The organism is Streptomyces sp. NPDC057428, assembly GCF_042803195.1.
In the GTDB taxonomy this organism is placed as follows: domain Bacteria; phylum Actinomycetota; class Actinomycetes; order Streptomycetales; family Streptomycetaceae; genus Streptomyces.
Genome location: NZ_JBHVCT010000007.1, coordinates 24,235 through 79,207, shown reverse-complemented (window position 1 = coordinate 79,207; position 54,973 = coordinate 24,235). Strand labels below are relative to the sequence as shown.

Below are 54,973 nucleotides of genomic sequence, written 5' to 3'. Positions count from 1 at the left end.
CCCCATCGCGGGGCTCTGCGGCGAGCGTCGCTGCGACCCCGCCACCGCCGCCCGGCTGGCCTCCGAGTTCGGCCTCGACAAGCCCGCCTGGCAGCAGTACCTGACCTACCTGGGCAACATCTTCACCGGTGACTTCGGGACCGCCTTCAACGGGGACAAGGTCATCGATCTGATGGGTGAGGCCTTCCCCGTCACCATCAGGCTCACCATCGTCGCCATCGTCTTCGAGATCGTCATCGGCATCAGCCTCGGCGTCGTGACCGGGCTGCACCGCGGCCGGCCCATCGACACCGGGGTGCTGATCCTGACGCTGGTCGTCATCGCCGTACCGACGTTCGTCACCGGCCTGCTGCTCCAGCTCCTCCTCGGTGTGGAGTGGGGCATCATCAAGCCGTCCGTCTCGTCGGAAGCGCCGCTCGACGAACTCATCGTGCCCGGTCTCGTCCTGGCCTCCGTCTCCCTGGCCTACGTCACCCGGCTCACCCGGACGTCGATCGCCGAGAACGCCCGCGCCGACTACGTCCGTACCGCGGTGGCCAAGGGCCTGCCGCGCCGGCGGGTGGTCGTGCGGCACCTGCTGCGCAACTCGCTCATCCCTGTCGTCACCTTCATCGGCACCGACGTGGGCGCCCTGATGGGCGGGGCGATCGTCACCGAGCGCATCTTCAACATCCACGGGGTCGGCTACCAGCTCTACCAGGGCATCCTGCGCCAGAGCTCTCAGACCGTCGTCGGATTCGTCACCGTCCTGGTCCTGGTCTTCCTGGCGGCGAACCTGATCGTCGACCTCTTGTACGCCGTACTCGACCCGAGGATCCGCTATGCCTGAGCAGAAGCCGTGGGAAGACACGTCGGGTGAGGGGCCGATCTCCGGGGACAGGGCGATCGCGGGGGCCGGTGCGGGCGGAGCGATGGACCTCGCCATGGACGAGGGCTCCACGCTGGAGAAGCGTCCCGGCGGCCCCGACGACACCGGGCCCGCCGAAAAGCCGCGCAGTCTCTGGTCCGACGCCTGGCGCGACCTGCGCCGCAACCCGGTCTTCATCATCTCGGCACTGATCATCCTCTTCCTGGTGATCATCTCGATCTGGCCGTGGGCGATCACCGACATGGACCCGCTGGACTGCGATCTGAGCAAGGCCCAGGAGGGGTCGCAGCCCGGCCACCCCTTCGGCTTCGACGGACAGGGGTGCGACGTCTACACGCGCACGGTCTACGGCGCCCGCACCTCGGTCACGGTCGGCGTCTGCTCCACGGTCGGCGTCTCGCTGCTGGGCGGCATCATGGGCGGCCTGGCCGGCTTCTACGGAGGTAAGTGGGACGCGCTCCTCTCCCGCCTCACCGACATCTTCTTCGGCATCCCGGTGATCCTCGGAGGCCTGGTCTTCCTCTCCGTGGTGACCAGCTCCACGGTCTGGCCGGTGGTCGGCTTCATCATCCTGCTGGGGTGGCCCCAGATCGCGCGCATCGCGCGCGGTTCGGTCATCACCGCTAAACAGAACGACTACGTCCAGGCAGCACGGGCACTGGGCGCCTCCAACTCGCGGATGCTCCTGCGGCACATCACGCCCAACGCCGTCGCCCCCGTCATCGTCGTCGCGACCATCGCCCTCGGGACGTACATCTCGCTGGAGGCGACGCTCTCGTACCTCGGTGTCGGCCTGAAACCGCCCGCCGTCTCCTGGGGCATCGACATCTCCGCCGCGTCCCCGTACATCCGCAACGCGCCGCACATGCTGCTCTGGCCCGCCGGGGCGCTGGCGATCACGGTGCTCGCGTTCATCATGCTCGGCGACGCGGTGCGCGACGCCCTGGACCCCAAGCTGCGCTGAGGAGCCCGCTGCCATGTTGCTCGAAGTGCGCGATCTGCACGTGGAGTTCCACACCCGGGAAGGGGTGGCCAAGGCCGTCAACGGGGTCAACTACTCCGTGGCCGAGGGCGAGACGCTCGCGGTGCTCGGCGAGTCCGGCTCCGGCAAGTCGGTCACCGCCCAGGCGGTCATGGGCATCCTCGACATGCCGCCCGGGAAGATCAGCGGGGGAGAGATCCTCTTCAAGGACCGCGACCTGCTGAAGCTCAAGAAGGAGGAGAGGCGCCGGATCCGCGGCCAGGAGATGGCCATGATCTTCCAGGACGCCCTCTCCTCGCTGAACCCCGTGCTCAGCGTCGGACAGCAGCTCGGTGAGATGTTCGTCGTGCACCGCGGGATGTCCCGGGGGGACGCCAAGGCCAAGGCCGTCGAGCTGATGGACCGGGTGCGCATCCCTGCCGCCCGGCAGCGGGTCGGCGACTTCCCGCACCAGTTCTCCGGCGGTATGCGCCAGCGCATCATGATCGCCATGGCGATGGCGCTGGAGCCCTCGCTGATCATCGCCGACGAACCGACCACCGCGCTCGACGTGACCGTCCAGGCGCAGGTCATGGACCTCCTCGCGGAGCTCCAGCGCGAGCTCAACATGGGGCTCATCCTCATCACCCACGACCTGGGCGTGGTCGCCGACGTCGCGGACAAGATCGCGGTGATGTACGCGGGCCGGATCGTCGAGACGTCCCCCGTCCACGAGATCTACAGGGCCCCCGCGCACCCGTACACCAAGGGCCTCCTCCGCTCCATCCCGCGGCTGGACCAGAAGGGCCAGGAGCTGTACGCGATCAAGGGCCTGCCGCCGAACCTCCTGCGCATCCCGTCCGGCTGCGCCTTCCACCCCCGCTGCCCGATGGCCCAGGCCGTGTGCCGTACGGACGTCCCGCCGCTCTACACCGTGGACGAGGAACGCCGGAGCGCCTGCCACTTCTGGAAGGAGACGCTCGATGCACGCTGAGGACACGGGGCGAGGGGGATCCGCGGGAGGCTCCACGCTGCTCTCCGAGGCCGGGGACGCCGGCCGCGGGCGGCCGTTTGCCGAGGGCGACCCGATCCTGGAGGTGCGTGGCCTGGTCAAGCACTACCCGCTGACCAGGGGCATCCTCTTCAAGAAGCAGATCGGCGCGGTCAAGGCCGTCGACGGAGTGGACTTCGACCTGGCGGCCGGCGAGACGCTCGGCATCGTGGGGGAGTCCGGCTGCGGCAAGTCGACCGTCGCCAAGATGCTGGTCCACCTCGAGCCGCCGACCGGGGGCGTCATCCGCTACAAGGGCGACGACGTCACCAAACTGTCCGGCCGTGCCCTGAAGGCCGTGCGCCGCAACATCCAGATGGTGTTCCAGGACCCGTACACCTCGCTGAATCCGCGCATGACGGTCGGTGACATCATCGGCGAACCGTACGAGATCCATCCCGAGGTGGCACCCAAGGGGAGCCGTCGGCAGAAGGTGCAGGACCTGCTGGACGTCGTCGGGCTGAACCCGGAGTACATCAACCGCTATCCGCACCAGTTCTCCGGCGGTCAGCGCCAGCGCATCGGCATCGCCCGCGGGCTGGCGCTCAATCCCGAGATCATCGTGGCGGACGAGCCGGTCTCGGCGCTGGACGTCTCCGTGCAGGCCCAGGTCGTCAACCTGCTGGACCGGCTGCAGGCCGAATTCAGCCTGAGCTTCATCTTTATCGCACACGACCTCTCGATCGTCCGGCACATCTCGGACCGGGTCGGCGTCATGTACCTCGGGCGGATCGTCGAGGTCGGCACGGACGCGGAGATCTACGAGCACCCCACGCACCCCTACACCCAGGCGCTGCTCTCCGCCGTGCCCGTACCCGATCCCACGGCACGCGCGCACCGTGAGCGGATCATCCTCCACGGCGACGTGCCGTCCCCGGCGAACATCCCGTCGGGCTGCCGCTTCCGCACCCGGTGCTGGAAGGCGCAGGAACGGTGCGAGCTGGAGGTGCCGCTGCTGGCGGTGCCGGCGGTGTTCCGGGACACGGACACACCGGCGCGGCACGACTCGGCCTGTCACTTCGCCGAGGAGAAGCAGGTGGTGCCGACGGAAGGGCTCCTGGAGACGCCTGAGCCCGCGGACGCGCCGCCGTCCCTGGACAAGGACGACCAGGGCGGCCGGGGAGCGGGTGGGTCCGGGGAGCCCGGTCCCAGGGATGACAAAGAGGAATAAACAGCCCTCAAGTTCCTTAACACGCAGGCAACTTGACCGTCGCCCCTCCGATATCCGAACGCTCCACCATGGACAGCGTACGGCCGTGCGGGTGCCGTGAGCCGGCCGGGGCGATCATCATGTCGCCCCGGCCGGTCACCCGTGTCCGCCCCGCCCCACAGGCCCCCTTGTCCGTCCGCGGGCCGCGGAGGAGTATCGCGGGGTGATACTCACGCGGGGAGCCAGAATCACCGGAGCCGTGCTGCTTGCCGTGCTCGCGGCCACGGTCGGCGGCTGGATCGTGCGGGACCTCCGGGCCGTCGGGGAGCCGCTGGACCTGCTGCGCCACTGGGCGGGTTACACCGACGCGCGGCCCGAGGGGCCGCCCGCCACCCTGCAGGCCGATCCCGTCCTGTTCCTCGTCTACGTCCTCGCGCTGATCGCCTCGCTGCGCTCCTCGGTGGCGGCCTCCACACTGGTCACCACCGGCATCGTCACGTTCGCGCTCCGCCTCCCCGGTGTGTGGATCATCGGCGCTTCCTGGATGGACGAGCGGTACGGCGACGAACTGCGCACCCGCGCCCTCATCGGGACCTTCGTCGCACTCGCCGCCGGGCTCGCACTGGTCGTCACCGGTGCGGCCGGCCGCAGGCAGCCCGCCGACCCCTACGAGCCGCTGCCCACCAGGCCGGGCCAGGGGGCCGGCTTCACCGCGTTCCTGGCGCTCGGCGCATCGGGGGCCGTCCTGATCGCCTGGGAGGTGCGCCAGTTCGTCACCCTGCCCTCCGCGCTCTACCCCGACTGGTTCATCGGCGGACGGGTCATCCGGACCGGGCTGACCGCCGCCCCGCCGGGCTGGAGCAGTGCGGTACTAGCGGTGCTCTGCCTGGTGGTGGCGTGGACCGCGCTCTTCCGTGCCGTCCACGCCCGGCCCCTCGGCATGATCCTCGCCGGGTTCCTGCTGGTCTCGGGCGCGACCGGGATCGCCCGCGCCTTCCATCACCGGATGACGGACCGCTTCGGCGACCTGGGGGCGGAGCAGCAGCTCATCGTGCTCACCTCGGTCCTGCTCGCCCTCGCCGGGGCGGCGGCCCTGCTGGTCCTCGCGCGCCGGGGTACGGAGGACGCCGACGGCCGCGGTCAGGGATACGGCGGCCACGGCTACCCGCGGAGCGGCGCGCAGGGTTACGGCTACCCGCCGGGCGGAACACCCGGCTACGGCTACCCGCGGAGCGGGCCGCAGGGTTACGGCTATCCACCGGCCGGCACTCCCGGCTACGGCTCTCCGCAGAGCGGCGGCGGGTCCGGCAACCCGCCACCGCCCGCCTCGCCGCCGCCGGGCTGGTGAAGTACCCCTGGCCGCGCCCTACGCCCGGGGCAGCCCCAGGGAACGCCTGAGGAAGTCCACCTGGAGCAGGAGCAGGTTCTCGGCGACCTGCTCCTGCGGGGTCATGTGCGTCACCCCGCTCAGCGGCAGCACCTCGTGCGGCCGGCCCGCGGAGAGCAGGGCCGAGGAGAGTCGCAGCGCGTGGGCCACCACCACGTTGTCGTCCGCGAGGCCGTGCACGATCATCATCGGCCGCGCCTGACCGGCCGGCTCGGAGAGCCCCTCATCGGTCACCAGCGAGCTGTGGGCGTACACCTCCGGCTGCGCCGAGGGGTCGCCGAGGCAGCGCTCGGTGTAGTGGGTGTCGTACAGCCGCCAGTCCGCCACCGGGGCCCCGACGACGGCCGCGTGGAACACGTCGGGGCGGCGCAGCACCGCGAGCGCGGAGAGGTAGCCGCCGAACGACCAGCCGCGCACGGCCACCTTCGAGAGGTCGAGCGGGAAGCGCTCCGCCAGTGCGTGCAGCGCCTCGACCTGGTCGTCGAGGGTGAGGGTGAAGTCGTCCCTGACGGCCTTCTCCCACCCGGGCGAACGGCCGGGAGCGCCCCGGCCGTCCGCGACGACCACGGCGAATCCCTGGTCGGCGAACCACTGGGACGTGAGGTGCGGGTTGTGCGCGGCGACGACCCGCCGCCCGTGGGGGCCGCCGTACGGATCCATCAGCACCGGAAGCGGACCGTCGGACTCTGTGTATCCGGAAGGAAGCAGCACGGCGCACGGGATGCGCCGTGCGCCCCCTTCCGCCAGGTGCACCCGGGCCGTGAGGACCGGTTCCTGGGCGAGATTCGCGACGGTGGCGATCCGCCTGCCGTCACCCAGTACCCGTACCGCCGTCCCGGGGTGCTCCAGGGAGGCGGACACCAGCACCGTCACCCTGCCCGAGCGCACCGCGGAGTGCACCCCGGCGCCCTCGCTCACGCGCTCGACGCCCAGCTCGTTGACCCGGTACACGTGGCTCTGCCCGGTCTCCGGGTCCGCCGCGCTCTCCCCGGCTGTCGCCTGCACCAGGATGTCCGACTCCCCGATGTCCAGCACCGCCTGGACATGGAGCCGGTCTCCGGTCAGCAGCCTGTCGCCGACGGCGAGCACCCGTGCGCCGCCCTCGTCGGTGATCCTCACCAGCCGCCCGTCCGGGGCCCAGGCAGGCACCCCGGCGAAAAGATCAAGCCAGATTTCGTCCTCGTCGACGTGCACCGTACGCGTCGCTCCGCTCTCCGGGTCGACGGCGAGGTACAGCTGGCTGCGCTGGTCACGCGCCTGCACGAGAAGCAGCGGCGCGCCGTTCGACGACCAGTGCACGCGTGCCAGGTAGGGGAAGCGCGCGCGGTCCCACAGGACCTCCGTGCGGTTTCCGTCCAGGTCCGTCACGAACAACCGCACCTCGGCGTTGGCCGTCCCCGCCGCCGGATAGCCGACCTCGGCCGGCCTGCTGCCGGGATGGGCCGGATCGGCGATCCACCACCGCTGGACGGCGCTGTCGTCGACCCGCGCGACCAGCAGGCGGTCCGAGCCGGGCGACCACCAGAAACCGCGGTAGCGGCTCATCTCCTCGGCCGCGACGAACTCCGCGAGGCCGTACGAGGTGTTCGCGTCCTCGGGCTCGGCGACCACGCGGTCACCCTCGCCCTCCGCGCCCACGACGCGCAGCGCGCCCCGCACGACATAGGCGATGTGGCGGCCGTCGGGGGAGGGCCGCGGATCGATCACCGGGCCCGGCACGGGAAGGGGGCGCGCCGTCCCGGCCCTCAACTCCGCGACGTACGCCTTGCCGGAGAGCGTGAAGGCTGCCAACTCGGCCGCGTCGTCGACCGCGTAGCCCACGATGCCGGCCGAGCCCTCCCGGGTCCGCTCGCGCCGTGCCCGTTCCTGCGGGGACAGCTTCTCCGCCGAACCGCCGAGCAGGGCGCCGGGGTCGGCGGCGACCCGCTCCTCGCCCGTCCCGGTGTCCAGCACCATGAGCCGGTTCGCCCGGTCGGTTCCGGAGGCCGACCTGAGGAACAGCACCCGCGTCCCATCCGGTGAGACGGTGAACGCCCGCGGTGCGCCGAGAGCGAACCTCTGGGTCCGGGCGTGCTGGCGGGGAAAAGACAGCTTCTGCGAGGTCATGGCCTCGAACCTAGCCCTCGGCGGGCGCTCCGTGCGCCCCTCGTGCTGCTGTGCCCCGATCAATGCGTCGGCACGGATAGTTATGATCCGTAGCGCTCGGTGGGTATGAACCTGCTGGCTCCATGTGTGCTGCCCGTCCCGACCGTACTGATGGAGGTGAACCGCCGTGGCACTCTCGATTTCGGCGGTGGTGCTGCTGGCGATCGTCGTCTTCCTGCTGATCCGGAAATCCGGACTGAAGGGCGGACACGCGGTGGTCTGCATGTTGCTCGGGTTCTACCTGGCGAGCTCGTCGATCGCACCGACCATCTCGGAGGTGACGTCGAACGTGGCAGGAATGATCGGGGGCATCAAGTTCTGACCGGTGCGCCGGGCGTCCCGGACCTCGTGGGGCGTTCGGCCCGTGGGGCGGGCGGCTCGTAGGGTGGTCCCATGAAGGACCTTCCCCGCCGCCGTCTGCTCCTGGTGCACGCACACCCCGACGACGAGACGATCAACAACGGCGCCACCATGGCCAGGTACGCGGCCGAGGGTGCCCACGTCGCCCTGGTGACCTGCACCCTCGGCGAGGAGGGTGAGGTCATCCCGCCGGGCCTCGCGCACCTCGCCGCGGACCGTGACGGCGGCCTGGGCGGCCACCGGGCCGGCGAACTCGAGGCCGCGATGCGGGAGCTCGGGGTCACCGACCACCGGTTCCTCGGCGGCCCCGGACGCTACCGCGACTCCGGAATGATGGGCACCGAGCCGAACCACCGCCCCGGTGCCTTCTGGGACGCCGACCCGGACGAGGCGGCCGGCCCCCTCGTCGAGGTGATCCGCTCCCTGCGCCCCCAGGTCCTCGTCACGTACGACCCGGACGGCGGCTACGGCCACCCCGACCACATCCAGGCGCACCGCGTCGCGATGCGGGCGGCGGAGCTGGCCGCCGATCCCGGGTACGACGCCGGCTCCGGGGCCCCGCACACCATCGCCAAGATCTACTGGAACAGGGTGCCGCGCCCGGTGGCCGAGGAACTGTTCGCCAGGCTCCGTGAGACGCGGCCCGACGCCTTCCCGGGGATCGCCGCGATCGACGACGTACCCGGTGTCGTGGACGAAGCGGAGATCACGACGGAGATCGACGGCTCCGCGTACGCCGAGGCGAAGACCGCGGCCATGCGGGCGCACGCCACGCAGATCGCCGTGGACGGGCCGTTCTTCGCTCTTTCGAACGACCTCGGGCAGCCCGTCTTCACGACCGAGTACTACCAGTTGGTGCGGGGAGTCCCCGGCGGGGACGATGGGGACAGGGAGCACGACCTCTTCGCGGGCGTGCCGGACGCGGCCCTCGCACCGGGAGCACAGACATGAGCAGCAGGCAGAGGCCGCGCGCCTCGTCAGAGTCGCCGCGTACCAACGCCCCGCCGAGAAGCCCCGCGCCCACCGGTCTCGCCGCGCCGCCCAACCCGGCGCGGATCCCCCTGTACGTGGGCCTGGTGGTCCTGGGGGCGGCCGTCGGACTCGCGGGCACCCTCGTCCAGGCGGCCCTGTTCCCGGGCGGGTTGCTGCTCGCCCTCGCGGCGTCGGCCGGACTGTTCTACGGCGGCCGGATGCTGACCGGGACGCAGCTGGGCGCCCTGGTGCCGGCGGTGGGCTGGTTCATCTCCGTCGTCCTGCTGCTGGGCGGGCGCCCCGAGGGCGACTACGTCTTCGGCGAGGAGCTCGGCCTGGCGCTCTTCCTGCTCGGCGGAATGGCGGTCGCTGTGATGTGTGCCACGATGTCGCGGCTGCCATTTCAGGCCAACGACACCGGCCGACCTGGCACATGATGTGGTATGTCCGCCTCCGGATTGCCCCTCCGCCGGGTGATGGGTGCATCCTTGTTTCCCCCCGGCGCCGAGAGTCTTACGGTGGCGGCCAGTAAGGTGGTGCGCGCGCCGAGCCGTCCCCTGGCCTGCGGCATGGGGGAAGTACGGGCGGCGGAGCCAATCGGGAGAACCTGCTTTGAGTCGTGAAACTGACAGTTCGTCCTCCGGCCCCCAGGGGCGTGGCGGAGCCGCGTACCCGTCGGGTACGCCGCCGTACGGATCACGCCAGTATCCGTCGCTGCACCCGTCACAGGACGGGCCGGACGACGCTCCGGAGCCTGCGGATCCGCCTCAGCCCGAGGAGCCCAGAACAGAGACGACGCTGACGACGCGTATCCGGATCAACATCCCCGGTTCGCGTCCGATCCCGCCTGTCGTGATGCGTACGCCGATGAGTGAGACGGACGCCTCGGGCGGCCGTCCGGCCGGCGAGCGGACCGGCAGCACTCCGGTTCCCGGCGCACCCGCGCCGTCCTCCGGACCGGTGCCCGGCTCCGGGCCCGCGTCACGTGACGGCGCGCCGGCCGCAGAGGCCCCGGCCGAGAAGCCGGCCCGGGAGAAGAGCGGCAGCGACTGGTTCGCGCCGCGCAAGGCTCCGGCCCCGCCGCAGGCCCCGGCAGCGGCTTCGCCGCCGCCGGGAGCGCCCGGGCCGGGCTCCCAGGGCTCCGCCTCCGGGGACCCTTCGGGCGCGGGCCGGGGTCCCGGAGCCGCGCCGACGCCGCCGCGCGCGGACTCGCCGTACTTCTCGGACAACCCGCAGCAGCCGGGCGTCCGTCAGGGCGGCAGCGCACTCGACGGGCTCGGCGCGGGCGGACCCGGCGGTCCGCTGACCACGCCCGGCCCCGGCGCGCGGCAGCCGGGCGGCCCCGGCCCCTCCGGTCCCACCACCGGTCCGGTCACCGGGAGTTCCTCCCTCACGCCGAACCTGGACGGCTTCCCCGGCGGCCCGGCCGGTCCGGGCGGGTCTGCAGGCCCCGGCGGTCCCGGGCGTCCCGGTGGTCCTGCGGGCGGCCGCCCCGGCGGGGTACCGCCGCGGCTGTCCGACGACACCGCGATCCTCACCCCGCAGTCTCCGGTGCCCGGCCCCGGCCAGGGCCCCGGCGGGAACGTCTCGGGCGACACGCTCACCAGCGGCATTCCCGTCATCCCTTCGGACTCCCGCTCGGCGTTCCCGGGCGGTCCAGGTGGGGTCCGGCCGCCCGAGGGGCCCAAGGATGGCGGACCGGGTGCTCACGTGCCGTCTCCCCGGCCCGCTCCGAAGCCCGCGCCGCCCGCGAAGAAGGGCCGCTCCAAGCCGGCCCTCCTCGGTGCGGCCGTCTTCGTGCTGCTCGGCGTCGCCTACGGCGCCGGACTGCTGATGAACCACTCCGAGGTCCCCAAGGGCACCACGGTGCTCGGCGTCGACATCGGCGGCGGCACGAAGGAGGAGGCGGTCGCCAAGCTCGACGCCGCCTTCGGCAAGCGCGCCCAGGCGCCTCTGAAGCTCTCCGTGGACGGCAAGGAGCAGGAGCTCGCCCCGGACAAGGCCGGTCTCACCCTGGACAGCCAGGAGACCGTCCGCGGCGCCGCCGGCAGCGACTACAACCCGGTCTCCGTGATCGGCTCCCTGTTCGGCGGGGCACGCCCCGCCGACCCGGTGATCCCGGTAGACGAGGAGAAGCTCGGAGTCGCCCTCACCGACCTGGCGGGCGTCTCCGGCTCGGCCAACGACGGCACGATCAAGTTCGAGCCGAACAAGGCCGTCGCCGTGCCCGGCAAGGCGGGCAAGTCCCTCGACGTCAACCGGTCGATGGTCTCGGTGCGCGACGCCTACCGCGCCCAGGTCCAGACCGGCAAGGCGACCGTCGTGGAACTGCCCGTCGCGGCCACCGAGCCCACCATCAGCCAGGCCGAACTGGACCGGGCGATGAAGGAGTTCGCGAAGCCCGCGATGTCCGATCTGGTGACGATCAACGCCGGTCCCAAGTCGATCGACTTCGGTCCCGCCAAGTCCCTGCCGCAGATCCTGTCCATGAAGCCGGTCGACGGCAGGCTGGTCGAGGTCTACGACAAGAAGGCCATCGACACCCTGCTGGACGGTGTCTTCGACGGCATCATGATCACCAAGGCCGACGGCAAGCAGCACCAGGTCGGACCGGACGACGTGGCCCAGGCCATGCAGGGCGCACTGCTCGGCAAGACCAAGGCCGAGCGGACCGTCACGATCGACCTCAGCGGCGAGGGCTGATCCCGGGCTGCGGCACCTGTCGACCGCCCTCGTCCGGACCTCCGGGCGGGGGCGGTCGTCGTTCCGGCTCCGGTCACGTCAGGGGCGACGTCCGGGGCGGGGCGTGCGGGACCATTTCCGTGCACCGCCTCGCGAAGAGGACCGTCCGAAGGAAAGCGACCTGTGTCCACCATGTGGAGTCGCACGGGCCCCGGTCGCGGGCACGCCGTCGTCACCTTCCTCCCGCCGCCGAACCACAGGCACGGGGCACCACCGCCCGGTGGCATAGATGCATGGTGCAGTAATCTTGTGAATGCGCGCACCTGATGCGCTCACAAGTGTGAAACAGAAAGGCGGGCCGAAAATGCTGCGTAACGGGCTGGAGCCCTGGCACCTGCTGATCGTGGCGATCGTCGTCATAGCGCTGTTCGCCTCGAAAAGGCTCCCGGACACTGCGCGAGCGATGGGACAGTCGCTGCGTATCCTCAAGAGCGAGACCCGGGCCATGAGAGAGGACGGTGCGTCCGGCGCCGCCACCGGTCCCGGCCCGGAGACCGAGGTCAGTTGAGCAGAGCCCTCGCGGCCTGGGCGCGGTGACGGATGGCCTCCGCCGCCGTCGGCTCGATACCGTCGACGATCTCCGCGTACTCGTCCATCTCCGCCGCCCCGCGCATGAACTCGCCGCGCTGCACGAGGAGCTGGGCCCGCTCGTAGCGGAGCCTGGCCGGGTGCGAGGGCAGCAGCAGGGAGAGTTCGAGCGCCCACAGCGCCACGTCGGTGCGTTCGGGGCGGGCCGTCGCCCAGGCCCGTACGTTGTTCAGGATGCGCAGCACCGTCTCCAGGGGCCTGGCGGGCACCAGCATGGACGGCTCCAGTGCCGCCCCCGTCGTACCGGTCACCAGGAGTCCGGCCTCCTCACCGCTCAACGGCACGCCCCCGGCGAAGGGATCGGCCAGCACGCGCTCCGCCGGATCGCCGAAGCCGACGACGTAGTGACCGGGGAGGGACACCCCGTACACGGGGGCGCCGGCCCGCCGCGCGACCTCGATCCAGACCACGGACAGCAGGATGGGCAGACCCCTGCGGCGCCGCAGCACCTGCTGCAGGAGCGACGAGTCGAGCCGCTGGTAGTCCGGGGACGAGCCCGTGAAACCGCAGCGCCCGCCGAGCAGTTCCGCGAGAGCCGAAGCCCAGGCGCGGGCGTCGCGGGCGCCGTAGGGGAGAAGGCCGGCCAGTCGGTCCAGCTCGATCTGCGCGGCGTCGATGCCGTACGGATCGGTCTCGGCGGCCGGCCCGGGAGCGGCGAACGCCTCGGCTCCCAGCAGCAGGCAGAGCAGCGCGAGGTCCGGGCGCTCGGCGCGCGCCTCCTCGGCGAACCGTCGCCGGCGTTCGGCGGTGCCGGAATCCTGAGCGCTCAAGTTAACGTACCCCTGCTGCTGTCCCCGCTACGCGGGCCGGAAGTGGTGATAGAGGTGGTGGGTCGTGAAGCCCATGCCGTCGTACAGTGCGCGGGCCCCCTCATTGTCCGCCTCCACCTGGAGCCACGCGGCCGATGCACCCTCGTCGAGTGCCACGCGCGCCAGCGCCGCCATGACAGCCGTGGCGAGACCGCGACGCCGGTACTCCGGGCCCACCTCGACGGCCATGAAGCCCGCCCAGCGGCCATCCACCACACAACGGCCGATCGCGGCGGGCACGCCGTCCGCGCCTTCGCCCGCCACGGAGGCGAACCACACCGAGGGGCCGCTCCCCAGCACCTTCAGCACGTGCGGCCCCGGAGTGCCGAAACGCTGGTAACGGGAGAGCCACGCGGCGTCCGCCTCCCGGGCCGTCCGTACGTCTGAGACATCCGCGTCCAGGTCTCCCACGGGTGCCAGCGCCGCGATCCGCACCTCGGCCGACACCTCGCGTCGCCACCCGTGGTCCTCCAGGCCGGGGCACAGCTGCTCCTGTGTTCCCTCGGCGCCCGTCGCGGCCTGGACGTACGCGGGCAGGTCCCGTGCCGCGTACCAGGCCCTCACGCGCTCCAGAGCCTCCCCGAGGGGCATCCCCGGATCGCCGAGCGGGAGCGCGGAATTGGCGCGGCGGGTGAAGCCGCCCGCGGCGCGCAGCCGCCAGTCGCCGAGCGGTTCGCTCTCCACCGGCTGCCAGGCGCGCGCGGTGGCCAGGGCGAGTTCCACGAAGGAGGCGGCCGGCCCCCGGCGGCGGGCCGGGGCGGGCGGCACGGTCTTGCCCGCCACCAGCGAGGATTCCGGAATACGGACAATCCGCCCCTGCTTCGTCGTGACCGTCAGCACGCCGTCGTCCCACGATGTGAGAACACCGACCGTGTCGGTGAACCTGGCACCCTCGGCAGGGGCTTCGGCGACGCGCCGCACGGACACGCGTTTGCCCACGTCAGCAGGCGTCATGCGAACCTCGAGTTGTCCGCCGATGGTGAATTCCACAGCTCTGTACGCACCTCCTGTTCGGATCGTGCCCCGGAACGGAGATACTAGGGGCGGGCATCGACGACGCCGCGCTCCCGCGCGAGAGCCAACGCCCTACCGAGGAGGAACGACAGCGTGACCTACGTCATCGCGCAGCCTTGTGTCGACGTGAAGGACAAGGCCTGCATCGAAGAGTGCCCCGTCGACTGCATCTACGAGGGCTCCAGGTCCTTGTACATCCATCCGGACGAGTGCGTCGACTGCGGAGCCTGTGAGCCGGTCTGCCCGGTCGAGGCCATCTTCTACGAGGACGACACCCCGGAGGAGTGGAAGGACTACTACAAGGCGAACGTCGAGTTCTTCGACGACCTCGGATCCCCGGGAGGCGCCTCCAAGCTGGGCCTCATCGAGCGCGACCACGCGTTCATCGCCGCGCTGCCGCCGCAGAACCAGTAGAGACGGCCGCACGAGCGCCGCCCGGCCCCGTACGGCTCGTCACCGTGCGGGGCCGAGGTGTTTTCCGGCAGCCATGCCACGTACGAGAAAGCAGAGTTCCGTGTCCGCAGCAGTGCCCGTCTCCTCCCGCCTCCCGGTGTTCCCCTGGGACAGGCTCGCGCCGTACAAGGCGACGGCAGCCGCCCACCCGGACGGCATCGTGGACCTGTCGGTCGGCACCCCGGTCGACCCGGTGCCCGAGCTGATCCAGGCGGCGCTGACGGCCGCATCGGACAGTCCCGGCTATCCGACGGTATGGGGCACCGAGGCGCTGCGGAACGCCCTCACCGGCTGGGTGGAGCGCAGGCTCGGCGCGGCCGGTGTGGCCCACGGACACGTCCTGCCGGTCGTCGGCTCCAAGGAACTGGTCGCCTGGCTGCCCACCCAACTGGGGCTCGGCGCGGGCGACAAGGTCGCCTACCCGCGGCTCGCCTACCCGACGTACGAGGTCGGGGCGCGGCTCTGCGGGGCCGAGGCCGTCGTCTACGACGACCCGACGGAGCTGGACCCTGCAGGGCTGAAGCTCCTCTGGCTCAACTCCCCCTCCAACCCCACCGGCCAGGTCCTGCCGAAGGACGAGCTGACCCGGATCGTGGCCTGGGCGCGGGAGCACGGGGTGCTGGTCTTCAGCGACGAGTGCTACCTGGAGCTCGGCTGGGAGGCCGAGCCCGTCTCCGTGCTGCACGCGGACGTCTGCGGTGGCACGTACGAGGGTGTCGTCGCCGTCCACTCGCTCTCCAAGCGCTCCAACCTCGCCGGGTACCGCGCGGCCTTCGTCGCGGGAGACGCGGCCGTCCTGCACGAGCTCCTCCAGGTCCGCAAGCACAGCGGGATGATGACCCCGGCGCCCGTCCAGGCGGCGACGGTCGCGGCGCTCGGCGACGACGAGCACGTGGCGGAGCAGCGCGCGCGGTACGCCCGGCGGCGCACGGTCCTGCGGGCGGCGCTGGAGGCCCACGGCTTCCGGATCGAGCACAGCGAGGCCAGCCTCTACCTGTGGGCCACGCGCGACGAGCCGTGCTGGGAGACCGTGGCGTACCTCGCCGGGCTCGGCATCCTGGTGGCGCCGGGCGACTTCTACGGTCCCGCCGGTGACCACTTCGTACGGGTGGCACTCACCGCCACCGACGAGCGTGTCGACGCGGTGGCCGAGCGGCTGGCCTGACAGCAGGGAGACGCCGAGGGACCTCGGGAGTCTGCACTCCCGAGGCCCCTTCGCGCGTCCGTGCGACGCGCGCACCGGTTCATCAGCCGATCGGCAGGCCCTTGGTCGGCAGGTTCTTGGTCGGGAGGGTGTCGCCCGACAGCTCGCCATCGGCCACGGAGCCGGCCTGCTGCAGGGACTTGCCCGCGGCGGGAAGGGTCGTGCCGACCACCTTGCCGCCGGTGTCGTTGGCGACCTCGGAACCCTGCTTCGAGGTGGAGTCCAGCGTGCTGCTCAGGCCCGCGCCGTCGAGCGAGGTCAGGCCGCCGAGTGCGGGGGTCTGCGGGAGCCCCGCGGCGCTCGCGGCGCCGGCCGCGCCGACCACGGGCGCCGCCGCGGCGATCAGCAGTGCGGCACGGGCGATCCGACGGGTCAGGGGGAGGGACATGTTGCTCCTTCGGCGGGACGTCAACGGTTCGTGGCGGATGCGGAATCCGCCTGTCCGGTGATCGGACGCACTGAACAACAGGTCCGGGGGCGGGGAAGGTTGCGGGGCACCGAGGTAAAGACTGCGCAATGCGTCAGATAATCCGCAACGGAGGAACCCGGGCGAACGGTGTATTCGGGGAACGCCTGACGAAGCGTCACTTCACTTGTGTCCCAAGGAAATCGCCCCTCTCCGAGAGCTCTCGGGGAGCCGTCGGGGAGCCGGGGCGGCCGGAGGCCCGACAGCCCGCACGGGGGATGGGGCGTACTAGTGAGCGAGCCTCATCCGGACACTTTCGGAGCCCGAATCCTCACGTTCCGTCCGCCAGTCCGTGTCGGCGGTCCAGATCCGGCCCGCGTACGAGACCTGGTCGATCCGCAGGGTGCCGGCGCGCGCGACCGCCCAGTGGGCGAGTTCCCAGCCGCGCCGGGAGGCCACGCCGTCCTCGGCCGGTAGTACGGGCACCGAGACCGTGCTCGCCGCGGCGGCGCCCGCGGAGGCGGCGGAGGGCAGGACGCCCTTCCCGAAGGCGCGCACCAGATCGGCGCGCACCTCGGTCGCGTCCCCGGGCCTCGGGGCGGTTGCCGTCGAGGCGGAGCAGGTCAGGGAGGCGGGCTCCCTGCCGGTGAGCGCGGCGGACAGCAGCGCGGCGTCCGGCTCGTGCTTCGCGTACGCCTGCGGGAACCCGCTCTTCTGGACCCGCTGTGCCGCCACCGTGAGGGGCAGCCGCGAGTATCCCGGGACGTCGACGAGGTGCTGGTAGAACTTCCCGGACGAGTAGACGGGGTCCATGATCTGGCCGGGCGTGCCCCAGCCCTGCGAAGGGCGCTGCTGGAAGAGCCCGAGGGAGTCCCGGTCACCGTGATCGATGTTGCGCAGAGCGGACTCCTGCAGTGCGGTCGCCAGCGCGATGGTCACGGCCCGCTCCGGCAGGCCGCGCGTGGTGCCCACGGCGGAGACCGTCGCGGCGTTGGCGGCCTGTTCCGGGCTCAGCTCGTAGGTGCGTCCCTCGCCGCCGTCCGCCGGACCGACGATGCAACGGGGCGAGCCCTTGCTGCCGGAGAGGTACTGCAGGGCCAGGTAGCAGGCCACGGCGACGAACACGACGAGAGCCGCCGAGACGCGGTAGAGGCGGCTACGGCGGCGGCGGGGTGAGGTGGCGGTCGTAGGCACGGGGCCACCGTACTGGAGAGTACGACCGGGGCCGAGACGCGATTCCCTTAGGCTCGTGACCATGGATGGACACACGCTCGATCTTTCACTCGACGCTTCCGCGCTCACGGCCCGGCTGGTCGACTTCCCGTCGGTCAGCGGGCACGAGAAGGACCTCGCGGACGCCGTCGAGGCGGCGCTGCGCACCCTTCCGCACCTGACCGTGGACCGCCACGGGAACAACGTCGTGGCGAGGACGCGGCTGGACCGGGCCGAGCGTGTCGTCCTGGCCGGGCACATCGACACCGTGCCGATCGCGGACAACGTGCCGTCCCGGCTCGATGCCGACGGTGTCCTGTGGGGATGCGGGACCTCCGACATGAAGTCGGGCGTCGCCGTCCAGCTGCGCATCGCGGCGACGGTGCCCGAACCCAACCGGGACCTGACCTTCGTCTTCTACGACAACGAGGAGGTGGCCGCCCACCTCAACGGCCTCGGACACGTGGCCGACGCGCACCCCGACTGGCTCGACGCGGACTTCGCCGTCCTCCTGGAACCCTCCGACGCACAGGTCGAGGGCGGCTGCCAGGGCACGGTCCGGGTGCACCTGCGCCTCGCGGGGGAGAGGGCCCACTCCGCACGCAGCTGGATGGGGTCCAACGCCATCCACGCCGCCGCGCCGGTGCTGGCCAGGCTCGCCGCGTACGAGCCGCGCCGCCCGGTCATCGACGGCCTGGAGTACCACGAGGGGCTCAACGCCGTGGGCATCGAGGGCGGCGTCGCCACCAACGTCATCCCGGACTCCTGCACCGTGGTCGTCAACTACCGGTACGCCCCCGACCTCACCCCGGAGGAGGCGGAGGCGCACGTGCGGGAGGTCTTCGAGGACTGCGGCGTCGTCGAGTTCACCGTCGACGACCACTCCGGCGCCGCGATGCCCGGCCTCTCGCACCCCGCGGCCAAGGCCTTCATGGAGGCGGTCGGCGGCACGGCCCAGCCCAAGTTCGGCTGGACGGACGTGTCCCGCTTCGGCGCCCTCGGTGTGCCCGCGGTGAACTACGGCCCCGGCGACGCGCTCTTCGCGCACAAGCGCGACGAGCACGTGTCGGTCGACCGGATCACCCACTGCGAGGAGCGCCTGCGCTCCTGGCTCACCAGCTGACCCACGGCATTCCCCTGCGTGTAACCTCCGCCGATCTACGCTGAAGCGACACACGCACATCGCAGGTCGGCGGAGGGAGCAGGTCATGGGCAACCCGGAGGACGCACGGATCCCCGAGGGCGCGCAGATTCCCGAGGGTGCGGTGAAGCCCGAGGAACAGCGGACGGGGCCTGTGCTGCGACGCAGGGAGCAGGTCCAGCCCGGCACGACCGACCAGCGGCTGCTGGACTCGGAGGGCGACTCCGAATGGGTGCACACCGACCCCTGGCGGGTGATGCGTATCCAGTCGGAGTTCGTGGAGGGCTTCGGTGCGCTGGCCGAACTCCCCAGCGCCATCAGTGTCTTCGGCTCCGCACGCACCCCGGCCGGCAGCCCGGACTACGAGGCGGGCGTGCAGATCGGCAAGGCGCTGGTCGAGGCCGGGTTCGCCGTCATCACCGGCGGAGGTCCGGGGGCGATGGAGGCGGCGAACAAGGGCGCGCGGGACGCGAAGGGCGTCTCCGTCGGCCTCGGTATCGAGCTGCCGTTCGAATCCGGGCTCAACCCGCACGTCGACATCGGCGTCAACTTCCGCTACTTCTTCGTCCGCAAGACGATGTTCGTGAAGTACGCCCAGGGCTTCGTCGTCCTCCCCGGCGGCCTCGGCACGCTGGACGAGCTCTTCGAGGCGCTGACCCTTGTCCAGACGGGCAAGGTCACGCGCTTCCCGATCGTCCTGTTCGGCTCGGCCTACTGGGGCGGTCTCGTCGACTGGCTGCGGGACACGGTCGTCGCCGGCGGCAAGGCGTCGGAGCAGGACCTGATGCTCTTCCACATCACGGACGACGTGGACGAGGCCGTCAGTCTGGTGACGAAGGAAGTGGGCCGCTAGGCCGCGGGCGTACGGGGGCCGGAGCCGCCCCCGTACGCCGGGTCCCGACGGGGCCGCGGGGTGGACAGCCGGGCGGGAGCCCCGCCCGCTACGCCAGCCCCCGCCGGGCGACCGCGGGTGGCCGGTGACCCGCGATGGACGCCACCATGTCGAGGACCTGCCGCGTCTCGGCGACCTCGTGCACCCGGTACACCTGGGCCCCCAGCCACGCCGACACGGCCGTCGTCGCGAGGGTGCCGATCACCCGCTCCTTCACCGGCCTGTCGAGCGTCTCGCCGACGAAGTCCTTGTTGGACAGCGAGACCAGCACCGGCCAGCCCGTGGCCGTCATCTCGTCCAGCCGACGCGTGGCCTCCAGGGAGTGCCGCGTGTTCTTGCCGAAGTCGTGGCCCGGGTCGATCATGATCGCGTCGGGCCTGACCCCGAGCTCCACGGCCCGCTCCGCCAGACCCACCGTCACCCGCAGGATGTCCGCCATCACGTCGTCGTACGCGACCCGGTGCGGCCGGGTGCGGGGCTCCGCGCCGCCGGCGTGGGTGCACACGAGCCCGGCCCCGTACCGCGCGGCGACCTCCGCCAGCCTGGGGTCCACGCCGCCCCACGCGTCGTTCAGCACGTCGGCGCCGGCCTCGCAGACCGCCTCGCCCACGTCGTGCCGCCAGGTGTCCACACTGATCACCACGTCGGGGTGGCGGCGGCGCACCTCGGCGACGAAGCCGACCGTGCGGCGCGCCTCCTCCTGCGCGGTCACCTCCTCGCCGGGGCCGGCCTTCACCCCGCCGACGTCGATGATCGCGGCGCCCTCCGCCACGGCCTGCTCGACCCGGGACAGCGCGGGTTCGTCACGGAACGTCGCGCCCTGGTCGTAGAAGGAGTCGGGAGTCCGGTTCACGATGGCCATGATCACCGGTTCGTGCGGTCCGAATTCCCGCCGCCCGAGCCTGAGCGCCCCGCTTCGCATTCCTGGTTCCTTCCTGTAGTCCGCCTGCGACCTTAGCCCTCCGCCGATCATGCGGGCCCCGGCGCCGGGGCGTCCGGGCCCGTACGGGAAACCCCGGCTGTCGGCGGCACGTGGCACGATCTGACCCGGACAGCTATTCCGCCCCCGGGGAGATGCACGTGTTCTGGTTCTTGCTCGTCACGATGGTCGTGGTCGTGGCCGCGGTCACCCTCGCGGTGGTCGGTGGAGGCGGAAGCGCCGTACTGCAGGACGTCGAGCCGGAACGGCTCACGGACCCGCTGCCGGCGAACCGTCCGGTCGGCCGCGCCGACGTCGAGGCCATGCGGCTGCCCATGGCGGTGCGGGGCTACCGCATGACGGACGTGGACGAGGCGCTCGGCCGGCTGGGGGCCGAGCTCGCGGAGCGCGACGCGCACATCGCGGAGCTGGAGTCGGCACTGGCCGGGGCGCAGGCCACGGCCGTCACGGGGCCCGACCTGTTCAAGCGCCCGGGCGAACCGCTCACCGGGGAGAAGGACGGCGCGCAGGACGGGGAGGACGGGCGTTGAGCGGGGCGGAGCCGGCGGCGGACGGCCGTCCGCGCTGCCCGTGGGGCCTGTCCACGGACGACTACCTCGCCTACCACGACACCGAGTGGGGCCGCCCCGTCCACGGCGACGACGCGCTGTTCGAGCGGCTCTGCCTGGAGGCCTTCCAGTCGGGGCTGTCGTGGCTGACGATCCTGCGCCGCCGCGAAGGGTTCCGCAGCGCGTTCGCGGGGTTCAGCATTCCCGCGGTCGCGAAGTTCACCGACGCCGACAGGGAACGTCTCCTCGCCGACGCCGGGATCATCCGCAACCGCGCGAAGATCGACGCCACGCTCGCCAACGCCGAGGTGCTGACGGGCTGGAGCCCGGGGGAGCTGGACGCCCTCATCTGGTCGTACGCCCCTGACCCGGCCACCCGGCCCGCCCCGCGCACCCTCGGCGACGTACCGGCGGTCACCCCCGAGTCCACCGCGCTGGCCAAGGAGCTGAAGAAGCGGTCCATCCGCTTCGTCGGTCCCACGACGGCGTACGCGCTGATGCAGGCCTGCGGTCTGGTCGACGACCACCTCGCCGACTGCGTGGCCCGGGGCGGCCGATAGGCCGATAGCCGTCCTACCTGCCCAGGTACTTCGGCGGCTGCTTGGCGAGGAAGGCCTCGACCGCGATCGTGTGGTCCTGCGACGCGCCCGCCCTCGTCTGGAGTTCGTCCTCCTTCTCCAGCGTCTCGGAGAGCGAGTGCGCCGCGCCGTACGCCATCGAGGTTTTCAGCGCCGCATAGGCCACCGTCGGGCCGTCCGCGAGGGCTCGGGCGACCGCCAGTGCCTCCTTCGCCAGGTCGGCCGCGCGCACCACCTTGTTGGCGATGCCCAGCTCGTAGGCGTCCTGCGCGGAGATCGAACGCGGGAAGAGGAGCAGGTCGGCTGCGCGGCTCGGACCGATCAGCCGGGGCAGCGTCCAGGAGACCCCCGAGTCGGCGGTCAGCGCCACGCCCGCGAAAGACGTGTTGAAGGAGGCGGTGTCGGCGACCACGCGGTAGTCGGCGGCGAGCGCGAAACCGAAGCCGGCCCCCGCGGCGACCCCGTTGACCCCCGCCACCACGGGCTTCTGCATCTCGGTCAGGGCGCGCACGATGGGGTTGTAGTGCTCCCGCACGGTGCTGAGCGCGTTGCCGCCGCCCGACGCGCGCGCCTCGGAGAGCTTGGCGACGTGCTCCCTGAGGTCCTGGCCGACGCAGAAGGCGCGCCCGGTGGCGGTGAGCAGAACCGCCCGTACGGCGGGGTCGTCCGCGACTGCCAGGAGTGCGTCGCGAAGTGCGACCTTCGCGGCGGTGTTCATGGCGTTCATCGCGTCGGGGCGGTTGATCGTGATCGTCGCGAGCCCGTCGCTCACGTCCGTGAGCACGGCGTCAGCCATGGTGTCGGCCATTCCTTGATCCCCTTACGGCTCCGGCGTCGTGCCTGTCCAGGCACTGTCGACGCAAGCATGGCGGACTTCGGGCGGGCCGGGCATGTGACCTGCGTCTAACGATTGGACCTCGACCGGGGGCCACAGGCGGCGCAGTATCGCAGCTGGATCGCCGAATTAGGTGGTTATGGGAATGCGCGTTGCGCAAGCGATGCCGACCGATGTTGGTCATCGGGGTCCCTGATGCGGGATAATGCGGAGGAAGCATTGTGTTCGACGCCGGTGAGGCAGCGCCTGTCATGGAGCCGCCGGCTGCGATGAGCTGGTTTCAGGAAGGGGAACGAGCATGGCGGCCATGAAGCCGCGGACGGGCGACGGCCCGCTCGAGGTGACAAAGGAGGGGCGGGGCATCGTCATGCGCGTTCCGCTCGAAGGCGGCGGTCGGCTTGTCGTCGAGCTGACTCCGGACGAGGCCGATGCACTCGGTGACGCCCTGAAGAAGGTCGTAGGCTGAGGCGGAGCGCCCACACTTCACCACTGCCCCGGCACGTACTGCGTGCCGGGGCAGTGGTGCGTCCGGGGCGGGGCTGAGGTGTGACGGTGCCGCGCCCGGAACGGGAACGGCCCCGGGGGCGGGGAGCTTTGTGCGCGGGCCCTGCGGCGTCGGGGGCTCGTACGCGAAAGCCCGGAAGCAGGCGGTCAGCCGCGCCGCACCGCGCACAGCAGGCCGTCGCCCACCGGCAGCAGCGTGGCCAGGAGCTCCTGGCTCTCGCGCACCGCCCGCAGCAGTTCCCGCAGGCGGAGTACCTCGGCCGGCTGCGCGGCGGAGTCGATGGTGCGGCCGTCCGCGAAGACGCCTTCGAAGCAGACAAGGCCGCCCGGCCGGAGCAAGCGCAACGATTCAGCGAGGCAGTCCAGGCTCTCGAGCCGGTCGCCGTCGCAGAAGACGAGGTCGTATCCGCCGTCGGCGAGCCGCGGCAGCACGTCGAGCGCACGGCCGGGGATGAAGCGGGCCCGGTTCGTGGCGAAGCCCGCCGCGCGGAAGGCCTGGCGGGCGAACTGCTGGCGCTCCGGTTCCGGGTCGACGGTGGTCAGTACGCCGTCCGGGCGCATGCCCTGCAGCAGATAGATGCCCGACACGCCGGTACCGGTGCCGATCTCGGCCACCGCTTTGGCGTCCGCGGTGGCAGCGAGCAGGCGCAACGCTGCGCCGGTACCTGACGACACCGGGCGGAGGCCCGTCTCGTGGGCTCGGTCCCGGGCCCAGAGCAGAGCTTCTTCCTCGGCGACAAAGGCGTCGGCGAATGCCCAGCTCGTCTGCCGGTTGGCGGTAATGACCCTCTCCTGTCCCCGTAGTTGGCGCAACGGTGACTGTATCCGCTGCACCCGGGAACCCGCAGATGGGACCGGGCGTTATGAGGGGGTGGAGGAGAACAGCTGGACCGGGCCGCGTGGCCTGGCCCGGAATGTGCCTCTTGCCCCCGGTGACACCGGGGCACGAGCAGGTAAAAAGGCTTATCCGGAGCTAACGGGCGAGGTGGCTATGGTAGGGGCTCCACTGGACACCACCAGAGCCGACAGGGGAGGTGCGGCTGCGCCTGTGGATCGGGGCGGAGCGCTGCGGCGCTTTCTCAGGTCGGCGGGTGAGCCGAAATCTGTGACCAACACCGCTGACCGTTCTTCCGACGATTCCGCACCGACCGCGACCTTCGCATCAGATGCGGATTCTCAGGCGTGGACCCCGCCCTCATGGGAAGAGATCGTCAGCACGCACAGCGGCCGCGTGTACCGACTCGCCTATCGGCTGACGGGTAACCAGCACGACGCCGAGGACCTCACCCAGGAAGTCTTCGTCCGCGTCTTCCGGTCGCTGTCGACCTATACGCCCGGCACCTTCGAGGGCTGGCTGCACAGGATCACGACGAATCTCTTCCTGGACATGGTCCGCCGAAAGCAGCGGATCCGTTTCGACTCGCTCGGCGACGACGCCGCGGAGCGGCTGCCCAGCCGTGAACCGTCTCCCCAGCAGGTCTTCAACGACACTCATTTCGACGCGGACGTCCAGCAGGCGCTGGACACCCTCGCGCCCGAGTTCCGTGCAGCGGTCGTGCTCTGTGACATCGAGGGCCTCTCCTACGAGGAGATCGCCGCGACGCTCGGCGTCAAGCTCGGCACCGTGCGCAGCCGCATCCATCGCGGCCGCTCGCACCTGCGCAAGGCACTTCGGCACCGGTCGCCCGAGGCGCGCGCCGAGCAGCGTTCCCTGGCGGACGCGGTGCTGGCGGGGGAGGGAGGATCGGCGTGAACGGCACAGGTGCGACCCCCGCGGAGCAGCATCTGGGGGACCGGCTCGCCGCGCTCGTCGACGGCGAGCTCAAACACGACGCCCGGGAGCGGGTCCTGGCCCATCTGGCGACCTGTGCCAGGTGCAAGGCCGAGGCCGATGCCCAGCGGCGGCTGAAGAGCGCCTTCGCGGCGTCTGCGGCGCCCTCGCCCTCCGAGGGATTCCTCGCCCGACTGCAAGGGCTCCCCGCGGGCCCCGGTGACGGCGAAGGTCCGGCCGGTGGCCGGAGCTTCGGTGAGGGAATCCTCCCCGTGATGCAACCGGGCGGTCCGGCGGATTCAGCGCGCACCCCCCTGGGCGGCCTCGGATATCTGCCCACGGTCCACGGCTCGACCGCGGTGCTGCCGGGCGGCCCGTCCGGCTCCGCCTTCCGTATCCACGCCGTGGGCCGGGAGGCCGACCGTTCCCCCTGGCGCGGCAGGCGCTTCGTCTTCGCGGCGGCCAGTGCCGTGTCGTTCGCGGCCATCGCGTTCGGTGGCGCGCTTCCCCTCGACTACGCGTCCGAGGCGCCGCTGAGCGCCGAGGAGGCAGGTACCCCCGCGACGCCGTTGACCGCCGCGGAGCGGACCGGCGGTCAACGTGCCGCCGCAAGTCGCGGCGGTGGCGGCGCGCTCGCCGTCACGGACGGCCGGGGCACCCTTCCGACAGCCGCACCCCCTTCGTCCGCCAGGCCCCTGCTCGTCTCCGCACCCGCGTTGCTGAGCTCGTCGGCGTTCGCCGGGGGCACCTCCGCCTTTCCGGTGCTGAACGTCGCGGTGCCGCCGCTGATACGTCCGACGGACGCCGGCCCGCTGTACTCGGCGGCGCTCGGCCCGAGCAGCGACTCGATGCGGCCCGCACCTTCCGCGACGGCCTCCGCTTCGCCGCCGGCCGACCGAGCGACCGCGCTTTCCCCGCTGCGCTGACCAGGAGCCTGCGCACGGATTCGCAAACCTGGTTGAATTCCGGGAGGGACGCCTCTGTGAGGCGTGCAAGGGCCAGTTGCGGGGAGAGCATGGACGACGGTAGGCCCAGCGGGCCGAAGACGAAGTGGTGGAGCCGTCCCTCGACAGGGCGGCCCCGCCAGGCCGGCCCGGAGGACGCGGCAGCCGTCGCCGACGGGCCCGAGGACTACACGCCCGCCCCACCGGCCGTTTCCGGGGACGGAGCGGGCCAGGTGTCCGCACCGTCCCTGGAGGTGTACGCGCCGGCGCCGCCGACTGTCGAGCCCGTCGTCTCCGGGGCGCCCGCCGCGGCGGCGCCCCGTGCGCAGCCGTTGCACGCGCCCGACGAGTACAGCACCCCGCCCTACGGTGGTCCCGGCCCGTGGGCTCCCGCGCCACCGGTGCAGCACCCGGTGCCGACCCCGGCCCACGGGACCCCCGTACCCCCGCCGTACGAGGGAACCGACGGCCACGGGACGGCCGTGACCGCGCCCGGAACCGCCGGGGCCTACGCGCACCAGCACCAGCGCCCTTCGGACGCCGTGCCGCAGCAGCACGGTGCCCCGGCGCAAGGGCCGGCCGCCCCGCCCCCGGCGCAGCCCCCACAGGGCACTCAGGCCACGCAGTGGACGCGCTACGACCCGTGGGGCGCGCCCCAGCTTCCGCTGAGCCACCCCGGCCCCATGGCGGACCCCCGGCGCCCGCGCGTCGGCCGTCGGGGGTCCCTGCTGGTCGGTGCCGCGCTGCTCGCCCTCGTCGCGGGAGGGATCGGCGGCGGGATCGGCGCCTACGTCGAGCGCAACGGCGGCCTGACCACCGTCGAACTCCCGCAGGCCGACCGGGACAACGGCGGCCGGGCGCCGGACAGTGTCGCGGGTATCGCCTCCAGCGCGCTGCCCAGCGTGGTGACCCTTCATGTCAACGGCTCTGCGGAGTCGGGCACCGGGACGGGCTTCGTCCTCGACGACGAGGGCCACATCCTCACCAACAACCACGTGGTCGCCCCGGCCGGCTCGACCGGCGACATCACCGTCACGTTCAGCGGGGGCGAGAGCGCGCCCGCCGAGATCGTCGGCAAGGACAGCGGATACGACCTGGCCGTCGTCAAGGTCTCCGGCGTCTCGGGACTCAAGCCCCTGCCGCTCGGGAACTCGGACAACGTGCGGGTGGGCGACCCGGTCGTGGCCATCGGCGCCCCCTTCGACCTCTCCAACACGGTGACGTCCGGGATCATCAGCGCCAAGCAGCGACCCATCACCGCGGGCGGTGAGAAGGGCGACGGCACGGACGTCAGCTACGTCGACGCTCTGCAGACCGACGCCCCGATCAACCCGGGCAACTCCGGTGGCCCGCTGGTCGACACGGAGGCCAGGGTGATCGGCATCAACAGCGCCATCCGGGCCGCCGACAGTGCCGCGGGCGCAGACGGCGGCCAGTCCGGCTCCATCGGCCTCGGCTTCGCGATACCGATCAACCAGGGCAAGCGGGTCGCGGAGGAACTGATCAACACCGGCAAGGCCACCCACCCGGTGATCGGCGTCACGCTGGACATGGAGTTCACCGGCGACGGGGCCAAGGTCGGTGGGAAGGCTGACAACGGCGGCCCCGCCGTGACCGAGGCCGGACCCGCCGACAAAGCGGGCGTCCGGGCGGGCGACGTCATCACCGAGGTCGAGGGCCAGCGCGTGCACAGCGGCGAGGAATTGATCGTCAAGATCCGTGCCCACAGGCCGGGCGACGAGCTCGGCCTCCGGCTGACCAGGGGCGGCAAAGACCTGTCCATGACTTTGACACTGGGTTCGGCAAGTGGCACCTGACGGCCACCCGCAGGTACCGCGTCGGCAGTTTCGCCGGGTACCGTGGAGCGGTCCGGGCCCCGGTGACCTGGCGGGGGAGAACTCGCAGAGAACACGAGGAGCATCAAGGTGTTCAATGACATAGGCGCACTCGAGCTGCTGACGCTCGTGGTTCTCGCCGTGCTCGTATTCGGCCCGGAGAAGCTGCCGAAGGTCATCCAGGACGTCACACGCACCATCCGCAAGATCCGGGAGTTCTCGGACAGCGCGAAGGAAGACATCCGCTCGGAGCTCGGCCCGCAGTTCAAGGACTTCGAGTTCGAGGACCTCAACCCCAAGACGTTCGTCCGCAAGCAGCTCATGGACGGCAACGACGACCTGGGGCTCAAGGAGATCCGGGAGAGCTTCGACCTCCGCAAGGAGATGGCGGAGGTCACCGACGCGGTGAACGGCCGCGAGACCGCGTCGGCCGGCGGCGCCGGAACCGCCGCTGCCGCCGCCGCTGCCGCCGCCGCTGCGGGCGCAGCGAGCACGCCCGATCTGCTCAAGAAGCCCGCGCACCCCGCGAAGGACGACCGCCCGCCCTTCGACGCAGACGCCACCTGAGACCCGTCAATCCCGACTCGTCCGGACGGTATGGCTATTCTCCATCTGTCCGGTTGCGAGGTTGCCCACGCCCACGGGGGGAGGGCCGCTCCGGATCAGTGAAAGATCGAGGAGGCGGCCGGACAGATGGAGACGACGAGTCGGGCAGGGGCGGACGATGCGCCCAGCGCAGTCACCGCAGAGGGGGTGCCGGCGACCCGGCGTACTGTCGACGGCTATCTCAAGGCGCCGTTCCCCTGGTACGGGCTGGACGGTGCCTTCACCGGGCCGCGATGGCTGATGCACGTCACCGCCGCTGCGGACGACACGGTGCAGCACGGTTCCACCGGGCACGGTGAGGAGCCCGTCGTACGGGCGGATGCCGGGGCGGAGAAGGCGCGCTTCGCGGTGGTCGTGACCGTGGGCAACAACCCCGTGAGGGACAGCGACGACGGTACGGGAGTGCTGGACGCGACCACGGTCTCGTCGGCCGCGTGGCTGGCGGGCTCGGGCCTGCTGGACTGCACGTGGCCGCCGCAGATGGACCACACCCTGCGTGGCGAATGGCTGAATCAGCAGACGGAGACGGCGTTCGAGCTCGCCGACGACCTGGACCGGGAGCCGTGGTCGCGGCTGTCGCTCCCGGTGGACGGGGTTCCGGTGGAGTTCCACTACCGGGAGTCCGAGTTCGGCTGGGTGCTCGCGGGATCGGCGCCGGACGGGGTCCACATCGGCGCCTACGGCCGTGGCATGAGTGCCTATGGCCTGGGATTCGCGGTGATCGGCGACATCGCCTCGTACGAGGCCTGAGCGCCGCGTGGCCAACGGTGGGGGCCGCCTCTTCGAAGAAAGAGGCGGCCCCCACCCGTTCGTCCGCTCAGAACTTGTTGCGTGGTGTGAGGCCCAAAGACATTCCCGAGAGGCCGCGCTGACGGCCGCTCAGCTTGTCCGCGATGGAGCGCAGTGCGGACCCCGCGGGAGAGTCCGGGTCGGACAGGACGACAGGCTTGCCCTCGTCGCCGCCCTCCCGCAGCCGTACGTCGATCGGGATGGACCCGAGGACCGGCACCTCCGCGCCGACCGTCCTGGTCAGTCCGTCCGCGACCCGCTGCCCCCCGCCCGAACCGAAGACGTCGACGATCTCGTCGCAGTGCGGGCACGGCATGCCCGACATGTTCTCGACGACACCGACGATCTTCTGGTGGGTCTGGACGGCGATGGAGCCGGCCCGCTCGGCGACCTCCGCCGCGGCCTGCTGAGGCGTCGTGACGACCAGGATCTCGGCGTTGGGCACCAGCTGGGCCACGGAGATCGCGATGTCACCGGTGCCCGGCGGCAGGTCGAGCAGCAGGACGTCCAGGTCGCCCCAGTACACGTCCGCGAGGAACTGCTGCAGCGCGCGGTGCAGCATCGGCCCGCGCCACACGACGGGAGCGTTGCCCGGGGTGAACATCCCGATCGAGATCACCTTCACGCCGTGCGCGGACGGCGGCATGATCATGTTCTCGACCTGGGTGGGCTTGCCGTCCGCACCGAGCATCCGCGGCACGCTGTGCCCGTAGATGTCCGCGTCCACGACGCCGACCTTGAGGCCGTCGGCGGCCATCGCCGCGGCGAGGTTCACCGTCACCGAGGACTTGCCGACGCCGCCCTTGCCGGAGGCGACCGCGTAGACCCGGGTCAGTGAGCCGGGCTTGGCGAACGGCACCTCGCGCTCCGCCGTGCCGCCGCGCAGCGCCGAGGCGAGCTCCTTGCGCTGTTCGTCGCTCATCACGTCGAGCGTGACCTCGACCCGCGACACGCCCTCGACACGGGCGACCGCGTCGGTGACGTTCTCGGTGATCGTGTCGCGCATCGGGCAGCCGGAGACCGTGAGGTACACGGTGACAGCGACCACACCGTCAGGATCGATCGAAACCGATTTCACCATGCCGAGTTCGGTGATCGGTCGGTGGATCTCCGGGTCGTTCACTGTCGCCAGTGCTTCGCGCACCGCGTCTTCCGTAGCCATACGGACGATGGTACGGCGCCGGGGGCTACGCGCGGGTAGTCCCTCAGCGGTCGCCTTCGTCACTCTCGCCCTGCGGGAGCAGGGAGCGCTCCTCCATGTCCTTCACCATGGCCTCCAGTTCCGAGCGGATCCAGTCGCGTGTGGCGACCTCGCCGAGGCCCATGCGGAGCGCGGCCATCTCCCGGCTGAGGAATTCGGTGTCCGCGATCGAGCGCTCGTTCTGCTTGCGGTCCTGTTCGTGGGTCACCCGGTCGCGGTCGTCCTGGCGGTTCTGGGCGAGCAGGATCAGCGGCGCCGCGTAGGAGGCCTGGAGGGACAGCATCAGGGTGAGGAAGATGAACGGGTACTCGTCGAAGCGCACTGCCTCGGGCGCGAAGATGTTCCACACCACCCACAGGATGATGATCAGCGTCATCCAGACGATGAACCGTCCGGTGCCCAGGAAGCGGGCGATGCGCTCCGAGAACCGGCCGAACGCCTCGGGGTCGTACTCGGGCAGCAGCCGGCGCCGCGGGTCCTTCGGCTGGTCGAGCCGGGGCCGCGGGGGACGCACGATGCCCGAGGCGCCCCCGGGCGCCGTCCGCGCACGGTCCTCAGCGGCCACCGGCGACCCCCTCCTCGTCCTGGAAGTCGGTCTCGCGCCAGTCCTCCGGGAGCAGGTGGTCCAGGACGTCGTCGACGGTCACCGCGCCCAGCAGCGATCCGCTCTCGTCGACCACGGGCACCGAGACGAGGTTGTACGCGGCCAGGTAGCTGGTCACCGCGGGCAGCGGGGTGTCCGGCGTCAGCGGGACGAGGTCGCTGTCCACGATGGAGCTGACCAGGCTGTACGGGGGATCCCGCAGCAGCCGCTGGAAGTGCACGGTGCCCAGGTACTTGCCGGTGGGGGTCTCGTCCGGGGACCGGCAGACGTACACCTGCGCGGCCAGCGCGGGGGACAGGTCCTGCTGGCGCACCCTGGCCAGGGCGTCGGCGACCGTGGCGTCCGGCCGCAGGATGATCGGCTCGGTCGTCATCAGACCGCCCGCCGTCCGCTCCTCGTACGACAGCAGCCGACGCACGTCCGCCGCGTCGTCCGGCCGCATGAGCGCCAGAAGGCGTTCCTTGTCGGCCTCGGGCAGCTCCGAGAGCAGGTCGGCCGCGTCGTCGGGGTCCATCGCCTCCAGGACGTCCGCCGCGCGGTCCTCCTCGAGCTTGCCGATGATCTCCACCTGGTCGTCCTCGGGGAGCTCCTCAAGGATGTCGGCGAGCCGGTCGTCGTCCAGGGCGGCGGCGACCTCGGCCCGGCGCTTCGGCGTCAAGTGGTGCATGGCGTTGGCGACATCGGTGGGGCGCAGGCGTTCGAAGGTCGCCACCAGGGTCTCCGCGCCCTGCCCGTGCTCGTCCAGTGAGAAGCCGTCGACGGCCGACCACTCCACGGTCAGGGTCTCGCCCTTGCGCCGCAGCGCTCCGCCACGTCCTTTGCGCACGAAGAACTTGTCGATCTCCCAGTCACGGCGAGCCGGGAGCTGCTGGATGGAGACGTCGAGGACGGTCACTTCCTCGTCCGTCTCCACGAGGCGGACCCGGCGGTCGAGGAACTCGCCCAGGACCAGTCGCTCGGTCGGGCGCTGTTCGAAGCGCCTCATGTTGACGACACCCGTGGTGATGACCTGGCCGGACTCGACGCCCGTCACCCGGGTCATGGGCAGGAAGATCCGCCGGCGGCTCACGACCTCGACGACCATTCCCAGCAGGCGCGGCGGTTTGCCGCCGACCCGGAGCATCGCCACCAGATCGCGGACGCGGCCCACCTGATCACCGTTCGGGTCGAACACCGGTACGCCGGACAGGTGTGAGACGAAAACCCTGGGGGCGCCTGCCGCCATACCGTGCGCCTCCCTCTGTCCCCGCGTCCTCCTGGCCGTGATTCAGGCTAGCCCGTCCCGGTCCGGGGTGCCCTGGCGGACCGTCCGTACGGAGCTCTGCCGAATGGCGTACGCAGCACGGGTACGCTGCCGTCTGCCACCCCCGACACACAGATGAGAGGCAGTGCGCCCGTGACCTCTTCCGCCCCAGCCGTCCGGGCCCGCCGCCGGACCGTTCCCGCCGTGGTGCTCTGCGCGGCGCTGGCCGCCGCGCTGACGGCATGTGCCGGTGAGGATCCGGACAAGGGGACCAACGGCGTTGGCAGACTGACGGCCGCGCAGATCGACAAGAAGACGCGCGCCGCGGCGGACGCCGCCGACGCGGTGCGCCTGACCGGCAAACTCGTCAGCAAGGGCGGCACGTACAGCCTGAACATGCAGCTCAGCGGTGAGGGCGGCATGGGATCGGTGACCTCGAAGCACAGCACCTTCGCCCTGCTGCGGATCGGTGACGCGCTCTTCCTCAAGGCCGACGCGGGCTTCTGGAAGGACGAGAAGGGCGACGACGGGAGCGACCAGGCCGCCGACAAGCTCGACGGCAAGTACGTGAAGGTGCCCGAGAACGATCCCGCCTACCAGCAACTGCGCGGCTTCACGGAGAAGAAGACGCTGCTCGGCGGGATGCTGGCGCTGCACGGAAAGGTCAACAAGGGCGACCGGGGCACCGTCGGAGGGGTGCGGACCGTACAGATCCTGGGCGGAAAGGGTGAGGGTGGGGCCTTGGACGTCTCGCTCCGGGGCACCCCGTATCCCCTGCGTGTGGCCCGTGGCGGTGGCGGCGGCACGGTCACCCTCGCCGACTGGGGCACGGCCTTCGAGCTGGAGCCCCCGTCCGAGGACGACACCGTCGACTACGGCGGCGAGCTGCCCAGGTCCTCCGGCTGAGACGGGGCCGTCAGCGCCTCCCGCGGCGCTTCAGCAGCAGCCGGGGGAGCGCGGCGGGCGCCTCCCGCCGGGTGGTCGCTCCGGAGGGCAGCGGCGGCGCGGCCAGCGAGGTGCCCGGCAGGTCGGTGCTCCAGGTGGCCGGCGTCAGCCGGACGATCCGGGACTCGCGTGCCCAGCGTTCGGTCAGCCGCTCTGCGTCCGGCGCGTTCAGCCGCTTGCCCTTGAGCTCGCCGACGGCCGCCTCCCACTGCTCGGAGTACGGCTCCAGGACGGTCACGGCGGCCGTCCAGGCGACCAGCCTGCCGCCCTTGTCCTTGCTTCGCACGGTCACCTCGGCGGTGGCGCCCGCTTCCAGCCCGGCGGGCAGCGGCTGCTCCCCCGGGCCGTCGCCGACGAGCACCGCCGTGCCTTCGTGCCAGACGTGCCACAGCGCCTGGGCGGTACCGGTGCCCCGCACCCAGATCAGGCCGGACTTCTTGGTGGCCTCCTCGACGAGAGCCCGGGCCGGCAACGCCTCAGCAGCAGTCATGCCCGCACTCTATTAGAGCCAGCCGTTGCGCTTGAGCGTGCGGTGGATGGAGAAACAGACGACGCCGATCAGCGCGAGGACGATCGGATAGCCGTACGTCCACTGCAGTTCGGGCATGTGCTTGAAGTTCATCCCGTACACGCCGCAGATCATCGTCGGTACGGCGATGATGGCCGCCCAGGACGTGATCTTGCGCATGTCCTCGTTCTGCGTGACGGTCGCCTGGGCCAGGTTGGCCTGGAGGATGGAGTTGAGCAGCTCGTCGAAGCCGATGACCTCCTCGTGCACCCGGGCCAGGTGGTCCGCCACGTCCCGGAAGTACTTCTGGATGTCCGGGTCGATCAGCCGCATCGGCCGCTCGCTCAGCAGCTGCATCGGCCGCAGCAACGGCGACACGGCTCGCTTGAACTCCAGCACCTCGCGCTTCAGCTGGTAGATCCGGCCGGCGTCCGATCCGCGCGCGGTCCCCTTCGCAGGGGTGGAGAACACGTCGATCTCCACCTCGTCGATGTCGTCCTGCACGGAGGCGGCCACGGCGATGTAGCCGTCCACGACATGGTCGGCGATGGAGTGCAGCACGGACGAGGGGCCCTTGGAGAGCAGCTCCGGATCTTCCTGGAGGCGGTGGCGCAGGGCGCGCAGCGAGCCCTGACCGCCGTGCCGGACGGTGATCACGAAGTCCCGCCCGGTGAAGCACATCACCTCACCGGTCTCCACGACCTCGCTGGTCGCGGTCAGTTCGGCGTGCTCGACGTAGTGGATGGTCTTGAAGACGGTGAACAGCGTGTCGTCGTAGCGCTCCAGCTTGGGCCGCTGGTGGGCGTGGACGGCGTCCTCCACGGCGAGCGGGTGGAGCCCGAACTCCCTCGCGATTCCGGAGAACTCCTCGCCGGTCGGTTCGTGCAGCCCGATCCAGGCGAAGCCGCCGTCCTCCCTGACCCGCAGCATGGCCTCACGCGGCGTCAGGCCGGAGGCCTCGGTGACCCGGCGTCCGTCGCGGTAGACAGCGCAGTCGACGACCGCGCTGGAGGCGGACGGGTCACGGGTGGCGTCGTAGCTGTTGTACGGGGTGTTGCTCTTGCGCAGGGACGGGCGCACGGCGGCGCGCAGGTCACGGATCATCGACATGGCTGGCTCCTCTTCACGGAGGGCCGTCGGCGAGGGCGTGGAACAGCCCGGAATGGGGACGTGCGCTCACGTCCGCAAAGCGGGCGGCACCGCGCGTGCGCGATGACGGCGTTCGCTACAGACAGGCAAAAAACGAACGGCTCTTCCGTCGCGCGAACTGCCGTGATGACGTCCGGGAAGGGAGTCAGATCACAGAAGGAAGGCGTCGTGGGGAAGAGCTGTCGGTACTGAGAGGTCGACTTGGATCCACCGCAGCCCCACCTCCTCCGGCCGGTCCCCCGTGGGGGATCACGTGTTGTCAGGACTGAGAGCGCGCTTCTGCGTGCTGTCCCGACCGACGGCCCAGGCTATCAGTCCGGGCCAGGGCCAATCCCTTCCTTTGCCCGTTCCAGACGCGTTCTATGCTCGCGGCATGGGAGAAATTCTTGATCTGGTCGAGGCCCGGCTCCGTACGGCGCTCGGGGAGCCGGACGCCCGTGCCGAGGTGACGTTCCTCGGCACGGACCGCATCGAGGTGCTCCGCTTCCTCGACGGGGACGTGGTGCGCTACGCCACCCTGGGCATGTCCAGGAGCCCGATGGCCGATCCGACCTCGCCCGTGGCCGACCCCGTGAAGGGCCCGCGCGCCGAACTGGTCCTGTCCGTGAGGGCCGGGATCGCGGACACCGACCAGGTGCTGAGGCCGCTCGCCGTGCTGGCGGCCTCCCCGCAGGTCGAGGGGCTGATCGTGGTACCGGGCGCCTCGCTCGACCTCGGGCAGCCGTTGTGGGCCGGCGCGCCGTTCACCTCCGTACTGGTAGCCGAACCGGGCGGTCTGGTCGAGGACCTGGAACTGGACGCCCCCATGGAGCCGGTTCGCTTCCTGCCGCTGATGCCGATGACGCACAACGAGGCGGCCTGGAAGCGGGTCAGGGGCGCGCAGGAGCTCCAGGAGCGGTGGCTGTCGCACGGGACGGACGTGCGGGACCCGCTGCGTACGTCCGTGGCGCTGGACTGACCTGCCGGACCGCCCGGCGAGCCGTCGCGCTCGTACGCCACCCCGCTCGCGGGCGGGGTGAGAGGTCAGTCCGCGAAGACCGTGGCACCGTCATCGGCGGCGTGCCGCGGCGCCGGCTCCCGCGCCTCGTGGGCCAGTGCGGCGCGCCGCACCCACACGACGGCCGCTCCGGCGAGGGCGGCGATCGCGGCGACCACGAACGGGGCGTGGATGTCACTCCACTCCTCGATCTTCGGGGCGAGGAACGGCGCGGAGGCCGCGGCGAACCAGCGGACGAAGTTGTAGCCTGCGCTCGCCACCGGGCGTGGCGCGTCCGAGACGCCGAGGGCCAGTTCGGTGTAGACGGCGTTGTTCATGCCGATGAAGGCACCGGAGACGACGGTGCAGACGATGGCCGTGGTGTGGTCGCCGTATCCGAGGACCACCAGGTCGGCCGCGAGCAGCACCAGCGAACCCCCGACGACCTTCAGCGAACCGAAGCGCCGCTGCAGGCGCGGCGCGACGAGCACCGAGAACACGGCGAGCAGCAGACCCCAGGCGAAGAACACCGCGCCCGACCTGTACGGCGACATGTCGAGCACGAACGGCGTGAAGGCCAGGATCGTGAAGAACGCGTAGTTGTAGAAGAACGCCGACGTGGCGACGGAGGCCAGCCCGCCGTGGCCGAGCGCCTTGAGCGGGTCGAGCAGTGACGTCTTGCGGGCCGGCTTCGGCTGCTCCCCGAGGAACGCGGTGATGCACACGAAGCCGATCGCCATCAGGGCGGCGGTGCCGAAGAACGGGTAGCGCCAGCTGGCGTCACCGAGCAGGGCGCCGACCAGCGGCCCGCACGCCATGCCGAGGCCGAGTGCCGACTCGTACAGCAGGATCGCGGCGGCGCTGCCGCCGGCCGCGGCTCCGACGATCACCGCGAGCGCGGTGGAGACGAACAGGGCGTTGCCCAGCCCCCAGCCGGCCCGGAAGCCGACCAGTCCGGCGACGGACGAGGAGGTGCCGGAGAGCGCGGCGAAGACGACGACCAGCGCGAGGCCGGCCAGCAGGGTCCTGCGGCCGCCGATCCGGCTGGAGACGAAGCCGGTGACCAGCATGGCGACCGCGGTGATCAGGAAGTACGAGGTGAACAGCAGGGACACCTGGCTGGGGGTGGCCCGGAGTCCCTTCGCGATGGACGGCAGGATCGGGTCCACCAGGCCGATTCCCATGAAGGCCACGACCGAGGCGCCCGCCGTGGCCCAAACGGCCTTCGGCTGGCGCAGGATGCTGGTCGTCCCCTCGTCGAACGGATCCTCTCCCGGCATGGTTTCTCTCGCTCTCCACTAGGTAGTTGCCTTATGCACAGGATAAGTTAGGCACGCTAATAAATGCAAACTACATTTATATCGCCCGGCGGGAGCCGCGCTGCGGAAGGGTGATCGTCCTTGACGGGGCGACGGCCGAAGAGGACCGTTGGGCGTTATGAGGGGCGAACCCAGTTGCCCGAAGTGCGGTGGCCGGGTCAGGGCGCCCGGCCTCTTCGCCGACGCCTGGCAGTGCTCGGCGCACGGCCAGGTGCAGCCGATGCAGCCGGTGGTGCCGCCCAGTGTCGAGGCGCTGGGCGTGGTGGTGCACCGGGCGCAGGTGCCGGTGTGGATGCCCTGGCCGCTCCCGGTGGGCTGGCTGTTCACGGGCGCGGCGTATGCGGGGGACGACCGCAGCGGCGGCCGCGCCACCGCCGTCGCGGCTTCGGGCCCCGGGCCGCTGGGCGGGATGGGTGAGCTGTTGCTCGTCGCGGAAGAGCTGGGTGTCGGGCTGGGCGCTCGCTACGCGGGCCTCGACTGCCTGGACCCCGGTTCCGGACTGCACGTCGACACGGCGCCCGACGCCAAGGTGCTCGCCGCGGGCCGGCCCACGGCGCTCTGGCACGTCAAGGACGCCCCGGCCGACCGGGCGGTCTTCGTGGGCGAGGCCCGCGGCCTGTGGCTCTGGGCCATCGTCTGGCCCGAGCAGTCAGGGCTCCTGATGTACGACGAACTGGTGCTGACCGACCTGCGCGACGCCGGCGCGGAAGTGGACCTCGTGCCCTGCGGGGCGCTCACGCCCCGGCTGCTCACCCGCCCCTGAGCGGCGGCCGGAGGGGTGATTCGCGGCGGTTATCCTTGAGCGTCCCCCTTTCCGTCCGCGAGCCCTGGAGCGAGTGCCGTGCGTATCGACCTGCACACCCACTCCACCGCGTCGGACGGTACGGACACCCCGGCCGCCCTCGTGACCGCCGCCGCCGCGGCGGGCCTCGACGTCGTGGCGCTGACCGACCACGACACGGTGCGGGGTCACGCGGAGGCGGTCGCCGCCCTTCCCGAAGGCCTCACCCTCGTCACCGGTGCGGAGCTCTCCTGCCGCATCGACGGCGTCGGGCTGCACATGCTGGCGTACCTCTTCGACCCGGCGGAGCCCGAACTGGCACGCGAGCGCGAGCTCGTGCGGGACGACCGGGTGCCCCGTGCGCGGGCCATGGTGCGCAAGCTCCAGGAGCTCGGCGTCCCCGTCACCTGGGAGCAGGTCGCGCGCATCGCGGGGGACGGCTCGGTAGGCCGCCCGCACATCGCGACCGCGCTCGTCGAACTCGGTGTCGTCGGCTCCGTCTCCGACGCCTTCGTCCCGGAGTGGCTCGCCGACGGCGGGCGGGCCTACGCCGGCAAGCACGAACTCGATCCGTTCGACGCGGTCCGGCTGGTCAAGGCCGCCGGCGGCGTCACCGTCCTCGCCCACCCGCTCGCCGTCAAGCGCGGCGCCGTGGTGCCGGAGGCCGCGATCGCGCGGCTCGCCGCAGCAGGACTCGACGGCATCGAAGTGGACCACATGGACCACGACGAACCCACCAGGGCCCGCCTGCGGGTCCTGGCCGCCGAACTAGGGCTGCTGCCCACCGGGTCGAGCGACTACCACGGCACCCGCAAGACGGTACGGCTCGGCGAGTACACCACCGACCCCGAGATCTACGGCGAGATCACCCGGCGCGCGACGGGAGCCTTCCCGGTGCCGGGTGCCGGTGGACCCCCAACCCCTGGCCTGCCCCGGCTCACCTGAGGGTTCTTCACCCCCGCGGGTGACGGAACTTCGGCGTCGCCCCTCCCCACATGTGCGTCACCCCGAGGCGCCCCCGTGCCCGGCCGTCCCCGTGACGCCCCGGTGCGCGTGTACCCCCCCTGTTCGGCCCGCTCCTCTCTCGCAAGGCTCACTGTGTTCGACATCGCTGTCTTCGGATCCCTTTTTCTCACCCTTTTTGTGATTATGGATCCGCCCGGAATCACCCCGATCTTCCTGGCACTCACCGCGGGCCGCCCCGCCAAGGTCCAACGCAGGATGGCCCTCCAGGCGGTTTCCGTCGCCTTCGGCGTGATCGCCGTCTTCGGCCTGCTGGGCCAGCAGATCCTGGGCTACCTCCACGTCTCCGTGCCGGCGCTCAGGATCGCTGGTGGTCTCCTGCTGCTGCTCATCGCCCTGGACCTGCTCACCGGCAAGACGGACGAGCCGACGCAGACCAAGGACGTCAACGTGGCGCTCGTGCCGCTCGGCATGCCTCTGCTCGCCGGGCCAGGCGCGATCGTCTCGGTGATCCTCGCGGTGCAGCACGCCGACGGGGCCGTCGGGCAGATCTCCGTCTGGTCGGCCATCCTCGCGATCCACGTCGTGCTCTGGGCGGTCATGCGGTACTCGCTGCTGATCATCCGGGTCATCAAGGACGGGGGAGTGGTGCTGGTCACCCGCCTCGCCGGGATGATGCTCTCGGCCATCGCCGTGCAGCAGATCATCAACGGCGTCACCGACGTCATCCAGAACTCCTGACGCCAGGAAGGCGGACGTCCTCCCCGCGGGTCCGGACACCACAGCGCCCCCGTACGGATCCTCCGTACGGGGGCGCTTCGTCGTCTGCTCGTCGTGCGCTCGTGATCCGCGACTCGAAGCGGTACAGGTGTTACGAAGCCGATGTGTCGGCCGGCCGGATGTAGATGCGCTGGCCCATCGCCGCGGCCTGCTGCACGATCCGGTTGACGGAGGCGGCGTCCACGACGGTGCTGTCCACGGCGGTACCGTCGACGTCGTCGAGTCGCATGATCTCGAAGCGCATATGGCTTCCCTTCGTCTGATCCTCCTGCTGGAGAACTACTGGGAGGACGGGCTGGCCGTCCGCAAGGATGAAGAGCGCAAGGCGTCACGTCTCGCGCTCCACAAGGGGTTCAACGGCTCGCCTGGTGCAAACATTCCCTACGCTAAGGAAATTTTTTGGATGTCTAAGTATCCGTTGGTAATCAACCGTGCGCACACGATGAGGCCCGTATGAACCACGCGGACACGGGGGCGGACGAAGGTCCGGGCATCCGCGAACGACTCGACCGCACCAACGCGCTGCTCCAGCGTGTACTCGCCGAGGTGTCGAAGACTCCCTCCACCCACGCGATCTTCGTCGACGCGGGTTACGTGTACGCGGCGGCGGGTCTGCTCGTCACCGGCACCGAGGACCGCCGCTCCTTCGACCTGGACGCGGAAGGCCTGATCGAGGCCTTCATCGACAAGGCGCGCACGATCTTCGCGGACAGCCGTCTGCTGCGCGTGTACTGGTACGACGGGGCCAGGCGCCGGATCCACACCGTCGAGCAGCAGGCCATCGCCGAACTCCCCGACGTCAAGGTCAGGCTCGGGAACCTCAACGCCAACAACCAGCAGAAGGGTGTCGACTCGCTCATCCGCACCGACCTGGAGTCGCTCGCCCGGCACCGCGCCATCAGCGACGCGGCACTCGTCGGCGGCGACGAGGACCTCGTCTCGGCCGTGGAGGCGGCGCAGGGGTACGGCGCCCGCGTCCACCTCTGGGGGATCGAGGCGGGTGAGGGCCGCAACCAGGCCGAACCGCTCCTCTGGGAGGTCGACAGCCAGCGCACCTTCGACCTCGACTTCTGCCGCCCGTACGTGACCCGGCGCCCGGTCACGATGTACGACGACGACAGCCCGGCCCCCGCCCGCGAGGACGTCCGCTTCGTGGGAGCACAGATCGCGGCCGGCTGGCTCGCCTCACGCGGCCGCGAGGCCCTCGCCGACCTGCTGCCGGGACACCCCTACCTGCCCGGTTCCGTCGACCAGGACCTGCTCGTCGAAGCCGAGCGCCTGCTGCAGCACTCGCTGCGCGGCCACGCCCACCTGCGCCGGGCCCTGCGTGACGGTTTCTGGCAGCATCTGCAGTCGCAGTTCTGACGCCGGGGCGGGCCGCCCTGCCAGGACGGCCCGCCCCGGCATCCGAACCTGGCGTGCCTGCCGCACGCCCTGACGTCGGCCGCCTCAGTCCCCGACGCTCCGCCAGAACGAGACGAGGGCGGCGGCCGTCTCCAGCGGACGGGCCGTGTTCGGGGAGTGCTCGGCCCCCTCGATCACCGTGCGCCGGGCACCCAGCCGCTTCGCCATGTCGTCGATCAGCGGCAGCGGCCAGACGTCGTCCCGCTCGCCCGAGATCACGTGCACGGGAAGCGGCAGCGCGGCCAGCTCGGCCACCCGGTCGGGTTCGGCCGACAACTGCGCGCCCGTGGCGATCAGCTGCGCCGGGTTGTGGCGCATCCAGCGCAGGCGCAGGTCCTCGCCGTCCCCGGTGTCCGCGTCCTCGGGCGGGTCGAGAGCGCGCATCGCCTGCCACACCTCCGCCATGCTCCACCTGCCGAGCGCGTCGCCCAGCAGCCGGGCCTTCTTCTGCTGCGCCGGGTCGATCTCGGCGGGACCGGACGACATCAGCGTGAGCGAACGGAAGGGGGCGGAGTCGAGGAGCACCGCGGCGCGGGCGATCTGACCGCCCAGCGAATGTCCCAGCAGATGGATGCCGCCGGGCAGGGGGGAGCGGTCGGCAGCGGCTGCCTGGGCCAGCACGTCGTGGGCCAACTCGGCTTGCGTGTAAGCCTCTTGGTCGTCAGGACCCTCGGACTCGTACTGCCCCCGGCCGTCCACCGTGAGGACCCGGAAACCGGCCTCGGCGAGAGGTTCGAGCAGCGCGACGAAGTCCTCCTTGCTGCCGGTGTACCCGGGCAGGAGGAGTGCGGTGGAGTGCGCGGCGGTACGCGGCGCGGCGTCCAGCACGGCGAAGTCCCCGCGCTCGGTGTGCAGGACGCGGGCGCGGGCACAGGGGGGCGGGGTGAAGGTGGGCGGCCGGCTCATGGGCCCGAGGTTAGCGCCGGAGGCCGGGGCGCGCCCGGGCAGGCATGCGTACGGCCCCGGTCCCCGCACCTGCGGGGACCGGGGCCGTACGCCGTGGAACTGATCAGCCCTCGGTCGCCCCGGCCGCGGCCGTCGTCGCGCGGGCACGGCGCCGACGCGGCTTGACGGGGGCAGCCCCGTCGTCCACCACGGCCTCGGACACCGCGGCGGTCCCGGTCTTCTCGGCCGCACGCGGACGGCGACGGCTCGGCTTGGTCTCCGCGGCCTCCTCGGGGGCGGCCGCGGTCTCCGCCACGTCGGTCTTCGGCTTCGCTGCGGCACGGGTCCGGCGGCGCGGCTTGGTCTCGGAGACGGGCTCCGAGACCGGCGCGATCTGGAAGTCGACCTCGTCGGCCGGCTTCACGACGCGGGTGCGGCGGCGCGGCTTGGTGGCCACGGGCTCCACCGCCGGTTCTGTGACGGCCACGGTCTGGAAGTCCACCACGGGCTCGGCCGCCGGGGCAGCCGCGACCGCGGGCTTCGTGGCCGTGGCACGTGCACGGCGACGGCGCGGCTTGGCCTCCTCGGCCGGCTCGGCCTCCGCGACGGGCGCGGCCTCGACGGCCGGAGCCTCGGTCACGGCGACCGCTGCCTCCACGACGCCCTCGGCCACCGCGGCACGGGTACGGCGACGGCGGCGCGGGGTGCGCGGCTCCGCGGCGTCCTCGGCGGCCGGCTCGGCCGCGGGGACGGGCACGGTGACGGCACCCTCTGCCAGGTCGCCGCCGCCACGCGTGCGACGGCGCTGACGCGGAGTGCGCGGCGGCCGCTCCTCACGGGGGGCCGGGGCGGACACGGCGGACTTGCGGCCGCGGCCACCCGTCTCGCCGAGGTCCTCGATCTGCTCCGCGCGCAGACCCGCACGGGTCCGGTCGGCGCGGGGCAGCACGCCCTTGGTCCCCGCGGGGATGCCGAGCTCCTCGTAGAGGTGCGGAGACGTGGAGTACGTCTCGGGCGGGTCCGGGAACTTCAGGTCCAGCGCCTTGTTGATCAGCTGCCAGCGCGGGATGTCGTCCCAGTCGACCAGCGTGATCGCGATGCCCTTGGCGCCCGCGCGGCCGGTGCGGCCGATGCGGTGGAGGTAGGTCTTCTCCTCCTCGGGCGACTGGTAGTTGATGACATGGGTCACACCCTCGACGTCGATGCCGCGCGCGGCGACGTCGGTGCAGACGAGGACGTCCACCTTGCCGTTGCGGAAGGCGCGCAGCGCCTGCTCACGGGCGCCCTGGCCGAGGTCGCCGTGGACCGCGCCGGACGCGAAGCCGCGCTTCTCCAGCTGCTCCGCGATGTCGGCGGCCGTGCGCTTCGTGCGGCAGAAGATCATCGCCAGCCCGCGGCCCTCGGCCTGCAGGATGCGCGAGACCATCTCCGGCTTGTCCATGTTGTGCGCGCGGTAGACGAACTGCGCCGTGTTCTTGACCGTCGTGCCCTCGTCGTCGGGCGACGTGGCGTTGATGTGCGTCGGCTGCGACATGTAGCGGCGCGCGAGGCTGATGACGGCACCGGGCATGGTGGCCGAGAACAGCATCGTCTGGCGCTTGGGCGGCAGCATGGTGATGATGCGCTCGACGTCGGGAAGGAAGCCCAGGTCCAGCATCTCGTCGGCCTCGTCGAGGACCAGGACGCGGATGTGCGACAGGTCGAGCTTGCGCTGACCCGCCAGGTCGAGCAGCCGTCCCGGGGTGCCGACGACCACGTCGACGCCCTTCTTGAGGGCCTCGACCTGGGGCTCGTACGCCCGGCCGCCGTAGATCGCGAGAACGCGGACGTTGCGGACCTTGCCGGCCGTCAGCAGGTCGTTGGTGACCTGCTGACACAGCTCACGGGTGGGGACGACGATCAGGGCCTGGGGGGCGTCCGTCAGCTTGTCGGGCGCGGCCCGGCCCGCCTCGACGTCGGCGGGGACGGTCACACGCTCCAGGAGCGGCAGGCCGAAGCCGAGCGTCTTGCCGGTGCCGGTCTTGGCCTGGCCGATGACGTCGGATCCGGAGAGCGCGACGGGAAGCGTCATCTCCTGGATCGGGAAGGGGGACGTGATGCCGACAGCCTCGAGGGCTTCGGCCGTCTCGGTGAGGATTCCGAGGTCGCGGAACGTAGTCAGGGTGCTGCCTCTTCTGTGAGACGCGGCCCGAGGCGAACGCTGGGGGTCGTACCGTGCCGGGGTTGGTCATCCGGCCTTGGATGGGCCGGGTGGCGCGGGACCACTGCCGTCGCTCGAGCGCTCGTGCCGCTGAGGGGTCCCCTCCGTCTGCGGTCGTACTCTGTGTACACCCCGCGTGGAGGGCTGTCAGGTCGGAGCCGATCGGGCCACCGACCGGGCATCCTCATTCAAGGTCGCGCTCCTGGCACAGCAAAATGCTCAGCGAACGCAATACCACTGTACCCCGGATTCGCGCATATGTGTTGGGCGAATTCATTGGAAGGGTGTGATGTCCCCGTCTCGCCGGGCCAGCCCGTTCCCGGCGGGGCGGGCTATTCTGCGCTGCATGGAGACGCCTGACAACGCCACTGAAGCATCCGAAGAAGCGCCCGCACCGACGGGGATCGCCGCCCAGGACTGGGTGACCGCCTCGGCCGAGCCGCAGTACCGCGCAGCTGTGGTGGATCTGCTGGGCGCGCTCGCCTACGGGGAACTCGCGGCCTTCGAGCGTCTCGCCGAGGATGCCAAACTCGCGCCGACACTCGGTGACAAGGCGGCCCTGGCGAAGATGGCGTCCGCCGAATTCCATCACTTCGAGCAGCTCACCGACCGGCTCACCGCCATCGAGGAGGAGCCGACCGCCGCCATGGAGCCGTTCGCCAAGGCGCTCGACGACTTCCATCGCCAGACGGCGCCGTCGGACTGGCTGGAAGGTCTGGTCAAGGCGTACGTCGGCGACTCGATCGCCAGTGACTTCTACCGGGAGATCGCCGCCCGGCTCGACTCGGACACCCGCTCGCTCGTCCTGTCCGTGCTCGACGACACGGGCCACGGCAACTTCGCCGTGGAGAAGGTCCGCGCGGCCATCGAGGCGCAGCCGCGGGTCGGCGGCAGGCTCGCGCTGTGGGCGCGCAGGCTGATGGGGGAGGCGCTCTCGCAGGCGCAGCGGGTGGTGGCGGACCGGGACGCCCTGTCCACGATGCTCGTGGGCGGAGTGGCGGACGGTTTCGACCTCGCCGAGGTCGGCCGGATGTTCTCCAGGATCACCGAGGCCCACACCAAGCGGATGGCGGCCCTAGGCCTCGCGGCCTGAGGGCCGGCCCTACTGGGCCGCCGCCGATCGCACCGCCCGGCTGCTGCGCGGGCGGATCAGCAGGGACAGGGTCACCGCCCCCACCAGTGCGGCGCCGGCCGGCGTGGCGAGCACATGACCGGCACCCAGCGTCGAGTGCGTCAGATAGGCGCCGAACAGCGCGCCGAGCACGCCCGTGACGTACACCACGCGCACGGGCGGGAGGCGGCCGGGCAAGGTGTGCAGCGCGACCCAGGACAGGGCGAGTCCGAGCACGACGGAGCTGATGGATTCCCAGAGCACAGAAGGTCACCTCGCTTGATGGCGCGGCGGTCGGTCGGTCCTTGGCCGTCCTACCCGTGGCCTGCGGAACGCAACCCTCCCGGGCACCCGGAGCACCCCACCGAGGGACACTCCGGAAGTGATCCGGCGAGAAAGAGGTGGAGGCCCGGCGGACATCCGCCGGGCCTCCACCTCTTTCGCCTGCGTCGCGCGGCTACAGCGCGCCGAACCCGACCCGCCGGGTGCTGGGCTCGCCGATCTCCACGTACGCGATCCGGTCGGCCGGCACCAGGACCTTGCGGCCCTTGTCGTCCGTGAGGCTGAGCAGCTGCGCCTTGCCGTTGAGCGCCTCGGCGACCGCGCTCTCGACCTCTTCGGCGGTGAGCCCGCTCTCCAGAACGATCTCGCGGGGCGTGTGCTGCACCCCGATCTTGACCTCCACGGCTATGTCCCTCCGACGGTCGTCATCGCGCGGTCTGACCGCGCCGTACGCAGCACACATTAGCCCGGTGAAGGGACGGACCACGGGTCGACCGGCAACGCCCGCAGCGAACACCGGCCCGTGGGCTCACACCGGCTTCAGTGCTGATCGGCGCCGTACAGGGGGAAACCGGCGATGCCGCGCCAGGCGAGCGACGTCAGCAGCTGTACCGCGGACTCGCGCGGGATTCCGGACGGGCTGGAGAGCCAGTAGCGCGCCACGACCTGGGAGACCCCGCCGAGACCCACCGCCAGCAGCATCGACTCGTCCTTCGACAGACCGGTGTCGCCTGCGATGACGTCGGAGATGGCCTCCGCGCACTGCAGTGACACCCGGTCGACGCGCTCGCGCACCGCGGGCTCGTTCGTCAGGTCGGACTCGAAGACGAGGCGGAAGGCGCCGCCCTCGTCCTCCACGTACGCGAAGTAGGCGTCCATGGTCGCCTCGACGCGCAGCTTGTTGTCCGTCGTCGAGGCGAGCGCCGTGCGGACCGCCTGGAGGAGCGACTCGCAGTGCTGGTCGAGCAGCGCGAGGTAGAGCTCCAGCTTTCCGGGGAAATGCTGGTAGAGCACCGGCTTGCTGACGCCTGCCCGCTCCGCGATGTCGTCCATCGCGGCGGCGTGGTAACCCTGCGCGACGAAGACCTCCTGCGCGGCACCCAGCAGCTGATTGCGTCGGGCACGACGGGGGAGCCGGGTGCCCCGTGGGCGCGCCGTCTCTGTCTGCTCGATGGCTGTCACGCCGCCTCCCAATTTCGTGATCGAACACAGCCGAACCGTGCACGCTGCGCCGTGGGGACATCGTACTTTTGAGTAATCCCGGTGTGCGCGGCGCGGACGCAGAATTTCACGGACCGGACGACTCCGGTAGCCACAGATGCGCAGGTCGACGCCGCAAAGTGGTGCGTTCTACCGGTAATCGTCTTCATCCTGAGCGACGACGCGGGCCTGCTCCGCAGCGTCCGCCTCGTTCGCCGCCGCAGGGTCGAGCTCCGGGAGGGGCTCGTCGCCTTCCTCCCGGACCGGCGCCCGCTGTTCGGCGGTGTCGGCCTCGGGTGCTTCCGGGTCGGCTTCGTCCGGCTGGGGGTCCTCGAAGGTCTCCGGGTCGCTCGGGTCGACCGTCATGGGGTGGCTCCCTTCCTTCCCTTGCAGCGTAGGAGCAACCCTCCCGGGGCGCTATGCGACCTGTGACGGCGAACACATGAATCACCGTGTGATCGTCTCGTAACATTGCCCCATGTCTTCCACCGAGCTGCCCGGTACACGCGCCGCCGCCGCGGCGGTGGCACCCACGGTCAGTGCCGTGAAGGTCACGGAGGGTGAGGGGCTGCGCTCCGTCGCGCTTGCGGGTCTCACCCTGACCGTGCGTGCCCGTCCCGCGGATTCCGAGGGGGCGGCTCCCGCGCTCTTCGTGCACGGGCTGGGCGGCTCCTCGCAGAACTGGTCGGCCCTGATGCCGCTGCTGACGGACGCGCTCGACAGCGAGGCGGTCGACCTGCCCGGCTTCGGCGACTCCCCGCCGCCGGACGACGGGAACTACTCCGTCACCGGACACACCCGGGCCGTGATCCGGCTGCTGGACGCCGGTGGACGCGGGCCCGTTCACCTTTTCGGGAATTCCCTGGGCGGCGCGGTCGCCACCCGGGTCGCGGCCGTCCGGCCCGACCTGGTGCGCACTCTCACGCTGATCTCCCCGGCCCTGCCGGAGATCCGGGTCCAGCGGCCGGCCGTCCCCACGGCGATGCTCGCACTCCCGGGCGTAGCTACCCTGTTCGCCAGGCTCACCCGTGGATGGACCGCGGAGCAGCGGACCCGCGGAGCCATGGCACTCTGTTACGGCGATCCGACACGCATCTCCGACGAGGCCTTCCGCAACGCGGTGGCCGAGATGGAGCGACGACTGCAACTTCCGTACTTCTGGGACGCCATGACACGCTCGGCCCGGGGCATCGTCGATGCCTACACGCTGGGTGGACAGCACGGTCTGTGGCGCCAGGCCGAGCGGGTGCTCGCACCGACCCTGCTGGTGTACGGCTCGAAGGACCAGCTCGTCTCGTACCGGATGGCACGCAGGGCGTCCGCGGCCTTCCGCGACTCGCGCCTGCTGACACTGCCCGAGGCAGGGCACGTGGCGATGATGGAGTACCCGGAGGCGGTCGCCCAGGCGTTCCGGGAACTGCTCGACGAACGCGGTGGGAGCTGATCCGGGGCGTGGGACGACACAGTCGAAAGGGCCCTGAGGCCAAGCGCCGCGAGACCGGGGCCGCAGGCGTCGATGGCGCCGCCGGAGTCCCGGGACCCGGCACCGGCAGGCGCGGGCGGGATGCCGGTCCTGCCGACGGGGACGGGCGCGGCCCGTTCCGGGACGCGCCCCAAGTCCGCGGCGGGCACCCCGAACAGCGCGAGCCGGGTGGCGGCTGGGGCGCCGGGCGGCAGGAGGTGTCCGGGCCCGCGGCCCACGAGGCGTTCCGCGTCAGGCAGGCCGTGGTGCGGCAGCAGGCGGCGCAGCGCGCGGCAGGTCTGGCGCAGCCGCGGCGGACCGGCGACGCCCCGCTGATACCGGGCGCGCGCCAGGAGTTCCTGGAGGCGTTCGACACCACGCCTTCGCGTCCGGCCCCGCCGGTGCCGCCCGAGGTCACGCCCGGGAGTGCGGCGGGGCAGGGTGAGTCCGACGACGCTCCGGCCGGCGGGAGCGGGCGGGTCAAGGGTGGCAAGGGCCGTGCCTTCACCGGTGTGGCGGCCGCCGCGGTGACCACCGTGCTGGCGGTCGTGGTGGCCGGGCAGGTCGCGGACGGCCCGGGGGCCGGAGGCGATACCTCGCCTTCCGCGGGCGTCGACCGGCAGGACTCGGACGACGCCTCACGCTCGGTGGACCGGCCCGCCCCCCCACTGCGGCGGCCGGAGGTCAAGACCATGTCGTACGCCGAGAAGATGGCCACCCCCTTCCCGCTGGCGCCCGACCTGAAGGCGTCGGGGAAGTTCGACGCGGTGCCGGGTCTGGCGAAGGCGCCGGGAAGGGGGCACAAGTACCGGTACCGGATCGACGTCGAGCGGGGCCTGGGTCTCGACTCCGGGCTGTTCGCCGAGGCGGTGCAGAAGACGCTCAACGACGACCGCAGCTGGGCGCACGACGGCGCCATGACCTTCGAGCGGATCTCTTCCGGCGAACCCGACTTCGTCATCACCCTCGCGAGTCCGGGCACCACGGGTGTCTGGTGCGAGAAGTCGGGCCTGGACACCACCGAGGACAACGTCTCCTGCGACTCCGCGGCCACGGACCGCGTGATGATCAACGCGTACCGCTGGGCGCAGGGCGCCTCGACCTTCGGTCCGGACAGGCTCCTGCCCTACCGGCAGATGCTGATCAACCACGAGGTCGGCCACCGCCTCGGACACAACCATGTGAGCTGCCGCACTCCGGGGGCTCTCGCCCCCGTGATGCAGCAGCAGACCAAGACCCTTGACCTGGACGGCATCAAGTGCCGCCCCAACCCGTGGGTGTTCCCGGGCAGTTGATTCGAGGCGGAGGCGGTTCGTCCACATTGTGGGACGGCCGTCTCACCTCGCGTTGACACCGGCTGTGGGGTCGCCCATATTTCTACGTATGTCGCACAGTCCCGCATCCTCCGAGCGCGCCGCCCTTGAGCTGGCGCTGTTCGGCGTGGCCGGGCACTGTGTAGCCGACATTCTCTGTCGCTGACGCCTGCTCGAGCGCGCGTCGGCATCCTGACGAGCCCCATCGGGCTCCTCGGTCCTCCATGACACCGCGCCCGGGCGTACTCCGTCCGCAGGCGCGGCATTCCGGTATCAGGTCCACTCTCCTCCCCGAGGAGCGGACCCTGGCTGCGCCCGTGCGGAATCTTCCCCTCCTCCCCACCGCAGCACACCGAGAGGTCATCTTCCGATGAGTCAGCCGTCCGTCATATCGCGCAGAGTGGCGACCACCGCCGCAGTCAGTCTCGTCCTGGTCGCCGGACTGGCGGCCTGCGGGCCCCAGGACGACGGCGGCGGGAAGAGCGGCAGCGCGTCCGGCGCCTCGGGCAAGCCCGCCAAGGGCGGCACCCTCACCGTGCTCAACAGGAACCCGCAGGAGGACTTCGACCCCGCGCGGCTCTACACCTCCGGCGGCGGCAACGTCCCCTCCCTCGTCTTCCGCACCCTCACCACCCGCAACCGCGAGAACGGCGCCGCGGGCTCCGAGGTCGTCCCCGACCTGGCGACCGACCTGGGCAGGCCCAGCAAGAACGCCACCGTCTGGACGTACACCCTCAAGGAAGGGCTGAAGTACGAGGACGGCACCGCGATCACCAGCGCGGACATCAAGTACGGCGTCGAGCGGTCCTTCGCCGCGGAACTCTCCGGCGGAGCGCCCTACCTGCGCGACTGGCTGGTCGGCGGGGCCGACTACCAGGGCCCGTACAAGGACAAGAAGGGCCTCGACTCGATCGAGGTGCCGGACGCCCGGACCATCGTCTTCCACCTGAACAAGCCCGAGGGCGACTTCCCGTACCTCGCCACGCAGACCCAGACGGCACCGGTGCCGCAGGCGAAGGACAAGGGCGCCAAGTACGAGAACCACCCGATCTCCTCGGGCCCGTACAAGGTCGTCGAGAACCAGGGTGACGGCGAGCGCCTCGTCCTGGAGCGCAACACCTTCTGGTCGCCCGCGACCGACGAGGAGCGCAAGGCCTACCCGGACCGCATCGACGTGCGCTCCGGGCTCGACTCGGCCGTCATCAACCAGCGGCTCTCCGCCTCCCGCGGCGCGGACGCCGCCGCCGTCACCACGGACACCAACCTCGGCCCGGCCGAGCTCGCCAAGGTGAGCGGCGACAAGAAGCTCGCCGACCGTGTCGGCACCGGCCACTTCGGCTACACGAACTACATCGCCTTCAACCCGAAGGTGAAGCCGTTCGACGACCCGAAGGTGCGTCAGGCGATCTCGTACGCCGTCGACCGCACCTCGGTGGTCAACGCGGCCGGCGGCTCCTCGCTCGCCGAGCCCGCCACCACCTTCCTGCCCGAGCAGGCGTCCTTCGGCCACCAGGCGTACGACGCCTTCCCGGCCGGCAAGGCGGGCAACGCGGCCAAGGCCAAGGAGCTGCTGAAGGAGGCTGGTTACGCCAAGGGTCTGACCATCACCCTCACGCACAGCAACGACAAGAACTTCGAGACCAGCCCGGAGATCGCCACCGCGATCCAGGAGGCGCTGAAGAAGGCCGGGATCACGGTCAAGCTGCAGGGCCTGGAGTCCAACGCCTACTCCGACAAGATCTTCAACGTGAAGAGCGAGCCCGGCTTCTTCCTCACCGGCTGGGGCGCCGACTGGCCGTCCGGCGGCCCGTTCCTCGCGCCGATCTTCGACGGACGCCAGATCGTCGAGAACGGCTACAACTTCAACGCCTCCCAGCTCGACGACCCCTCCGTCAACAAGGAGGTCGACGAGATCAACAAGCTGACCGACCTGGACGCGGCCGCGAAGCGCTGGGGCGCACTCGACAAGAAGATCGGTGAGCAGGCGGTCACCGTGCCGCTCTTCCACCCCGTCTACAAGCGCCTGTACGGCGAGTCCGTCAAGAACGTCGTCATCAGCGACTGGACCGGTGTGCTCGACATCTCGCAGGCCGCGGTCAAGTAACCATGGCTGAAGCTCTGCTGCTCAAGGAGGCGGGGGCCGTGCAGGCCCCCGCCACCGGGGCCTCCTCGTTCTGGCGGCGGCTGCGCGCCCGGCGCTCCGCCGCCGTGGCGGCCGTGATCGTCGCCCTGCTGGTCCTGGTCGCGCTCGCCGCCCCGCTGCTGGCGGGCATCGAGGGCCAGGACCCCACCACGTACCACGCGGACCTCGTCGACTCCGCGACCGGCGGTGTACCGGTGGGTTCGTTCGGCGGGATCAGTGCCGACCACTGGCTCGGCGTCGAACCGCTCACCGGCCGCGATCTCTTCGCCAGGGTCGTGTACGGGGCCCGCGTCTCGCTCGGCGTCGCGATGGCCGCGACCCTGCTCCAGGTGATCATCGGCGTGGCCGTCGGGCTCGCCGCCGGGCTCGGCAACCGCCTCGTCGACCAGGCGCTCAGCCGCGTCACCGACGTCGTCGTCGCCCTGCCCGTCATGGTGATCGCGCTCGGCGCGCTCGCCGTCGTCCCCGCGGGCTTCCCGCGTCCGGTGCTGATCGCCGTGATCGTCGGTCTGTTCGGCTGGTCCGGCATCTCCAAGATCGTGCGCGCGAAGACCCTCGCGCTGAAGTCGCTCGACCACGTGGCGGCCGCCCGGCTCAGCGGCTGGGGCGCCTGGCGGATCGCCCGGCGCGAACTGCTGCCCGCGCTCGCCGCTCCCGTCATCACCTATGCCGTGCTGCTCTTCCCCAGCGACATCGTCGTCGAAGCGGCGCTGTCCTTCCTCGGCGTCGGCATCAAGCCGCCCACGCCGTCCTGGGGGCAGATGCTCAGCGACGCCGACACCTGGTACCAGGCGGCGCCCACCTATCTGCTGATCCCCGCCCTGCTGATATTCGTCACCGTGCTGGCGCTGACCGTCCTCGGCGAAGGCGTACGCAACGCACTCGACCCGCGTGTCGCCTCCCGGCTGCGCATCGGCACCGGGCGCAAGAAGGAGGCCGGAGCATGAGCCGGTTCATGCTGCGGCGCATCGGAGGCGCGGTCTTCGTGCTCCTCGCCCTCAGCGTCGTCGTCTACGCAGCCTTCTACGTCGCCCCGGGCAACGTCGCGCAGATCGCCTGCGGTCCGCGCTGCTCGCCCGCCCAGGTGGCACAGGTCAGCGACCAACTGCGTCTCGGCGACCCGCTGTACCTGCAGTACGCGCACTTCCTCCAGGGGATCTTCGTCGGCCGTGACTACTCGACCGGCACCGGCATCCTGCACTGCCAGGCACCCTGCCTCGGGCGTTCCTACCAGAACGACGAGCAGGTCACCCAGATGATCCTCACCAAGCTCCCGGCCACCGCCTCCCTCGCGATCGGCGCCTTCGTGCTGTGGGTCGTCCTCGGCGTCGGCACCGGGCTGCTGTCGGTCTGGCGGCGCGGCCGCGCGACCGAGCGGCTCCTCACCGGACTGACCCTGGCCGGCATGGCCACACCCGTCTTCGTCATCGGCCTGTTGCTGATCATCGTCTTCTGCTCGGCGCTGCAGCTGCTGCCCTTCCCCGACTACGTACCGCTCACCGACAACCCGGAGCAGTGGGCGTGGAACCTCCTGCTGCCCTGGGTCTCACTGGCCCTGGTCTCCGCCGCGCCGTACGCCCGGATGACCCGGGCGTCGATGCTGGAGACCCTCGCCGAGGACCACGTGCGCACCTTCCGGGCGTACGGGGTGAGCGAGCGCAAGCTCGTCGGGCGGCACGCGCTGCGCGGCGCGCTCGGCCCCGTCATCGCGCTCGGCGCACTGGACATCGGCTCGATGTTCGGCGGAGCCGTCCTCACCGAGTCGCTCTTCAACATCCCCGGCGTCGGACGCGAACTCGTCGACGCCGTGAAGAACGTCGACCTTCCGGTCGTCGTCGGCCTGGTGCTCGTCACCGGCTTCTTCGTCGTCCTTGCCAATGCCGTCGCGGACATCCTCCAGGCGATGGCCGACCGTCGGGTGGTGCTGGCATGAGCCTGGTCGAGATTTCCGGTCTGACCATCTCCTTCGACGGCGCGAACGGGGTGAGGGCCGTGGACGGCCTGTCGTTCACGCTGGAGGAGGGCGCGGCGCTCGGCGTGGTCGGCGAGTCCGGATCCGGCAAGAGCGCGTCGGCGTGGGCCCTGCTCGGGCTCCACCGGGGGACGGGCGCCACGGTCGGCGGCTCGATCAGGGTCGCCGGCGTGGACGTGCAGGCGGCGGACGACGCGGAACTGCGCGCGCTGCGCGGGGCGAGGGCCGCGATGGTCTTCCAGGACCCGCTGTCCTCGCTGGACCCGTACTACGCGGTCGGTGACCAGATCGCCGAGGTGTACCGGGTCCACGCGCGTGCCTCCCGGCGGGCGGCACGGGCGCGGGCCGTCGAGGTGCTGGACCGCGTCGGGATACCCGACGCGGTACGGCGCTCCCGGTCGCGGCCGCACGAGTTCTCCGGCGGGATGCGGCAGCGTGCACTGATCGCGATGGCCCTGGCCTGCGAGCCCCGGCTGCTGATCGCCGACGAGCCGACGACCGCGCTCGACGTCACGGTGCAGGCCCAGATCCTCGACCTGCTGCACGATCTGCGCAGGGAGACGGGCATGGGGCTGCTGCTGGTCACCCATGACGTGGGCGTGGCGGCGGAGAGTGTCGACGACGTCCTCGTGATGCAGCACGGCCGGGCGGTGGAGCGTGGGCCCGTCGCCGAGGTGCTGGGCTCGCCCCGGCAGCCGTACACCCGCGAACTGCTCGCGGCGGTGCCCCGGGTGGACGCCACGCGGACACGCGTGGCGGAGCGGCAGGAGGCCGCAGCCGTCCCGGCACCCGGGCCCGCGGTCGCCCCCGGGGGGGAGCCGCTCCTCGAAGCCGTCGGCCTCAGCCGCGAGTTCGGCCGGGGCGCCGGCCGGATCACCGCGGTGGACGGCGTCTCGCTCACGGTCCGCGCCGGCGAGACGCTGGGCGTCGTGGGCGAGAGCGGCAGCGGCAAGACCACGCTCGGGCGTATGCTCGTGCGGCTCCTCGATCCGACGGACGGCAGGCTCCGGTACCGGGGGCAGGAGATCGGCTCCCTGTCGCAGAAGGCCCTTCGCCCTGTTCGCCGGGAGATCCAGATGATCTTCCAGGACCCCGTCGCGTCGCTCAACCCGCGCCGCTCGATCGGTGAGTCCGTCGCCGACCCGCTGCGTGCGGCCGGTGTGTGCGACGACACCCGGATCCGGGCGCGCGTCCGGGAACTGCTGGAACGCGTCGGCCTCGACCCCGGCCGGTACGACCGCTACCCGCACGAGTTCAGCGGCGGGCAGCGCCAGCGCGTGGGGATCGCCCGCGCGCTGGCGGCCGACCCCAAGCTGATCGTCTGCGACGAACCGGTCTCCGCACTCGACGTCACCACCCAGGCACAGGTCACCGCACTCCTGGCCGAGCTCCAGCGCGAACTGGGCCTCGGTCTGGTCTTCATCGCCCACGACCTCGCGGTCGTACGCCAGGTCAGCGACCGCGTGGCGGTGATGCGGCAGGGCCGGATCGTCGAGCAGGGCGCGGTGGACGAGGTGTACGGATCGCCGCAGGACCCGTACACCCGGCAGCTCCTGGCGGCGGTGCCCGCACTCGATCCCGGGGTCGCGGCCGTGCGCCGCGCGGCCCGCGAGGAACTGGCCGCAGCCTGACTTTCCGTAATCGCACGCGTCATTGTCGCAACTGAACGCGATGGGTGCGGGAAAGTTACGCCGGTTCACCCCTTTCGGTGGTGGGGGGGGCCACCCACCCGCGCCCCCCCCCCCCCGGGGGGCCGCCCCCCCTCCCGGGCCCCCCCCCGCCGCTGCGTCCCGGGCGCGGCGAAGTGGGCGCGCGGGACCCGGTCTG

At 71.4% G+C, this 54,973-nt stretch carries 57 protein-coding genes (1 of these 57 cut by a window edge); 36 read left to right on the top strand and 21 right to left on the bottom strand.

Features of this window, described 5'->3' with window-relative positions; translation table 11 throughout:
* From ACFU5K_RS04875 to ACFU5K_RS04855, 5 genes are all read left to right on the top strand, one after another.
* Positions 1–829 carry the 3' portion of an ABC transporter permease gene (locus tag ACFU5K_RS04875; protein ID WP_384056850.1) on the top strand. 95 nt of this gene lie to the left of the window's left edge, so 829 of the gene's 924 nt are visible here — the last part of the coding sequence; the start codon falls outside the window, past its left edge; it ends in the stop codon at positions 827–829.
* Positions 822–1,832, top strand: coding sequence for an ABC transporter permease (locus tag ACFU5K_RS04870; RefSeq protein ID WP_384056847.1), 1,011 nt, complete (start codon positions 822–824; stop codon positions 1,830–1,832). The genes ACFU5K_RS04875 and ACFU5K_RS04870 overlap by 8 nt, the downstream gene beginning before the upstream one ends.
* A 13-nt stretch (positions 1,833–1,845) precedes the next feature.
* Positions 1,846–2,823: an ABC transporter ATP-binding protein gene (locus tag ACFU5K_RS04865; RefSeq protein WP_384056844.1), complete on the top strand. Its 978-nt coding sequence runs from the start codon at positions 1,846–1,848 to the stop codon at positions 2,821–2,823.
* A complete protein-coding gene (locus tag ACFU5K_RS04860) occupies positions 2,813–4,051 on the top strand; it encodes an ABC transporter ATP-binding protein (protein WP_384056841.1) in 1,239 nt (412 codons plus the stop codon). Before ACFU5K_RS04865 ends, ACFU5K_RS04860 begins: the two co-directional genes overlap by 11 nt.
* Before the next feature lie 202 nt (positions 4,052–4,253).
* Entirely contained in the window at positions 4,254–5,378 is a 1,125-nt protein-coding gene (locus ACFU5K_RS04855; RefSeq protein ID WP_384056838.1) for a hypothetical protein, read from the top strand.
* Positions 5,379–5,396: 18 nt separating this feature from the next.
* On the opposite strand, the gene ACFU5K_RS04850 is transcribed toward ACFU5K_RS04855, so the two are convergent.
* Positions 5,397–7,523: an alpha/beta fold hydrolase gene (locus ACFU5K_RS04850; protein ID WP_384056835.1), complete on the bottom strand. Its 2,127-nt coding sequence runs from the start codon at positions 7,521–7,523 to the stop codon at positions 5,397–5,399.
* Between the two features lie 166 nt (positions 7,524–7,689).
* Here ACFU5K_RS04850 and ACFU5K_RS04845 point away from each other — a divergent pair, with 166 nt between their 5' ends.
* From ACFU5K_RS04845 to tatA, 5 genes are all read left to right on the top strand, one after another.
* Complete coding sequence (locus ACFU5K_RS04845; protein ID WP_014154257.1) at positions 7,690–7,884, top strand: hypothetical protein; 195 nt, start codon at positions 7,690–7,692, stop codon at positions 7,882–7,884.
* A 71-nt stretch (positions 7,885–7,955) separates the two neighbouring features.
* The gene (mshB, locus tag ACFU5K_RS04840) at positions 7,956–8,873 is read left to right on the top strand and encodes an N-acetyl-1-D-myo-inositol-2-amino-2-deoxy-alpha-D-glucopyranoside deacetylase (protein ID WP_384056832.1); all 918 of its coding nucleotides are present in this window, start codon (positions 7,956–7,958) and stop codon (positions 8,871–8,873) included.
* The gene (locus ACFU5K_RS04835) at positions 8,870–9,331 is read left to right on the top strand and encodes a DUF6113 family protein (protein ID WP_384056829.1); all 462 of its coding nucleotides are present in this window, start codon (positions 8,870–8,872) and stop codon (positions 9,329–9,331) included. Before mshB ends, ACFU5K_RS04835 begins: the two co-directional genes overlap by 4 nt.
* A gap of 430 nt (positions 9,332–9,761) precedes the next feature.
* On the top strand, positions 9,762–11,597 hold the full coding sequence (locus ACFU5K_RS04830) for a hypothetical protein (RefSeq protein ID WP_384056826.1): 1,836 nt from the start codon (positions 9,762–9,764) through the stop codon (positions 11,595–11,597).
* A 343-nt stretch (positions 11,598–11,940) separates the two neighbouring features.
* Positions 11,941–12,144, top strand: coding sequence for a Sec-independent protein translocase subunit TatA (gene tatA / locus ACFU5K_RS04825; protein WP_384056824.1), 204 nt, complete (start codon positions 11,941–11,943; stop codon positions 12,142–12,144).
* Here the strand turns inward: tatA and ACFU5K_RS04820 are convergent.
* Together ACFU5K_RS04820 and ACFU5K_RS04815 are read right to left on the bottom strand one after the other, a co-directional pair.
* Positions 12,137–12,994: a transglutaminase-like domain-containing protein gene (locus tag ACFU5K_RS04820; RefSeq protein WP_384056821.1), complete on the bottom strand. Its 858-nt coding sequence runs from the start codon at positions 12,992–12,994 to the stop codon at positions 12,137–12,139. The two genes, tatA and ACFU5K_RS04820, sit on opposite strands and share 8 nt — an antisense overlap.
* A 27-nt stretch (positions 12,995–13,021) precedes the next feature.
* Positions 13,022–14,023, bottom strand: coding sequence for a GNAT family N-acetyltransferase (locus ACFU5K_RS04815; RefSeq protein WP_384056818.1), 1,002 nt, complete (start codon positions 14,021–14,023; stop codon positions 13,022–13,024).
* Positions 14,024–14,140: 117 nt separating this feature from the next.
* Between ACFU5K_RS04815 and fdxA the strand changes: the two genes are divergently transcribed.
* Positions 14,141–14,461: a ferredoxin gene (gene fdxA / locus ACFU5K_RS04810; protein ID WP_014154250.1), complete on the top strand. Its 321-nt coding sequence runs from the start codon at positions 14,141–14,143 to the stop codon at positions 14,459–14,461.
* Between the two features lie 100 nt (positions 14,462–14,561).
* Entirely contained in the window at positions 14,562–15,665 is a 1,104-nt protein-coding gene (gene dapC / locus ACFU5K_RS04805; RefSeq protein WP_384056815.1) for a succinyldiaminopimelate transaminase, read from the top strand.
* An 82-nt stretch (positions 15,666–15,747) separates the two neighbouring features.
* Here the strand turns inward: dapC and ACFU5K_RS04800 are convergent, their stop codons facing one another.
* Positions 15,748–16,092: an ATP-binding protein gene (locus tag ACFU5K_RS04800; RefSeq protein ID WP_384056813.1), complete on the bottom strand. Its 345-nt coding sequence runs from the start codon at positions 16,090–16,092 to the stop codon at positions 15,748–15,750.
* 306 nt (positions 16,093–16,398) lie between these two features.
* Positions 16,399–17,304, bottom strand: coding sequence for a hypothetical protein (locus ACFU5K_RS04795; protein WP_384056810.1), 906 nt, complete (start codon positions 17,302–17,304; stop codon positions 16,399–16,401).
* Between the two features lie 61 nt (positions 17,305–17,365).
* On the opposite strand from ACFU5K_RS04795, the gene dapE reads away from it, so the two are divergent.
* Together dapE and ACFU5K_RS04785 are read left to right on the top strand one after the other, a co-directional pair.
* Positions 17,366–18,445 (top strand): succinyl-diaminopimelate desuccinylase, encoded by a 1,080-nt coding sequence (gene dapE, locus ACFU5K_RS04790; RefSeq protein WP_384056807.1) that lies wholly within the window; start codon positions 17,366–17,368, stop codon positions 18,443–18,445.
* An 85-nt stretch (positions 18,446–18,530) separates the two neighbouring features.
* A complete protein-coding gene (locus ACFU5K_RS04785) occupies positions 18,531–19,316 on the top strand; it encodes a TIGR00730 family Rossman fold protein (protein ID WP_384056805.1) in 786 nt (261 codons plus the stop codon).
* Between the two features lie 88 nt (positions 19,317–19,404).
* Here the strand turns inward: ACFU5K_RS04785 and folP are convergent, their stop codons facing one another.
* A complete protein-coding gene (gene folP, locus ACFU5K_RS04780) occupies positions 19,405–20,277 on the bottom strand; it encodes a dihydropteroate synthase (protein WP_384056802.1) in 873 nt (290 codons plus the stop codon).
* Positions 20,278–20,429: 152 nt separating this feature from the next.
* Between folP and ACFU5K_RS04775 the strand changes: the two genes are divergently transcribed.
* Both ACFU5K_RS04775 and ACFU5K_RS04770 read left to right on the top strand, forming a co-directional pair.
* Complete coding sequence (locus ACFU5K_RS04775) at positions 20,430–20,825, top strand: DivIVA domain-containing protein (RefSeq protein WP_384056978.1); 396 nt, start codon at positions 20,430–20,432, stop codon at positions 20,823–20,825.
* Complete coding sequence (locus ACFU5K_RS04770) at positions 20,822–21,403, top strand: DNA-3-methyladenine glycosylase I (RefSeq protein WP_384056799.1); 582 nt, start codon at positions 20,822–20,824, stop codon at positions 21,401–21,403. The genes ACFU5K_RS04775 and ACFU5K_RS04770 overlap by 4 nt, the downstream gene beginning before the upstream one ends.
* A gap of 13 nt (positions 21,404–21,416) precedes the next feature.
* On the opposite strand, the gene ACFU5K_RS04765 is transcribed toward ACFU5K_RS04770, so the two are convergent.
* Entirely contained in the window at positions 21,417–22,229 is an 813-nt protein-coding gene (locus tag ACFU5K_RS04765; protein ID WP_384056796.1) for an enoyl-CoA hydratase/isomerase family protein, read from the bottom strand.
* A 325-nt stretch (positions 22,230–22,554) separates the two neighbouring features.
* Here ACFU5K_RS04765 and ACFU5K_RS04760 point away from each other — a divergent pair, with 325 nt between their 5' ends.
* Positions 22,555–22,722 carry a DUF3117 domain-containing protein gene (locus tag ACFU5K_RS04760; protein WP_003966491.1) on the top strand — a complete coding sequence of 56 codons (168 nt, stop codon included), beginning with the start codon at positions 22,555–22,557 and terminating at the stop codon, positions 22,720–22,722.
* Between the two features lie 185 nt (positions 22,723–22,907).
* Here ACFU5K_RS04760 and ACFU5K_RS04755 read toward each other — a convergent pair whose 3' ends face one another.
* Entirely contained in the window at positions 22,908–23,573 is a 666-nt protein-coding gene (locus tag ACFU5K_RS04755; RefSeq protein WP_384056975.1) for an O-methyltransferase, read from the bottom strand.
* Positions 23,574–23,751: 178 nt separating this feature from the next.
* Here ACFU5K_RS04755 and sigE point away from each other — a divergent pair, with 178 nt between their 5' ends.
* From sigE to ACFU5K_RS04730, 5 genes are all read left to right on the top strand, one after another.
* Entirely contained in the window at positions 23,752–24,513 is a 762-nt protein-coding gene (gene sigE / locus ACFU5K_RS04750) for an RNA polymerase sigma factor SigE (RefSeq protein ID WP_384056973.1), read from the top strand.
* Complete coding sequence (locus ACFU5K_RS04745; protein ID WP_384056793.1) at positions 24,510–25,457, top strand: zf-HC2 domain-containing protein; 948 nt, start codon at positions 24,510–24,512, stop codon at positions 25,455–25,457. The genes sigE and ACFU5K_RS04745 overlap by 4 nt, the downstream gene beginning before the upstream one ends.
* Before the next feature lie 89 nt (positions 25,458–25,546).
* Positions 25,547–27,292, top strand: coding sequence for a trypsin-like peptidase domain-containing protein (locus ACFU5K_RS04740; RefSeq protein WP_384056791.1), 1,746 nt, complete (start codon positions 25,547–25,549; stop codon positions 27,290–27,292).
* Positions 27,293–27,400: 108 nt separating this feature from the next.
* Positions 27,401–27,877 (top strand): sec-independent translocase, encoded by a 477-nt coding sequence (locus tag ACFU5K_RS04735; RefSeq protein WP_384056789.1) that lies wholly within the window; start codon positions 27,401–27,403, stop codon positions 27,875–27,877.
* A gap of 126 nt (positions 27,878–28,003) precedes the next feature.
* Positions 28,004–28,666, top strand: a complete 663-nt coding sequence (locus tag ACFU5K_RS04730) for a hypothetical protein (protein ID WP_384056786.1) — start codon at positions 28,004–28,006, stop codon at positions 28,664–28,666.
* A gap of 67 nt (positions 28,667–28,733) precedes the next feature.
* On the opposite strand, the gene ACFU5K_RS04725 is transcribed toward ACFU5K_RS04730, so the two are convergent.
* The 3 genes from ACFU5K_RS04725 to ACFU5K_RS04715 are packed head-to-tail and all read right to left on the bottom strand — an operon-like array spanning position 28,734 to position 31,735.
* Entirely contained in the window at positions 28,734–29,867 is a 1,134-nt protein-coding gene (locus ACFU5K_RS04725) for an Mrp/NBP35 family ATP-binding protein (RefSeq protein WP_384056783.1), read from the bottom strand.
* Positions 29,868–29,910: 43 nt separating this feature from the next.
* Positions 29,911–30,471 carry a DUF1003 domain-containing protein gene (locus tag ACFU5K_RS04720; RefSeq protein ID WP_384056780.1) on the bottom strand — a complete coding sequence of 187 codons (561 nt, stop codon included), beginning with the start codon at positions 30,469–30,471 and terminating at the stop codon, positions 29,911–29,913.
* Positions 30,461–31,735, bottom strand: coding sequence for a magnesium transporter MgtE N-terminal domain-containing protein (locus ACFU5K_RS04715; RefSeq protein ID WP_384056777.1), 1,275 nt, complete (start codon positions 31,733–31,735; stop codon positions 30,461–30,463). The genes ACFU5K_RS04720 and ACFU5K_RS04715 overlap by 11 nt, the downstream gene beginning before the upstream one ends.
* A gap of 171 nt (positions 31,736–31,906) precedes the next feature.
* Here ACFU5K_RS04715 and ACFU5K_RS04710 point away from each other — a divergent pair, with 171 nt between their 5' ends.
* Entirely contained in the window at positions 31,907–32,659 is a 753-nt protein-coding gene (locus tag ACFU5K_RS04710; RefSeq protein ID WP_384056774.1) for a hypothetical protein, read from the top strand.
* Positions 32,660–32,669: 10 nt separating this feature from the next.
* On the opposite strand, the gene ACFU5K_RS04705 is transcribed toward ACFU5K_RS04710, so the two are convergent.
* Together ACFU5K_RS04705 and ACFU5K_RS04700 are read right to left on the bottom strand one after the other, a co-directional pair.
* Positions 32,670–33,188, bottom strand: coding sequence for a hypothetical protein (locus ACFU5K_RS04705; protein WP_384056771.1), 519 nt, complete (start codon positions 33,186–33,188; stop codon positions 32,670–32,672).
* Positions 33,189–33,200: 12 nt separating this feature from the next.
* Entirely contained in the window at positions 33,201–34,316 is a 1,116-nt protein-coding gene (locus tag ACFU5K_RS04700) for a magnesium and cobalt transport protein CorA (RefSeq protein WP_384056768.1), read from the bottom strand.
* Positions 34,317–34,728: 412 nt separating this feature from the next.
* Between ACFU5K_RS04700 and ACFU5K_RS04695 the strand changes: the two genes are divergently transcribed.
* Positions 34,729–35,313: a suppressor of fused domain protein gene (locus ACFU5K_RS04695; RefSeq protein ID WP_384056765.1), complete on the top strand. Its 585-nt coding sequence runs from the start codon at positions 34,729–34,731 to the stop codon at positions 35,311–35,313.
* 65 nt (positions 35,314–35,378) lie between these two features.
* On the opposite strand, the gene ACFU5K_RS04690 is transcribed toward ACFU5K_RS04695, so the two are convergent.
* Positions 35,379–36,611, bottom strand: a complete 1,233-nt coding sequence (locus tag ACFU5K_RS04690) for an MFS transporter (RefSeq protein ID WP_384056763.1) — start codon at positions 36,609–36,611, stop codon at positions 35,379–35,381.
* 157 nt (positions 36,612–36,768) lie between these two features.
* Here ACFU5K_RS04690 and ACFU5K_RS04685 point away from each other — a divergent pair, with 157 nt between their 5' ends.
* From ACFU5K_RS04685 to ACFU5K_RS04675, 3 genes are all read left to right on the top strand, one after another.
* Entirely contained in the window at positions 36,769–37,413 is a 645-nt protein-coding gene (locus ACFU5K_RS04685) for a DUF6758 family protein (RefSeq protein ID WP_384056760.1), read from the top strand.
* A gap of 78 nt (positions 37,414–37,491) precedes the next feature.
* Positions 37,492–38,376: a PHP domain-containing protein gene (locus tag ACFU5K_RS04680; protein WP_384056757.1), complete on the top strand. Its 885-nt coding sequence runs from the start codon at positions 37,492–37,494 to the stop codon at positions 38,374–38,376.
* Positions 38,377–38,529: 153 nt separating this feature from the next.
* The gene (locus ACFU5K_RS04675; RefSeq protein ID WP_384056754.1) at positions 38,530–39,135 is read left to right on the top strand and encodes a MarC family protein; all 606 of its coding nucleotides are present in this window, start codon (positions 38,530–38,532) and stop codon (positions 39,133–39,135) included.
* 130 nt (positions 39,136–39,265) lie between these two features.
* Here the strand turns inward: ACFU5K_RS04675 and ACFU5K_RS04670 are convergent, their stop codons facing one another.
* Positions 39,266–39,418: a hypothetical protein gene (locus ACFU5K_RS04670; RefSeq protein ID WP_014154223.1), complete on the bottom strand. Its 153-nt coding sequence runs from the start codon at positions 39,416–39,418 to the stop codon at positions 39,266–39,268.
* 209 nt (positions 39,419–39,627) lie between these two features.
* On the opposite strand from ACFU5K_RS04670, the gene ACFU5K_RS04665 reads away from it, so the two are divergent.
* Entirely contained in the window at positions 39,628–40,539 is a 912-nt protein-coding gene (locus tag ACFU5K_RS04665; protein ID WP_384056751.1) for an NYN domain-containing protein, read from the top strand.
* An 84-nt stretch (positions 40,540–40,623) separates the two neighbouring features.
* Here the strand turns inward: ACFU5K_RS04665 and ACFU5K_RS04660 are convergent, their stop codons facing one another.
* Both ACFU5K_RS04660 and ACFU5K_RS04655 read right to left on the bottom strand, forming a co-directional pair.
* Complete coding sequence (locus tag ACFU5K_RS04660; protein WP_384056749.1) at positions 40,624–41,484, bottom strand: alpha/beta fold hydrolase; 861 nt, start codon at positions 41,482–41,484, stop codon at positions 40,624–40,626.
* 103 nt (positions 41,485–41,587) lie between these two features.
* A complete protein-coding gene (locus ACFU5K_RS04655) occupies positions 41,588–43,534 on the bottom strand; it encodes a DEAD/DEAH box helicase (protein WP_384056747.1) in 1,947 nt (648 codons plus the stop codon).
* Between the two features lie 475 nt (positions 43,535–44,009).
* On the opposite strand from ACFU5K_RS04655, the gene ACFU5K_RS04650 reads away from it, so the two are divergent.
* Positions 44,010–44,756, top strand: coding sequence for a ferritin-like fold-containing protein (locus tag ACFU5K_RS04650; RefSeq protein WP_384056745.1), 747 nt, complete (start codon positions 44,010–44,012; stop codon positions 44,754–44,756).
* A 9-nt stretch (positions 44,757–44,765) separates the two neighbouring features.
* Here the strand turns inward: ACFU5K_RS04650 and ACFU5K_RS04645 are convergent, their stop codons facing one another.
* The 4 genes from ACFU5K_RS04645 to ACFU5K_RS04630 all read right to left on the bottom strand — a co-directional run bounded on the left by ACFU5K_RS04645 (position 44,766) and on the right by ACFU5K_RS04630 (position 46,622).
* Positions 44,766–45,038, bottom strand: coding sequence for a hypothetical protein (locus tag ACFU5K_RS04645; protein WP_384056742.1), 273 nt, complete (start codon positions 45,036–45,038; stop codon positions 44,766–44,768).
* Positions 45,039–45,231: 193 nt separating this feature from the next.
* Complete coding sequence (locus tag ACFU5K_RS04640) at positions 45,232–45,459, bottom strand: DUF3107 domain-containing protein (protein WP_327114974.1); 228 nt, start codon at positions 45,457–45,459, stop codon at positions 45,232–45,234.
* A gap of 137 nt (positions 45,460–45,596) precedes the next feature.
* Positions 45,597–46,238 (bottom strand): TetR/AcrR family transcriptional regulator, encoded by a 642-nt coding sequence (locus tag ACFU5K_RS04635; RefSeq protein WP_384056739.1) that lies wholly within the window; start codon positions 46,236–46,238, stop codon positions 45,597–45,599.
* Between the two features lie 168 nt (positions 46,239–46,406).
* Entirely contained in the window at positions 46,407–46,622 is a 216-nt protein-coding gene (locus ACFU5K_RS04630) for a hypothetical protein (RefSeq protein ID WP_384056736.1), read from the bottom strand.
* A 112-nt stretch (positions 46,623–46,734) separates the two neighbouring features.
* On the opposite strand from ACFU5K_RS04630, the gene ACFU5K_RS04625 reads away from it, so the two are divergent.
* The 7 genes from ACFU5K_RS04625 to ACFU5K_RS04595 all read left to right on the top strand — a co-directional run bounded on the left by ACFU5K_RS04625 (position 46,735) and on the right by ACFU5K_RS04595 (position 54,777).
* Complete coding sequence (locus ACFU5K_RS04625) at positions 46,735–47,700, top strand: alpha/beta fold hydrolase (protein ID WP_384056733.1); 966 nt, start codon at positions 46,735–46,737, stop codon at positions 47,698–47,700.
* Positions 47,701–47,708: 8 nt separating this feature from the next.
* Complete coding sequence (locus ACFU5K_RS04620) at positions 47,709–49,013, top strand: DUF3152 domain-containing protein (protein WP_384056730.1); 1,305 nt, start codon at positions 47,709–47,711, stop codon at positions 49,011–49,013.
* An 88-nt stretch (positions 49,014–49,101) separates the two neighbouring features.
* Positions 49,102–49,197, top strand: a complete 96-nt coding sequence (locus tag ACFU5K_RS04615) for an Ms4533A family Cys-rich leader peptide (RefSeq protein ID WP_327114964.1) — start codon at positions 49,102–49,104, stop codon at positions 49,195–49,197.
* 204 nt (positions 49,198–49,401) lie between these two features.
* A complete protein-coding gene (locus tag ACFU5K_RS04610) occupies positions 49,402–51,135 on the top strand; it encodes an ABC transporter substrate-binding protein (protein WP_384056727.1) in 1,734 nt (577 codons plus the stop codon).
* A 2-nt stretch (positions 51,136–51,137) separates the two neighbouring features.
* Positions 51,138–52,121 (top strand): ABC transporter permease, encoded by a 984-nt coding sequence (locus ACFU5K_RS04605; protein WP_384056724.1) that lies wholly within the window; start codon positions 51,138–51,140, stop codon positions 52,119–52,121.
* Positions 52,118–53,107 (top strand): ABC transporter permease, encoded by a 990-nt coding sequence (locus ACFU5K_RS04600; protein WP_384056721.1) that lies wholly within the window; start codon positions 52,118–52,120, stop codon positions 53,105–53,107. The genes ACFU5K_RS04605 and ACFU5K_RS04600 overlap by 4 nt, the downstream gene beginning before the upstream one ends.
* Complete coding sequence (locus tag ACFU5K_RS04595) at positions 53,104–54,777, top strand: dipeptide ABC transporter ATP-binding protein (RefSeq protein WP_384056719.1); 1,674 nt, start codon at positions 53,104–53,106, stop codon at positions 54,775–54,777. Before ACFU5K_RS04600 ends, ACFU5K_RS04595 begins: the two co-directional genes overlap by 4 nt.
* The last annotated feature ends 196 nt before the right edge of the window (positions 54,778–54,973 follow it).

Coding starts and splice junctions, on each gene's coding strand:
- ACFU5K_RS04870 (WP_384056847.1), top strand. CDS start 822: ATGCCTGAGCAGAAGCCGTGGGAAGACACGTCGGGTGAGGGGCCGATC.
- ACFU5K_RS04865 (WP_384056844.1), top strand. CDS start 1,846: ATGTTGCTCGAAGTGCGCGATCTGCACGTGGAGTTCCACACCCGGGAA.
- ACFU5K_RS04860 (WP_384056841.1), top strand. CDS start 2,813: ATGCACGCTGAGGACACGGGGCGAGGGGGATCCGCGGGAGGCTCCACG.
- ACFU5K_RS04850 (WP_384056835.1), bottom strand. CDS start 7,523: ATGACCTCGCAGAAGCTGTCTTTTCCCCGCCAGCACGCCCGGACCCAG.
- mshB (WP_384056832.1), top strand. CDS start 7,956: ATGAAGGACCTTCCCCGCCGCCGTCTGCTCCTGGTGCACGCACACCCC.
- ACFU5K_RS04835 (WP_384056829.1), top strand. CDS start 8,870: ATGAGCAGCAGGCAGAGGCCGCGCGCCTCGTCAGAGTCGCCGCGTACC.
- ACFU5K_RS04830 (WP_384056826.1), top strand. CDS start 9,762: ATGAGTGAGACGGACGCCTCGGGCGGCCGTCCGGCCGGCGAGCGGACC.
- tatA (WP_384056824.1), top strand. CDS start 11,941: ATGCTGCGTAACGGGCTGGAGCCCTGGCACCTGCTGATCGTGGCGATC.
- ACFU5K_RS04800 (WP_384056813.1), bottom strand. CDS start 16,092: ATGTCCCTCCCCCTGACCCGTCGGATCGCCCGTGCCGCACTGCTGATC.
- dapE (WP_384056807.1), top strand. CDS start 17,366: ATGGATGGACACACGCTCGATCTTTCACTCGACGCTTCCGCGCTCACG.
- ACFU5K_RS04785 (WP_384056805.1), top strand. CDS start 18,531: ATGGGCAACCCGGAGGACGCACGGATCCCCGAGGGCGCGCAGATTCCC.
- folP (WP_384056802.1), bottom strand. CDS start 20,277: ATGCGAAGCGGGGCGCTCAGGCTCGGGCGGCGGGAATTCGGACCGCAC.
- ACFU5K_RS04775 (WP_384056978.1), top strand. CDS start 20,430: ATGCACGTGTTCTGGTTCTTGCTCGTCACGATGGTCGTGGTCGTGGCC.
- ACFU5K_RS04765 (WP_384056796.1), bottom strand. CDS start 22,229: ATGGCCGACACCATGGCTGACGCCGTGCTCACGGACGTGAGCGACGGG.
- ACFU5K_RS04760 (WP_003966491.1), top strand. CDS start 22,555: ATGGCGGCCATGAAGCCGCGGACGGGCGACGGCCCGCTCGAGGTGACA.
- sigE (WP_384056973.1), top strand. CDS start 23,752: ATGGTAGGGGCTCCACTGGACACCACCAGAGCCGACAGGGGAGGTGCG.
- ACFU5K_RS04740 (WP_384056791.1), top strand. CDS start 25,547: ATGGACGACGGTAGGCCCAGCGGGCCGAAGACGAAGTGGTGGAGCCGT.
- ACFU5K_RS04730 (WP_384056786.1), top strand. CDS start 28,004: ATGGAGACGACGAGTCGGGCAGGGGCGGACGATGCGCCCAGCGCAGTC.
- ACFU5K_RS04725 (WP_384056783.1), bottom strand. CDS start 29,867: ATGGCTACGGAAGACGCGGTGCGCGAAGCACTGGCGACAGTGAACGAC.
- ACFU5K_RS04715 (WP_384056777.1), bottom strand. CDS start 31,735: ATGGCGGCAGGCGCCCCCAGGGTTTTCGTCTCACACCTGTCCGGCGTA.
- ACFU5K_RS04705 (WP_384056771.1), bottom strand. CDS start 33,188: ATGACTGCTGCTGAGGCGTTGCCGGCCCGGGCTCTCGTCGAGGAGGCC.
- ACFU5K_RS04700 (WP_384056768.1), bottom strand. CDS start 34,316: ATGTCGATGATCCGTGACCTGCGCGCCGCCGTGCGCCCGTCCCTGCGC.
- ACFU5K_RS04695 (WP_384056765.1), top strand. CDS start 34,729: ATGGGAGAAATTCTTGATCTGGTCGAGGCCCGGCTCCGTACGGCGCTC.
- ACFU5K_RS04690 (WP_384056763.1), bottom strand. CDS start 36,611: ATGCCGGGAGAGGATCCGTTCGACGAGGGGACGACCAGCATCCTGCGC.
- ACFU5K_RS04685 (WP_384056760.1), top strand. CDS start 36,769: ATGAGGGGCGAACCCAGTTGCCCGAAGTGCGGTGGCCGGGTCAGGGCG.
- ACFU5K_RS04670 (WP_014154223.1), bottom strand. CDS start 39,418: ATGCGCTTCGAGATCATGCGACTCGACGACGTCGACGGTACCGCCGTG.
- ACFU5K_RS04665 (WP_384056751.1), top strand. CDS start 39,628: ATGAACCACGCGGACACGGGGGCGGACGAAGGTCCGGGCATCCGCGAA.
- ACFU5K_RS04660 (WP_384056749.1), bottom strand. CDS start 41,484: ATGAGCCGGCCGCCCACCTTCACCCCGCCCCCCTGTGCCCGCGCCCGC.
- ACFU5K_RS04655 (WP_384056747.1), bottom strand. CDS start 43,534: ATGACGCTTCCCGTCGCGCTCTCCGGATCCGACGTCATCGGCCAGGCC.
- ACFU5K_RS04650 (WP_384056745.1), top strand. CDS start 44,010: ATGGAGACGCCTGACAACGCCACTGAAGCATCCGAAGAAGCGCCCGCA.
- ACFU5K_RS04630 (WP_384056736.1), bottom strand. CDS start 46,622: ATGACGGTCGACCCGAGCGACCCGGAGACCTTCGAGGACCCCCAGCCG.
- ACFU5K_RS04625 (WP_384056733.1), top strand. CDS start 46,735: ATGTCTTCCACCGAGCTGCCCGGTACACGCGCCGCCGCCGCGGCGGTG.
- ACFU5K_RS04615 (WP_327114964.1), top strand. CDS start 49,102: ATGTCGCACAGTCCCGCATCCTCCGAGCGCGCCGCCCTTGAGCTGGCG.
- ACFU5K_RS04610 (WP_384056727.1), top strand. CDS start 49,402: ATGAGTCAGCCGTCCGTCATATCGCGCAGAGTGGCGACCACCGCCGCA.
- ACFU5K_RS04605 (WP_384056724.1), top strand. CDS start 51,138: ATGGCTGAAGCTCTGCTGCTCAAGGAGGCGGGGGCCGTGCAGGCCCCC.
- ACFU5K_RS04600 (WP_384056721.1), top strand. CDS start 52,118: ATGAGCCGGTTCATGCTGCGGCGCATCGGAGGCGCGGTCTTCGTGCTC.
- ACFU5K_RS04595 (WP_384056719.1), top strand. CDS start 53,104: ATGAGCCTGGTCGAGATTTCCGGTCTGACCATCTCCTTCGACGGCGCG.